The sequence below is a fragment of the Methylobacter sp. BlB1 genome (genome assembly GCF_015476545.1).
Classification (GTDB): Bacteria; Pseudomonadota; Gammaproteobacteria; order Methylococcales; family Methylomonadaceae; genus Methylobacter.
Genome location: NZ_JADMKV010000041.1, coordinates 1 through 41,266 on the forward strand (window position 1 = coordinate 1; position 41,266 = coordinate 41,266).

Consider the following 41,266-nt stretch of genomic DNA (forward strand, 5'->3'; position numbering starts at 1 on the left):
GCAGCGATTGGTGGGCGTCGCGCAGGACGACTTCGGTGATGCCTAACGGCTTAGGATTGTTGTTTTGTGCCATGCTTTAACCTTTTGGGGTTCAATTCGCGGACCTTTGGGGTCGGTTTTAGTTGATGGGAATGTGGAGCGCGCAGCCTGTCCCCCACGGCGCAGGCCTACGCACATATCATCCGGCAGCATGCCGGACACCGAAATCATTAATGCCGGGATCGGTACTGATGCACAGCCGCACTGATCGCGGCGATCACGCTAGCCTCAGTACCGGCGCCAGCCGCTGGCCGGACTGGACTGGCAGCCGGCGGCGCATCCGGAAAATAGCGCTGCACCAGTGCCGACATCAGATTCATGGCCAGCACAAGCATGGCCAGAAACAGGAAAACGAGGCCCATACCGACCATCATTAACTCTATCCCGCTCATCATCAGTTCTGTCATAGTGTTAAACCTTGCTGTTTAAAATTATCCGCCCATTATCCATAAAACTCATACTCTAAACAAACTCAGATAACTAAATTGATGATTTTTTTGGATTAGCATCAGCATTAACTTATAATAATCATCAATCATACTTTTCCTAAATAGTGAATTTTCGTGTAAAGTAGCGGTCTCTAAGCTGGCAGTTTTATTGCTATGAAAACTGCTGAAGGTCTGCATTTGTATTTTAAGAGTCGGTAATTAATGTTATCACTAGCTAGTATTGGGACTGCTGCCCTGTTTATGATCGCGCTTGGTGTGGTTCTGGCAGCAATTCTGGCTATCGCAAGTAAAAAATTATTTGTCTATGAAGATCCCCGAATTGACGCCGTAGATGAGATGCTCCCGCAAGCTCAGTGTGGTGCTTGCGGCGTTCCCGGCTGCCGCCCCTTCGCCGAAGCGGTTGTCGCCGGCGTTCGAAGCCCTTCCGGCTGCACCGTCAACACGCCTGAAGCCAATCAATTGATCGCCGATTACATGGGCGTTGACGTAGGCAGTCAGGAAAAAGTCGTCGCGCGCCTGGCTTGCGCCGGCGGAACCCATGTCGCTTACAAACGCGCCGAATATCAGGGATTGAAATCCTGCCAGGCCGCCTCGGTGATTGCCGGCGGCGGCAAAGGTTGCAACTGGGGCTGCCTGGGCCTGGGCGATTGCGCCGATGTCTGCGATTTTGACGCTATATATATGGACGAGCATGGGCTGCCTATCGTCATTGAAGATAAATGCACCGCCTGTAACGACTGCGTCGTCGTCTGCCCCAAGGATTTATTCTCCCTGCAACCGGTCAGCCATCAATTGTTCGTTGCCTGCAAAAGCCTCGATGAAGGCGATGAAGCGCAGCACGAATGCGAAGTCGCCTGCACGGCCTGCGGAAAATGCGCCGTCGATGCGCCTAAAGGTCTGATCGAAATCAAAAACAATCTGGCCGTTATCGATTATGCGAAATACGCAGATTTCACGGTAGACCGAACGCCTATAGAACGCTGCCCGACTGGGGCCATCGTTTGGATAGACAGCAAATTGGGCACGACCCGTTCCAGCCACGGCAAAGAATCGAAGAAAAAGGTTCTGCGCACGGAATCACTGCCTTTGGGCTAACCGAATTTTTTCACATTATTTAATTCTACAAAACGCTTGAACCGGACAAGCCGGCTTTTGTACGTTTTTACTAGAGGAACCTTGAATGGCTTTTTTCGGCAAAAAAGAAAACAAAACGTTTAAATATCCTGGCATACGCATGGCCATGGACGGCAGCCAGGCCGTCATCATGGTCGAGCGCGAATCCAGCGATGCTGCCGGCGCTTATCCTATTACGCCTTCGACCGATATGGGCGAAGGCTGGGCCGTGGAAATGGCCAATGGCTATTTGAATATTTCCGACAGACCGTTGATTTTTGTCGAACCTGAAGGCGAGCACGCCGCGGCCGGTGTCACGGCCGGCATGTCGATGACCGGGCTCAGAGCCACCAACTTCACCTCATCCCAAGGCGCCGCCTACATGCATGAATCCCTGTATGCTGCGGTAGGCAAAAGACTGCCTTATGTCCTGAACATGGCTTGCCGTGCGATCACCAAATCTACACTGAACGTGCACTGCGGCCATGACGATTACCATTGCATCGATGATACCGGCTTCATTCAGGTGTTCGCCAAGGACAATCAGGAAGCGGCTGACCTGAACATCATCGGTCGGAAAATCGCCGAGCTTTCGCTGAACCCCATCGTTGTGGCGCAGGACGGCTTTTTGACGACGCATCTGATCGAAGCGCTGAACGTACCGGAAAGAGAGCTGATCGAAGAATATCTGGGCCGCCCCGACGACATCATTAACACGCCGACGCCGGCACAGCGAATCATTTACGGCCCGACCCGCCGACGCATTCCCGAGCTCTGGACGGTCGACAAACCAATGATGTCGGGCGTGGTGCAAAACCAGGACAGCTACATGCAGGCTGTCGCCGGCCAGCGCCCCTACTTCTTCGATCACGTCAGCGTATTTGCCGATGAGTGCATGGACGAGTGGTACGAACTGACCGGCCGCCGCTATCGCCGTATTGGTGAATACCGCTGTGATGATGCCGATTACTTGATCATCGCGCAAGGCAGCGTGATCCATACCGCCGAAGTCACGGCCGATTACCTGCGCGAAAAACGCGGCATCAAGGTCGGTGTCGTCAACATGACCCTATTCCGCCCGTTCCCTGGCGATCTGATCTCGCACGTGGTCAGAGGCCGCAAAGGCATCACGGTCATGGAAAGAACCGACCAGCCCATGGCCGAGGATTTGCCGTTAATCCGCGAAATCCGCACGGCCATGGCCAAGGCCATAGAAAATGGCACGTCCAGCGAACTGCCTTTCCCTGGGTACGCCACTTATAAGAAAGACACCGATTCATCGCCGCTATATTCAGCTTCATTTGGCTTAGGTAGCCGCGATTTGCAGCCGGAAGGCATCATTGCGGCCGTTGAAAACATGTTGCCGGATGGCAAGCATCAGAAATTCTTTTACCTGGGCATCCAGTTCGTCCGCGATCAGGCTTACTCGCCCAAACAGGAAATTCAGCAACAAGCCGTCATCGATGCGTACCCACGTATCCGCGATCTGGCGCTGACCGGCTCTGAAAACCCGAATCTGATGCCGGAAGGCGCGATTACCGTGCGCATGCATTCAGTCGGTGGCTGGGGTGCGATCACGACCGGTAAAAACCTGGCCATGACCTTGTTCGACCTGCTCGACTATGAGATCAAGGCCAACCCCAAATACGGCTCCGAGAAAAAAGGCCAACCGACCACGTACTATCTGTCGGCCGCGCCGGAAAAAATCCGTCTGGCCTGTGAATATGCGTTCGTGGACGTGGTCATTTCGCCCGATCCGAACGTCTTCACGCATTCGAATCCATTGGCCGGCCTGAAGGAAAACGGTGTGTTTATCATCCAGAGCAGCCTGTCTTCACCCGAAGAGGTCTGGCGCTCGTTTCCGAAAGCCTCTCAGCGCTATATTGCCGACAAGAAAATCAAGGTTGCTTATATAGATGCCTTTAAGATCGCGCGTGAGGAAGCCAAAGATCCCGACCTGCAATTCCGCATGCAGGGCATTGCCTTCCAGGGAGCTTTCTTCGAAGCGGCACCGCTGGCTGCCAACCTGAGCAAAAGCAAGGACGAGATCCTGCAGGCAATTTACGACACCCTCAACACCAAATTCGGCAGCAAGGGTAAACAGGTCGTCGAGGACAACTTCAGAACCGTTAAACGCGGCTTCCTTGAAACTCATGAAATCGATGTCGGTGCCATGGTTGTGGGCGATGTCGCGCCCTGGGCCGAGAAAAAAGAAGCCACAGCGCCGTTAACGTTGTTGCGCAAACCTGCCAACGACGATGCGCTCTCCGATATCCATCGCTTCTTCGAGCAGACCGGCAGCAACTATATCAACGGCCGCGGCAGTGAAAACCTGACCGACCCGTTCATGGCGCTGAGTATCGTGCCGGCGGCGACGGGCATCTACCGCGACATGACGCAGATCCGTTTCGAGCATCCGACCTGGATTCCCGAGAACTGCACCGCTTGCGGCGACTGCTACACTGTTTGCCCTGACAGCGCCATTCCGGGCCTGGTCAATACGGTCAATGAGGTCTTCGAAACCAACATCAAGCGCATCGAAAAAACCGGCAAAACGGTCAAGCACCTGCGCCGCGCGATCCGCACCGTCGAGAAAAAATACCATGCGCTTGCCGCTACCCGCTCGGAAGGCACGACGTTGGGCCCGGTCTTCAACAAAGCCATAGGCGACACGATTGCCGAATATCCGGAAGCCGAGCGCGATGAAGTCTCGATGGAATTCCAGTGGTTCAAAGACGCCATGGGCTCGTTCAAATTCGCGCTGACCAAGCCTTACCACGACGCGATCAACAAACGCACGCCCAATAACGGCGGTCTGTTTTCGATCACCATCAACCCGATGGCCTGCAAGGGCTGCATGGAATGCGTCAAGGTCTGTAACGACAATGCGCTGGAAGTGACGCCGCAGACCGTCGACAGCATCAAGACCTTGCGCGAGGACTGGGATTACTGGATTGACCTGCCGACATCGAATCCGAAATACAATCGTATCGACGATATCGATGAGAAGGTCGGCGCCCTGACCAGCATGCTGCTGGACAAGAAAATCTACAGTTCGATGAACTGCGGCGACAGCGCGTGCTTAGGTTGCGGCGAGAAAACCATCATCCACCTGTTCACAGGCGCCGTAACGGCACTGATGCAGCCACGCGTCAAGAAACAGCTCGCCAGGATCGACGCGCTGATTGTGGGCATGGAGAAGCATATCCGCCTGAAGCTGGCGGAGTCGCTCGACATCAATGACATCGAAGCCATCGAGGCCGCGATTGAAGCCAATAAAAACGTTGACCTGACCCTGGCCAAGCTCAGCAGTGCGCTGGATGCCGGCAAGCCGTCCAGGCCTATCGATGCGGCTTGGCTGAAATGGGCGTCGCAGATTTCAGCCAAACTGAAACACCTGAAATGGCTGTATCTGGAAGGACCTACCGGCAACGGCCGCGTGGAAATGGGCATCACCAACAGCACGGGCTGTACGTCGGTCTGGGGCTCGACCTTTCCGTTCAACCCCTACCCGTTCCCATGGGCCAACCACCTATTCCAGGATGCGCCGTCCCTGGCGATGGGCGTCTTTGAAGGCCACATGCTCAAGATGACGGAAGGCTTCAAGGCCATCCGCATGGCGGAACTGGAACTGGCCGGCAAATACGACAAGGATGAACACGACAGATTCTTCAAGTATTTCGACTGGCGCCAGTTCTCCGAGCAGGAATACCTGATGTGCCCGCCCGTGGTCTGCGTCGGCGGCGACGGCGCCATGTACGACATCGGCTTCCAGAATCTGTCGCGCTGCCTGATTTCGGGCCTGCCGATCAAGGTGCTGATCCTGGATACACAGGTTTATTCCAATACCGGCGGCCAGGCCTGCACGTCCGGCTTTATCGGCCAGATATCGGACATGGCGCCTTACGGCCAGGAAACGAAAGGCAAGTTCGAGCTGCGCAAGGAAATGAGCCTGCTCGCGATGGCGCACCGGACTTCCTACGTCATGCAGGGCGCCATCTCGCATGTCAACCACCTACTGGAAGGTTACATCGATGGCTTGAATTTCCGCGGCCCCGCCGTATTCAACATCTATGCCGTCTGCCAGCCTGAACATGGCGTGGCCGATGATGCCTCGGAAATGCAAAGCCGCCTGGCCGTTGAATCGCGCGCTTATCCGCTGCTGACTTTCGACCCGCGCCTGGGCAATACCTGGGAGGAATGCACGTCCATCCAGGGCAATCCGGACATTGACAAGGACTGGACGACTTACACGCTGAAGTTCGTCGATGAGTACGGTCTTGAAGAAACCCTGGACGTACCCATGACGTTCGCCGACTGGGCATTGACGGAAGGCCGCTTCCGCAAGCACTTCAAGTTCGTGCCGCCGTCCCAGTGGAACGATGACATGATGCCGCTGGTCGAGTTTATTGATCTGCCCAGAGAGGATAAGGCCGACTATATCCCTTTCATTTATGCTGTGCATCCGGACACCAATACGCTGGTGCGCGTGGTCGTCGATCCTGAAATCGTCCTGTCGACGATTGAGCGGCGCGACTTCTGGCGTACTCTGAAGGGTATCGTCGGCGCTAACCGGCCGACCATAGACCTGAAAGCGATCGCCGATCAAGCCAAAGCGGAAATGGCTTCCAGCATTGCCGCCAACCTGGTGAACATGGTGGGCGGCGGCGACGCCAGTGCTTTAGCCAGCCTGTTGACTCCGTCAGCTATAATGGCCGCGCCAGCGCCAGTAGTGGCAACTCCTGCAGAGGCCGCTCCCGCACCTGCCCCAGCGGCGTCTGCTGCGGCAACAGCTGCGCCGGCTCCTAAAGCCGCTGCGGGCGGGCATGAATCGGTCTGGATTGAAACGCCCAACTGCACAACCTGTGATGAATGTGTCGACATTGCGCCGGCCATCTTCCAGTATAATACCGAGAAAAAAGCCATTGTCGTCAATCCGACAGCCGGCACTTACGAGCAGATCGTAAAAGCCGCTGAAAAATGCACGGCCGTGATCATTCATCCCGGCACGCCCTGGAATCCGGATGAGCCTAATCTTGAGAAGCTCATCAAACGTGCGGAGAAGTTTCAATAAGATGCTCTATCTTTAAGGCTTAAACCTAAGATGGATTAAACAGTAAATCTTACGAATGACTGCAGATGCAGTTGCCTGGAGCCCGAAGGAAAGCCTGCACAGCAGCCATATTGTGCAAGACTTATCCTTCGGGCTCTTCGTGGTTTATGAACGGGCAAATTCCTTAGCCCCGTTGTGATTTTTATACTAGTTAGGACTATGAGTTTACTAAAGCTGTTCGGCAGAAAAACCGTCTCTAGCAGAAAAACCTTTCCCAAAGGCATACACCCGGCCGAATATAAAGAACAGACCAGTGCCAAACCGACCCGCCGGCTGCCTTTCGCGCCGCAGGTCATCGTGCCTTTGTCGCAAAGCATCGGCAAACCCTCTATCGCCGTCGTGCACAAAGGCCAGCAGGTGGAGCGCGGCGAGGTGATTGCTGTTGCTGACGGCCCGCTGTCCGTGCCGCTGCATGCGCCGGTCACGGGCACCGTGAAAGGCATCGAGCTCATGCCGACGCCGTCCGGCGCCAAAAAAGACTGCATCATCATCGACACGCAGCCCAGCTCGTCGCAAATTCCGATTCGGAGCGAAGAGCGCGACATTGAGTCCATGAGCCGCGAAGAGCTGATCCAGGCCGTCAAGGATACCGGCATGGTGGGCCTGGGCGGGGCCAGCTTCCCGACGCATTTCAAGATGACCGTGCCGGAAGGCAAGAAAGTGCATACCGTGATCGTCAACGGCTGTGAGTGCGAGCCGTTTATGACGACCGATCACCGCGTCATGCTCGAAAACGTCAAGAATCTGATCCTAGGCATCCGGATCGCGATGAAATGTGTCGACGCCGGCAAAGCCATTATCGGCGTCGAAGACAACAAGCCCGATGTTCTGGCCGCCATCAAGCCGCATCTGCCGCAGGATAGCACTATCACGATCGAGGCCGTCGAGACGAAATATCCGCAGGGCGCCGAGAAAATGCTGATCTATTCGCTGCTCGGCGTCGAGGTGCCGTCCCGCGGCCTGCCGGCCGACATCGGCCTTGCCGTATTCAACGTCGCGACACTGGCCGAGCTCGGCCGCCTGCTGCCGCACAGCCAAGGACTTATCGAGCGCGTCATCACCATTACCGGCGATGACCTGGAAAAGCCCGGCAATTACATCGTACCGATCGGCACGCCGCTGCGTTATATTCTGCAATACGCGAACTTTACCGGCCATCAGGCGGAACTGATACTTGGCGGCCCGATGATGGGCACGGCCGCCGCATCACTCGATACGCCGGTTACCAAAGGCACCGGCACAGTCCTGGTACTCGACGAGCGCGCTACCAAAAATGACGACATTCTGCCGTGCATCAAATGCGGCAAATGCCTGCAGGCCTGCCCGATCAATCTGAATCCGTGCGAACTGGGCCAACTGGCGGCCAAACGGCGCTATGATGTCATGGAGGAGCAATACCATCTCAATGATTGCTTCGAGTGCGGCTGCTGCAGTTATGTCTGCCCGTCCAATATTCCCTTAGTGCAGTACTTTAGAATCGCCAAAGTACTGAATCGAGAAAGGCACCTGAACAATGGCTGAAAAATCACCCAAAATTGACATCCGCACGTCGCCTTACATCCGGCGCGCGCCTACCGTCCCTGAAATCATGCGTCATGTGGTTTATGCCTTGCTGCCGATCTGCGCCTATTCGGTTTACCAGTTCGGCATCAGCGCCTTGACCTCGATGATCGTGACAACCGCGGCCGCTGTCGGGGCCGAGCACTTTTTCTGCCGCATGGCCGAGAAGCGCTCGACCATCGGCGACTTCAGCGCCGTCATCACAGGCTTGCTGCTGGCTTTGACATTGCCTCCGGGCTTTCCGTTATGGATGGGCGCAGTCGGCGGTTTCATCTCAATCGCGCTCGGCAAAGCCCTGTTCGGTGGGCTGGGATTCAACGTCTTCAATCCGGCCCTGGTCGGGCGGGCATTCGTCCAGGCCGCGTTTCCGGTCGCGATTACGACCTGGACGCCGGCTTTTGCCCTGAACCGTTTCAGCGAATTCATTCCATCCACGCTGGCCTTCCCGTTCATGACCGCTGACCCTACGGCCGAATGGACGCTGAATACTGCCATTGACGGCTTCACCGGCGCGACACCCTTGGCGCTAATGAAATTTCAAGGCGTCATGACCGATGCGAAGGACTTGTTTCTGGGCACGGTCGCAGGCTCGGCCGGCGAGCCTTCGTCCTTGCTGATTCTGCTTTGCGGCGCTTATCTGGTGTACAAGAAAATGCTCGACTGGCGCATTACCGCTGCCGTCATTTTCGGCACATTCATAACGGCTGGATTTTTTCATCTGATGAATCCGTCTCAATATCCAAGCGCCAGCTTCATGATATTCTCGGGAGGCTTGATGTTTGCGGCCGTTTTTATGACCACCGACATGGTGTCATCGCCGGTCACGCCGCTGGGCATTTTCATTATCGGTTTTTTGGTCGGTTTCATGACGGTCATCATCCGCCTGTTCGGCGCCTTGACCGAAGCGGTCATGTATGCCATTTTGTTTGGCAACGCCGCAACACCTATTATTGAATCTTTCACTCAGCCGCGTATTTTCGGTGCCCGCAGAGATAAGGACTAAGCATGAGCAATCCCGATCCGCAAATTCCGCAACTGCCTTCCAGCCTGTCACTGATCCAGAAACTGGGTGCCGTCGCTTTGATATCCGGCCTGCTGGTGGCGATGGTTTATGAATATACAAAACCCATGATCGCCGACAATCAACGTGTGGCGCTGGAAGCAGCCTTGTACAATGTATTGCCGGCCAGCGCCAGCTCGCGCCTGACTTTTCGCCTGGAGGATGACCAGCTCACGCTGGTTCCGGACGATACGCCCAATGAGGGCGATCTGATTTACGCCGGCTACGACAACGAGCATAAACTGGTCGGCATCGCCTTGACGGCAGCGGCGCAAGGTTATCAGGATACGGTAAAGATCCTCTATGCCTATGATCCGTACAGCAGTTGCATCAAGGACTTCGTCGTCTTGAAAAGCACCGAAACGCCGGGCTTTGGCGACAAGATCGCCACCGACGAAAGTTTCCTGAAAAATTTCGAATGCCTGGACGCCAAAGTGAACGAGGATCAATCGGCCCTGGCCCATGCTATTAAGACGGTACGGCACGGCACCAAGAAGAATCCCTGGGAAATCGACGCGATTGCTGGCGCCACGATCACATCCAATGCCGTCGGGCGCATGCTCGATAAAAGCGGGCAGTTCTTCCATCCTGCTATTGCCCAGAATTTAAACCTGCTGGAAAACGCCCAGCGCTCAACCCAACCCTAGAGAGGTGATGTATGTCAACGCCCGCCCCTAAACAAGAAACGCCGGTGACACTGGAAATATTTACCGCAGGGCTGTGGAAGGAAAACCCGATTTTCGTCATGATGCTGGGGTTGTGCCCTACCCTGGCCGTCACCAACTCGCTGGCCAATGCGCTGGCCATGGGCGCGGCCACTATTTTCGTACTGGTCGGTTCCAATGCCCTGGTCTCGGGACTGCGCCATTTTATCCCTAAGCAAATCCGCATCACGACTTACATCATTATCATCGCCACATTCGTGACGCTGGTGGATTATCTGATTCAGGCCATCAGCCTGGAGATGTACAACGCCTTGGGCGCCTTTATCCAGCTGATCGTCGTGAACTGCCTGATTCTGGGCCGCGCCGAAGCCTATGCATCCAAAAACTCTTTCAACAAATCCGTCGTCAGCGCTGCCGGCATGGGCGTGGGCTTTACCTTTGCGCTGGCCTGCCTGGGCAGCGTCAGGGAACTGCTGGGCTCCGGCAAACTGCTTGGCTTTCAAGTGTTCAGCGACAACTTTGAACCCTGGGTTGTCATGATCTTGCCGCCCGGTGGATTCATTGTGTTAGGCAGCTGGCTGATACTGTTCAAATGGATTGAACAACGTCAAACGAAAAAAATCATCAGCAGCGATGCCGCCACGCACTGCACAGTCAAGCATAATTCTTGATCGGCTTGAAACTTTGGCCTTTTAATTACCCGAGATACCTGTCATGCAAACCGAAGAATCATTAGGCTACTTATTCCTGAATGCTTTTTTAATCAACAACTTCGTATTGGCGATGTTTTTAGGCCTGTGTCCTTTCGTAGGCACATCGGCAAGACGTGACACCGCGATCAACATGGGTATAGCGACCACGTTCGTGATGCTGATCAGTTCCATCTGTGCCTATGGCATCAATGTCATCCTGGTCAAGTACGGGCTTGAATTCTTACGCCTGATCAGCTATATCGCCATTATCGCGGCCGCGGTACAATTGGTGGAGATGACGCTAAAGAAATTCAGCCCGGTATTATCCAGGGCATTGGGCATTTATCTGCCGTTAATCACGACCAACTGCGCGATATTGGGCGTTGCTTTGATCCAGACCGCCAGAGGCTATGGCTTTCTGCAATCGGTGGCTTTCAGCGCCGGCGCTGGCGCAGGTTTCGCCTTGGCCTTGATTCTAATGGCCGGATTGAGAGAAAAACTGGAACTGGCCAACATGCCCAGCGTTACCCAGGCGGCCGGTTTGAGCATGATGCTGGCCGGCATTCTGTCCATGACATTCATGGGCTTTGCAGGCTTGGGCGGCAGTGCAACCTAGTCTATCAATAGGATATATCCATGATTAACTTTTTAATTGCGTTCGGCGTTATCTTTTCCTTGATGCTTGGCTGGATTCTGGTTCAACAAGCCGCCAGAAAAATAGCCGCCAAATACCCTGAATTCGGTCCTGCCAAAGAAGAAGGCTTAGGTTGCGGAAAAAGCTGCGGCTGCCAGGCTAACCATTGCGAAAACAAGGAATAGGCCCGGCTCTTTGTAGAACCCCGTCCGGTTTGGATCATGCTGACCACTTCTGCCAGGCTGACTGCAAGGCTGCTTCTTTCTGAACCAATCTTTCCAGTTTGTCCTTAAAATACTTGGAGCTCAAATGCCAGCTGATGCCTAATTTATCAATGACTTCCGTTGCTCGTAGCCGTGCTATATAAGGGTTTTTCAATATATTTTTGAAATCATTTTGCCAAGCAAATTTCAACTAGCTAATATGCTAGTCATTTACACAACTTATTGGAGTTAAAAATGGGTATCAGCGTTACTAAACTGTTAATCGTATTAGCCATCATCATCGTTATTTTTGGCACCAAACGTCTGCGTACGCTCGGCACCGATTTAGGAGACGCGATTAAAAACTTTCGTTCAGCTGTTAAAGAAGGCGAAGAAGGCACAGCGGGCGATGAAGAGAAAGACAGTGCCAATGAAAAACCTTCCCAAAAAAGCGAAGGAAACTAGCCGTGTCCTATTTGATTACATGTTCTTGACCTTCCCCATTCGATTACAGTAGTTGCCGACATCCAGAAAAATAATACTGACAGGCCGCCTGTACATTAAATCCCTACTTTTTTTAATGATAAGCGGTTTTGCAGCTCAGCCATAGTTGTTTATACTTGTCAGTTTATCAATCTACTCCGTCAGGCTGGCTTTTTCGTGCAGAATAAAAACAATTTGCGCACAACAGCAAACAGCCAGCCCAACCACAATCCTTGAAGCGTTCGATGAGTAAAACAACCGACAACCTCCTGGTCAAAACTATTCTCTGGTGGGAAGAAAACATCCTTAACAGGCCCTGGTGGCTACTCTTATTTTCCGTGGTCGTCAGTGGTTTCGTTCTCCAATACACGGTGAACAACCTCACAGTCAATACCAACACGGGCGAGATGCTTTCACCCGATCTGCAGTTCCAGCAGGATCGCAGGCGTCTGGAAAAGGCCTTCCCTCAGGATGCCAACACTATCTTGCTGATTATTGAGGGCAAAACGCCCGAGCAGACCACTGCCGCAGTCAAGCGCATCAGCGCCGGCCTGCGCCAGCAAAAAGACCAGATCAAATCCGTTTACCTTCCCGATGAAGGCGAGTTTTTCGACCGCAACGGCCTGCTTTATCTGAGCCTGAAAGAACTGCAGGACCTCTCCACGAAACTCGCCAATGCCCAGCCTTTTATGGGCAAGCTGTCGCAGGACAATAGCCTGAACGGATTATTCGAGCTCTTCGGGCAGGCGCTGGATGAGTCCAATGACACCGAACTCGATATGAATGCCGTCTTCAGCAAGACCAATGAAGCTTTGCAAGCGGCGCAAGATGGCCGTCCCTATCAGTTATCCTGGCAGCAACTGATGATGGATCGAACATCGGGAATAGGTGTTACCAAACGCTTCATCATCGCTACGCCAATTTTGAATTTTCAGGAGTACCTGCCCGCCGAGAAAAGCCTGACAGCCATCAATCAGGTCATTGCCTCGTCACTGACTGGCGATACCGCCGATGTCAGCGTCCGCATGACAGGAGAAGTCGTGCTGGAATATGAAGAAATGCAAACGGTTACCGAGGGCACTACCATAGCAGGCATCGCCTCCATGTTTTTGGTCTGCATCACGCTCTGGATCGCCTATCGTTCCTTCAAACTGATGTTCGCGACTTTTTTCACGCTGACCATGGGTCTGGTGCTATCCCTGGGCTTCGCTACACTCGCTGTCGGCCACTTGAACATGATTTCGATCGCCTTCGGCGTGCTGTTTATCGGCATGGGCGACGCTTATTCCTCGCATTTTTGCCTGCGCTACCGAGAACTGAGACAGCGCGGCGAAAATCCGCGTCAGGCCTTGCGCGACACGCTCACATCCACGGGCGGCTCGCTGGCCCTGTGCACGCTCACGGCGGCGATCGGCCTGTTCGCCTTTATTCCGACCAATTATCTCGGGGTATCGGAACTGGGCATCATTGCCGGCACCAGCCTGGTCATAGCGCTTTCAACGACTTTTACCGTCCTGCCGGCGCTGATAAAAATCATGCCACCCAAAGTGCGGAAAATAGAAGAAAGCGACCAGATCTACTCCAAGCTGACATCGAACTGGCCTTTGGTCTATGCACGCCCGATCCGCTGGGTTACCTATATTTTAGCCGCGATCTCCGTGGCATTGCTGACGCAAGTCAAAGTGGATTTCAATCCGATCAATTTGCGCGACCCGAACACCGAGTCGGTCAAAACCTTTAAATACCTGCTGCAATCCGAGGATACTTCACCGATGACGCTAACATCTCTGGCAAATTCTGAGGCTGAAGCAAAGAACAAGGAAGCGCGCCTGGAAAAACTGAGCACGGTAGACAAGGCTGTGACGCTGTTCGACTTTATCCCCGAAGATCAGGACGACAAGCTGACCTTGATAGAAGAACTCGCCTTGATAGTGGGCCCTGTACTCGATAATTTCCCCGAGCCATCCAAAGAAAATGCCCAAATCGAATCCCTGCAAAAATTCCAGGCAGTACTCAAAAAACGCCTGGCAACAGACAACAGCAGCGTCATGGCCGAGCTGGACGCTACGCTGGAGCGCTTCCTCGCCAAACTGCAATCGGTCGATGCCGAAACACGCCAAGCGATGCTGAACCAGCTTCAGGCCAGCATGCTGAACTCGCTGCCGTCGACAATACAAGTCCTGCAAACCAGCCTGCAGGCCAGCCCGATCAAGCTTGAAACGCTGCCTAAGGATTTGAGCGAACGCTGGCTCAGCAAAGACGGTATCTACCGAATTCAGGCTTTCCCGAAAAAAGATCTGAACGACCTGGAAAACATGCGCGAATTTATCCTGGAAGCGCAGCAAGTCGACCCGCATGTCACCGATCTGCCGGTCAGCTATCTTGAATCCATGAACGAAGTCATCCGTGCATTCCAGCAGGCTTTTGCCGTTGCCTTCGGAGTCATTGCCCTGCTGCTGCTCATTATCATGCGCAATGTCAAGGATACCTTGCTGGTGCTGCTGCCGCTGCTGCTCGCATCCCTGTTCACGGCGGCCATGACCGTGCTGATCGATATGCCGTTCAATTTCGCCAACATCATTGCCTTGCCGCTGTTGTTCGGTCTCGGCGTAGACAGCGGCATTCACATGGCGCACCGGCTACACTACCTGCGATCAAACGACGGCAATATGCTCAGCGGCAGCGAGGCTCAGGGCGTTTTCTTCGGTACCCTGACCACGATATTCAGCTTCGGCAGCTTGGCGTTCACGACCCATCAAGGCACGGCTTCGATGGGCATTCTGCTCGCCATGGGCCTGCTCCTGACCCTGGTTTGCGCGCTGGTTGTCCTGCCGGCATTCAGCATGCTCAGATTCAAGCCGCGTCTTTTAAAGAAACGATCCAGTCAATCAATTCTTTAACGGCATACTGACTTAACGCCGTTAGTCATGAATGATTGACGGCTTCTGTCTCCCTTCTTGAGATTCTATACACCGATATGGCGGGCTCGCGACTTTATGCTGAACATTCAGGTTTTATCTCGATTCTACGAACTATAAGTTCGGACAGCAGTGGGAATTTCAATCTCACGCAAGGGCTGAGCCAGATCCCCCTTTCATGAGCTGATGATTGGAACAATCCGATTTACCCGGGTTTATTCAGGAAATGCGCCAATGCGACGGGATTGATTGAATAGGCTGGACAAGCCGTTTCTGCCGGCAGCGTTATGCGCACTGCCGGCAGAAACGGCAGGATTAGAAATAGTCCGCGTTGATCAGGAAATGCACGGCGATGCTGCCGAAATAACCCAGCAAAATGACGGGCATCCATTTCAAGTGACTGCTGAACGTGTAGATACCTTTTGCCTGTCCCATCAAGCCGACACCGGCAGCCGATCCAATAGCCAGCAGACTGCCGCCCACGCCTGCGGTCAGCGTGACCAGCAGCCATTGACCTTGGGAAATATCCGGCAGCATGGTCAATACGGCATACATGATCGTACCGTTATCAATGAACGCCGAAAAGATGCCCACCAAAATGTTGGCAATAGTCGGGTCGATTTCGCCGTATAGGAAATGCGAGGCGAGTTCCAGATAACCCAGGAAGCTCAAGCCGGCAACGCTCATCATGACGCCGTAGAAAAACAGCAGCGTGTCCCATTCCAGATTGGCTACGTTCTTGAATACATCGAACTCATGCTGGCCATTGCCTCCTATCATCGGAATGTCCATTGCGTCGGTATCCGGCGCGCCATTGGTTTTGCCAGGCGTCTTTTGCATGTAGTAGCTAAAAAACTTCAAGTAAGTCAGCCCCATCAGCATACCGGCTGCCGGCGGCAGGTCAAGGAAATTCTCAAAACAAACCGCCGTTACGATAGTCATCAGGAACAGAAAAATGATGATGCCGGCACCACGTTTGATGACAGGCGCTTCACTGGCCGCCGCAGGTTGCGCCTTGGGAATCCAGAAATGCATGATTGCCGCAGGCAGCGCAAAGTTGACGATGGCCGGAACTAACAGCGAATAAAAACTGATGAACGGCACGACCCCTTTCTGCCAAACCAATAGCGTCGTAATATCGCCGAAAGGGCTGAACGAACCGCCGGCATTAGTGGCAATAACGACATTTACACAGGCTACGGTGATAAAACGCTTGTTGTCCTTGCCCATGGCCAGTAACACAGCCCCCATCAGCAGAGCCGTGGTCAGATTGTTACAGACTGAGGACAGCCCGAAAGACATCCAGCCCGTTATCCAGAATAACTGCCGATAGCTGAAATTCTTGCTCAACAGCCAGATGCGCAGATTTTCAAAAACGTTCCGGTCCTCCATGGCATTGAGGTAAGCCATGGAAACCATGATAAACAAAAACAGCTCGGCAAACCCTTCCAGGCTGGCACGGAAGGCCTTTCCTGCAGATTCGCCCATGCCTCCGTTAACATAAATGAAAGCGATGAACACCCAGATCAAGCTGGCTGCAAATACCATGGGCTTTGATTTGCGAAGCTCGGTGACTTCTTCGAACATAGCAAGCACATAAGCCACGACAAAAACCGCAATTGCCGAATACCCCACCCAATGCAAGGTCAGATTTAACGGTTGCAGGGGATCCGCGGCAGCATTTTCACCCGCCAGAGCTAGCGCCGGCAGGCCAAAAGAGATTAAAGCCATCAAGTATGGCGAAAGTTTTCTAAACATAAAGCTTATGGAGAAATATTATGGAGAATCTGGACTTAAAATGGCGGGCTTTAGAAGATATGGCAAGCCCGCCAGCAGCTTGTACGCATGTTACTAGTTTACGACTGCCGACCTTCTTATTCAAACACGGCTATCGCTCTTTTTGGTAAAAACACTGTTTATAATCCTTGATCAATTCAAGGCGCGGAGGAATTTCTTAAGTCATCTGAACACCTGAAGATTAAAGTGCCGCCAGTGCGCTCTCGTAATCTGGCTCGTTGGCTACTTCATCAACTTGTTGCGTATAAATCACCTTGTCATTTTCATCCAGAATGACAATGGCGCGAGCCGCCAAACCGGCAAGAATGGTGTCGGTAATACGGACGCCGTAGTCATCGGTAAAACTGGAACGGAAGGTTGACAGCGGAATCACATTTTTGAGACCTTCCGCTTCACAAAAGCGGGCTTGCGCAAAAGGCAGATCCGCCGAAACCACCAGAACGACGGTATTGTCCAGGCGTGAGGCCTTTTCATTGAACTTACGCGTTGACGCGGCGCATACGGGCGTATCAAGACTCGGCACGATATTCAGAATTTTTCTTTTACCTGCATAGGTCGCCAGCGTCACTTCCTGCAATTTGCCGTTGACCAATGTAAAGTCCGGCGCCTTGCTGCCGACTGCGGGCAATTCACCCGATGTATGTAACGGTTTGCCTTGAAATTTAATTGTAGCCATCGTTTGTATCCTCCAGGTGGGTAATCAATTTACACATGTCGACTTTAACGTTTCGATAACGCTGATGAGCAATCTGCTCATTGCTTGCCTGCCCATCACCCCTGGCATCACTTTTTACTTTTGTTATGCTTTACCAGCCGCTTGCGTTTTTGTATTTGGCGCTCGGTCAATTTGTTTTTCTTGCCGTGAAAGGGATTGGCCGGCGATTTGAATTCCAGACGGATAGGCGTTCCTTTCAGACCTAGCTTGTCGCGGAAATAGTTCATTAAATAACGCTTATAGGCATTCGGCAACACATCGGTCTGAACGCCGTGTATGACTACAATAGGCGGATTGCGGCCGCCCTGGTGGGCATATTTAAGCTTGATCCGGCGCCCGTTCACCAAAGGTGGCTGATGCGCAGCCGTCGCTTCGCTCAATATCCGTGTCAGTGCCGGCGTGCTCATGTCGAGCATGGCCGAATCGTACAGGGTATGCACGACATCGAACAGTTTGCCGACGCCGCTGCCGTGCAGCGCGGAAATCGGGTGTTTTTCAGCAAAATCCAGAAACGACAGTTTGACATCCATCTGCCGCTTGACGGTTTCTTTCTGCTCCGTGGTCAAGCCATCCCATTTGTTCAGGCCGATAATCAGGGCCCTGCCCGCTTCCAGCACGAGTCCCAGCAAATGCGCATCCTGATCGGTGATGCCTTCGCTGGCGTCTATCAGATAAATGACGACGTTGGCTTTTTCAATCGCCTGCAATGACTTGATGACGCTGAACTTTTCGATGCCTAGAGACACTTTTGAGCGCCGGCGCATACCGGCCGTATCGATCAGCGTGAACTGCCTGCCGTCACGCTCAAACGGAATATAAATACTGTCGCGCGTCGTGCCGGGCTCATCGAACACGACCACGCGCTCTTCGCCTAACAACCGGTTGACCAGTGTCGATTTGCCGACGTTCGGCCGGCCGACCACGGCAATGCCGATGCCGCTGATGCCGTCACGCAGGTCTTCTGCCTCTTTATCGGGAGGCGGCAGCAACCGGTCGGCGCGCGCCAATAATTCGGGTATGCCACGGCCATGTGTCGCGGCGATTTGTACCGGCTCGCCCAGCGCCAGTGAATGAAAGTCGGCAGCCGCCACATCGCCATGTATGCCGTCGACCTTATTCATGACCAGGATGACCGGCTTGTTCAGTTTTCTAAGCGTGTCAGCGATAACCTGATCGGACGCATTCAACCCTTCGCGCGCATCGACCATGAAAAAAACGACATCGGCTTCATCGAGCGCGATCTGCACCTGTTTTTTGGCACAGCTATCGATGCCTTCCGCATCGTCGGCTATGCCGCCGGTATCGACCACCAGACAGGCGCGGCTGCCGTGTTTGACGCGTCCGTACTGCCTGTCTCTGGTCAGACCGGGATAATCGGCCACCAGCGCCTCGCGGCTGCGTGTTAAATAATTGAACAATGTGGACTTGCCGACATTAGGGCGCCCAACCAGGGCTATTACAGGTAACATATTTTTTATAAGGATCGAGCTCTTAAGGCGGCAAGCGTGCCGTCTTTAGCATAAACGTAAACGGTATTGTCTACCACGAGGGGTTTGGCATCTATAGCGCTGTCGGTCACTTGGACGCGAGCCAGCTGTCTGCCGTCGCTAGTGGACAGCCAATGCACATAACCTTCCAAATCGCCGACCACGACATTACTTTCATAAGTGGCCGGAGCTGTCAGTTTTCTTTGATGCAGATCTTGTTGTTTCCATAATGAGGCGCCGGTGCGCTGTTCCAACTGCCAAACATCGCTCTTTGAATCTGTTAGATACAAATAGCGCCAGTCGCTGGCCATACCTGAGGAAGACGAAATCGACTCGTTGCGCCACATGACGTCACCGTCTCCTGCCGAAACCGCTGCGATGCCGCCCTGATAACTGGCGATATAGATAACGCCATCCGTTTCAATCGGGTCCACATCGAGATCGACTAGCCTTTCAACTTCGGAACGTCCTGTCGGAAGCACAATGCTGGTTTCCCAGATATGCTTGCCATCGTTCAGACGCAAGGCAATCAGCTTGCCGTTGTCATACCCGCCAATGACGTTATCACCGCTGATCAGCAGCGAACCGGTTCCTCTCACACTAAGCGCCGGCACGCTCTGCTCGTAGCTCCACAGTTTACCGCCGGATTTCTCATCCAGCGCAGTAACAGAACCGTCTGTAGTCCGGACGACAACAACCCCATTGGCGATGACAGGCACTGAAAGCACTTCACTGGACACGCCGGCTTTCCAGAGCAATTGCCCGTTTTCAAAGTTTAGAGCCACAACTTCAGCGTCGCTGGTACCCAAAATCACGGTACCGGCACCCAGCCCCGGACCGCCGGAAAAGTGAAATTCGGTTTCTGCTTCCCAGCTCAGATCACCCGTACTCAGCTCTCTGGCCTGCACCAGACCTTCTCTATCCGCGGCCAGTATTTTCCCGGCGCCTATGGCCGGAACAAGCTTTAACGTATGTTCATCCGCGCCGACACCGATGCTTTTTTTCCAAAGCACTTCGACCTGGATCTCAGGTGTAATTTCACCTAATACCGCAGGAGGATCGGTATTGTCTTCCCCCCCCGTAAAGTAATCGGTTATGCCTGAAAGCGACTCACCAGCAGTGTCCAATGCCGCACAACCAGTCAATACAAGGCAAGCTAATAAAAGCGTAATTAAGCGCATTATTTTTGACTTTGCACAATTTCTGGAGCAGTCAAATCATCGATTTTAAATTGCAACAACGGTGATTGAGATCCATTTCTTAACGCATTCTGATAAGAAGTGCGCGCTTCATCACGGCGATCCATAGCGACGTATAGGTCGCCCAGTAATTCATCATAGATAGCCGTAAAACCTGATGAGGCGGCCGGGTCAACCTTATTGATGACCTGTAGCCCCTGTTCGTATTCGCCTGTCGCGAGCATCAGACGCACCAGTCTGACCCGGGCGATGTGGCTCACTTCGTCATTGGATTTTGCCGCAAGTTTTTCCAGGGTCTGCTTGGCGGCAGCCAGATCGCCCTTCTGAACTTGCAGCTTTGCCTCCATCAGTCCGCTGTATGACGCATATTCGGTCTTGCCGAACTCTGCTTGCGCGCGCTCGGCCAATTTTTCAGCCGATTCCTTATTACCGGCATCAGCCGCTGACAGTAACTGATCGTATAAGGCTGAAGCTTGCGCCGCCTGATCTTTCTTATAATCTCGCCAGTAGTTCCAGCCCAGAATAAGGACGATGCCCACCGCCAGACCGGTAATGGTTGATACGCCGTTTTCTTTCCACCATTTTTTTAACGCTTCTACCTGTTCTTCTTCTGTATCGTAAATTGCCACGTGCTTTCTCTTTCTGTAATTATTTAAGGAAACGGTAAAGTTGCGCCCGACAGATACTGCCCTAATCCATCAGGATTGCAGATGCTCTTTAAAAAATGCAATGGCTTGCGTCAGGGACAAGGTCTGCTGCTCTTGCTCATGCCGTAAGGATTTGATGCCGACTTCGCCGCGACTGACTTCATCATCACCCAAAATGAGGGCGTATTCGGCGCCGATTTTATCGGCCTTTTTAAACTGGCTTTTAAAACTGCCGCCGCCGCAATTGACCTGAAGCTTCAAGCCGGGAATTTCATTCCTGATGGCTTCGGCAAAACGCAAGCCTTCCTTTTCGGCTTTCTCGCCTACGCGGATCATGTAAACGTCTACCGGTCTTGCCACGGGAACATTGTCCAGCGTTTCCATCAAGGCCAGCAACCGTTCCATGCCCATGGCGAAACCGACCGCATGATTGGCTTTGCCGCCCAGCTGCTCGATCAGGCTGTCATAGCGGCCGCCCGCACAAACCGTACCCTGCGCACCCAGCTCGTCCGTCACCCATTCAAAAACGGTCTTGCCGTAATAATCGAGTCCTCGCACCAATCTGGAGTTGAGTTCGTAGGCGATGCCCAGATCATCGAGTGTGGCAGTCAGGGTAGTAAAATGATTGCGGCTGTCATCGCCCAGATAATCCATTAATTCGGGCGCATTGGCGACTACCTCTTTCATGGCCGGATTCTTGGTATCGAGAATGCGCAACGGGTTGGTATTCAGGCGGCGCAAGCTGTCTTCATCCAGCAGATCCAGATGCCCCTGGAGATAGCTGACCAGTTTTTCACGGTAAGCCACCCGCTCTGCAATCGTGCCTAGCGAGTTGAGCTGCAATGTGACTTTATTGCGGATGCCAAGCTTTTTCCATAAACGGTCGATCATCAGAATCAGCTCGACATCGATATCCGGCCCTGCCATACCGTAGGCTTCCACGCCCAGTTGAAAAAACTGGCGATAGCGGCCTTTCTGTGGCCGCTCATGGCGATACATAGGCCCATAATACCATAACCGGTGAACCTGGTTATGCAGCAAGCCATGTTCCAGACAGGCCCTGAGGCAGCCGGCCGTACCTTCGGGCCTCAGTGTCAAGGAGTCACCGTTCCTGTCTTCGAACGTATACATTTCTTTCTCGACAATATCGGTGACTTCGCCGATAGAGCGTTTGAAAAGTTCTGTTTTTTCTACGATAGGCAGCCGGATTTCGCTGTAGCCATAAGCGCCGAGCACGTCTCTGATGATGTGCTCCGCATATTGCCAGAGCGGTGCCTGATCGGGAAGCACGTCGTGCATCCCGCGAATTGCTTGAATATTATTTGCCATGTGTATGATAGGGTCTGTTATCGCTTAACAGACTGAGTCTTTTTTGCTTCGTCTGAAAGGGGGAATTTTTCCAATAATTGCTGCCGGTATTCTTCGGCCGGCTCCTGATTGCCTAGCGCACGCTCAGCCTGCATCGCGTACCATAAGGTTTCAGCCGTATGAGGCGCTACAGCAAGATAGCGCTGCAAATAGCCTTTCGCCGCCCAATACTCGCCTTTTTTATAGCTGAGCTTTTGCATTTCCAGCAATGCCGGCGCATAGGCCGCATTTGCATCCAATGCCTGCCGGAAATACGTTTCGGCTTGTTGCGGCTGCCCCATGCCGACATGGCACCGGCCGAGGTTGGTCAATGCCATCCACGGCCTGTCATTCAGAGGAGTGGAGGATGCCTGGGTCAATAAGGCGGTACCCTCTTCATATTTGCCTCGCTCGCAAAGGAAACGGCCATAATTGTTTTGCGCGCCCAGATCATCGGGCGCCAGTTTCAATCCTGTCTCATAATGATCATTGGCTTCGTCATACAGGTTGATTTTTTCATACAGAAAAGCCAGCGCATTATGCACTTTGACATTATCCGGGTCTTTCTTCAGCGCCACCAGCAGGTTCTCTCTAGCCAACTCCAGCTTGTTCATGCCCATATAGCGCACGCCCAGCTGTAGGTGGACATCAGCAGACTCTTTATTTTTTGCGCTTGCCCCACCCATCCCGGCGCAGGCGGTCAATGCCGACGCTAACAAAACGCTGCTAAAAAACTTAATGGCTTTGCTTGATTCAGGCTGCACGTTCGGAACTCGCAAGTTTGATTTTCAGATGTCTACGACTTTTATCCGCGACTTTCCCAACCAGTTGGCCGCAGGCAGCATCAATATCTTCGCCGCGCGTGCGTCTGACTGTCGTGACAATCCCGGCCTCGTTCAAAAGCATTCTGAAACGGTTGATCGTCTCGTCGCTGGAACACCGATAAGGGGAGTTCGGAAAAGGATTGAACGGTATCAGATTCAGTTTTGATGGTATGTTTTTCAATAATTTAATCAATCCCCGCGCATCCTGCAGCGAGTCATTCACACCTTCCAGCATCACGTATTCAAACGTAATCTTGCGGCGCGGCGCAATCTTGACGTTTTCTCTACAGGCTGCCATCAGCTCTTTGAGCGGGTATTTTTTATTGATGGGAACCAGTTCATCCCTCAGTTCATCGGTCACGGCATGCAGCGATACCGCCAAGCTTACGTCGCAGACTTCGGTCAACCGATACATGGCCGGTACAACGCCGGAAGTGCTGATCGTGACGCGGCGCTTGGACAGCCCGTAGGCGAAATCATCCATCATCAGGTTCATAGCCGCAACGACATTATCAAAGTTCAGCAACGGCTCACCCATGCCCATCATGACGACATTAGTGATGCGGTTATCGAAGCCCAGACGCTTCTGTGCGACAAATAGCTGCCCGATAATTTCTACCGTCGTCAGGTTGCGGTTAAAACCCTGCTGGGCCGTGGAGCAAAACGAGCAGGCCAAAGCGCAGCCGATCTGCGAAGACACACACAGTGTTCCGCGCCCTTCCTCCGGAATGAAGACCGTCTCCACACGGTTGCCGCACTGGGTCTGCATCGCCCACTTGCAGGTACCGTCTGTAGCAACTTGCTCAACTACAATGTCGGGCGCTTCAATGCAGCAGTGTTCGTTTAAATAAGCGCGCAACGGCTTGCTTAAATTGGTCATCAGGTCGAAGTCTTGAACGTCTTCCTGATAAATCCATTTAAGCAGTTGCGTTGCGCGAAAAGGTTTCTCGCCGATCTCGACAAAAAAAGCCGAGAGGCCTTTTCTGTCGAAATCCAGGAGATTGATGCGTCTTTGATTAGCGGGTGCGTGCACAGAGTTCATTGTCTGAGAAAAAGAAAGCGATTTCTCTTTTGGCCGTTTCCAGCGCATCGGAGCCATGCACGGCGTTTTCGTCGATGCTGTTGGCGAAATCGGCACGGATAGTACCAGGTGCTGCTTCTTTAGGATTGGTAGCACCCATCAGTTCGCGATTTTTCAGAACCGCATTTTCACCTTCCAATACCTGCATAATGACCGGGCCTGAAATCATGAAAGCCACCAGGTCTTTGAAAAAGCCGCGCTCTTTGTGTTCAGCATAAAAGCCTTCGGCCTGTTCTTGCGTTAAATGCACCATTTTAGCGGCAACGATTTGTAAGCCATTTTTCTCAAAGCGGCTGTAGATTTCGCCGATAACATTTTTTGCTACAGCGTCAGGTTTGATGATTGAAAAAGTGCGTTCTATCGCCATGTGTTTTAAAACTCCGAATTTAAATAAATAATTAATTAATAAATGCTTATTATAACCGATTGACGGCCGTTCTTGTAGCCACTTAGCCGTTAACGCTAAGGCAAATCGTCGATTTCAGCGGTTTCTTTTTTGACCGACATCAGGTCTTTTCTCGATACGCCCAACCACAGTACGATAGGACTTGCGACCAGCACCGACGAGTAAATGCCGAACACGATACCGATAGTCAACGCCAGCGCAAAATTATGCAGCGCTTCACCGCCGAAGAAAAACATCGCCAATACCATCGTCTGCGTCATAAAGTGCGTAATAATGGTACGAGACATCGTCGTTGTGATGGCGTTATCGATCATGTCGGGAACGCTCGTATCGCGCATCTTGTGGAAATTTTCCCGTACCCGGTCGAATACCACGACCGATTCGTTGACCGAATAGCCTAATATCGCCAATATGCCGGCCAGCACCGGCAGCGTGAATTCCCATTGAAAAAACGCGAACATGCCGAGAATAATCACGATATCGTGCATGTTGGCGATAATAGCCGCCAAGGCGAAACGCCACTCGAAGCGGATAGCCAAATACAACATAATCCCCGCTATGACTAACAGCATAGCCAGTCCGCCGCTTTCAAACAATTCCTGGCCGACTTGCGGCCCAACAAACTCGACGCTACGTAATACGACACTGGAATCCTGCTCTTTCAGTTTTGCCAATATTACTTCGCTCAATTTGGTGTCGTTGGTTTCAGGCATCATCGGCACACGGATTAATACTTCCTTTACACTGCCGAAATTCTGCACCGAAAAATCGGGTATTTTTTGATCTTCCAATACTTTTCGAATCGCTTCGACGTTGGCCGGCTGATTGTAGCCGACTTCGATTTGAAGACCGCCGGTAAAGTCCAAGCCAAAATTAAGTCCCTTAAAGCTTAAGGCCAGTATCGCCAAAATAAAAGTAACTAACGAAATGGTCGTGGTAAGCCGACCATAACGCATAAACGGAATATCGTGTTTAATTTTAAAAAGTTCCATTGAATCCTCAAATACTATCTTCAGATAGCCAATTTATCCAACTTATGCTGCCGACCATAGACGAAATTGACTAACGATCTTGATACAACAACCGCACTGAACATGGAAGTTAAAATCCCAATACACAGCACTAGCGCAAAACCGCGAATGGGGCCAGACCCCAGCGTGAATAACGCGATGCCGGCAATCAAGGTCGTGATGTTGGAATCCAAAATAGTCGCAAAAGCCCGCTCATAACCGGCATAAATCGCGGCTCCGGGCGTCATGCCGAGCCTGAGCTCCTCGCGTATTCGCTCATTGATCAGCACGTTGGCGTCGATGGCCATGCCCACGGTCAGCGCAATGCCGGCCATGCCCGGCAGCGTCAATGTGGCTTGTAGCATGGATAGCACCGCAACCAACAGCAACACGTTCACGCCCAGCGCGACGATGGAAAAAAGACCGAACACGCGGTAATAGACGATCATGAAAAACGCCACCGCCATGAAGCCATAGACATTGGAATTGATACCTTTACCGATATTTTCTTGACCCAAGCTTGGGCCGACGGTACGTTCTTCCACGATGTCAACCGGCGCCGCCAATGCACCCGCTCTTAAAAGAAGCGCCAGATTGCGCGCTTCCTGAGGACTGTCGAGCCCGGTAGTCTGAAAACGTTTGCTGAAGGCATCGCGAATCGTCGCAACACTGATGACTTGTTCAACTTTCTCTTTATGATGAACTTTTTCACCGTTGACCGTTTTGGTATTGACTTTATATTCAATGAAAACCACAGCCATAGGTCTGCCGATATTGGCTTGAGTGACCTTGCCCATCTTCGTGGCGCCGACGCCGTTCAGCGTGATCGATACCATGGGCCGGCCATCCTGATCCATGCCCGATTGAGCATCGACAATCTGGTCCCCGGTGACAATAATGCGGCGATCCAACAGAATAGGCGCGCCGTTCTTGTCGTAATATAAACGGCTGCTTACAGGCACTTGGCCCTGCACAGCCTTTTGCACATCATGTTCGACATCAGCAAGCCGGTATTCCAGTGTCGCTGTAGTACCCAGAATTTCCTTGGCGCGCGCCGTGTCCTGCACACCAGGCAACTGCACGACGATACGGTTTTCGCCCTGCTGCTGTATGACAGGCTCCGCCACGCCAAGCTCGTTGACTCGATTGCGCAATGTAGTCATGTTTTGGCTTACGGCGAATTTTTTAATCTCGCGTATTTCGACTTCAGAGAGCTTCAGCCAAATTTCATCCTGAGCATCGGGCTCGGTCAAATCCAACGCACGAAAATCCTTCTTCAGAAGAGCCAATACGGCAGATTTTTCATCGGCCGATTTAAGCTTGACCTTAATGTAGCCGCTGTCCTTGGAAACTGACTGATAATGCATCTTTGCGCCCCTCAACGCCAAACGGACATCTTCAGTATAGCGCTCCTCGGCCTGCTTGACGGCTGCATCCATATCCACTTCGAGCAAAAAATGTACCCCGCCGCGCAAGTCCAGACCCAAATACATGGCCTTGCCGCCCAAGGATTGCAGCCATTCCGGCGTCCTAGGCGCCAAATTTAGCGCCACCGTATAATTGCTGCCCATTTGCTCTCTGAGCAGATCGGCAGCCTTAAGCTGATCATCGGTATTGTTAAAGCGAATCAGAAAACTGCCATCCTTGTACTCAATCGTTTTTGGAGCAAGTCCGGCGGCTTTGACGGCTGACTCGATCTGGCCAGCCTGTTGCTGATCCAGCTTGACGTCTCGTGTAGATGTCACCTGAACAGAAGGGTCTTCGCCGTATAGATTCGGCAATGTATAAATAAGCCCGATAATGAAGATAATCAGGATTAGTAGATTTTTCCAAAGAGGGAAACGGTTATTCATTATTTTATTCCAACGATTAAACCGCGTCTTAGCTGACTCAGCTTCTTGCCGACAAGCTCTGACACAGGGGCAATAATTAAGCTTTATTAACCTTTTTAGTTACCGCTTTATAAGTTCCTTTCGGCATCAGGCTGGCAATAGCATGGCGCTGGACTTGAATGAAAGTATTATCGCTGATTTCAAGCTTGACGAAATTCTCATCCAGATCAACGACTTTGCCCAGAATTCCGCCTGTAGTCACGACTTCGACGCCTTTATTGAGAGATGCCAGCATCTGCTTTTGTTCTTTGGCTTTTTTGGCTTGCGGGCGCAGAAACAGAAAATAGAAAAACAGCAGGATGGCCAGTGGAAAAATCATGCCTTCCATACCGGGTTGTTGGGCGGCGGGAGCCGCGGCTTCCGCTAAGGCGTCGGAAATAAAGAAACTCATTGTTATCCTCGGTTGTTATTATGTAATTAAAATTCAGCCATTATGCCACAGTCGGCACGGCTTTTCCTCGTTGTTGGTAAAACTGCTTGACAAAAACATCCAGCTCTTGCTTTTCAATCGCATCGCGCAACCCTTGCATCAGGCTCAGGTAATAGTACAGGTTATGAATAGTATTGAGCCTGGAGCCCAGCATTTCTCCGCATCGATCCAAATGTTTCAGATAGGCTCTGGAATAGTTGCGGCAGGTATAGCAGCCACAGGATTCATCCAGGGGATTGGTATCGAATTGATACTGGCTGTTCCTGATTTTTATCACGCCGGTCGATGTGAAAAGATGGCCGTTGCGGGCGTTGCGCGTCGGCATCACGCAGTCGAACATGTCTATGCCGCGCCTGACCGCCTCAACCAGATCCTCCGGCGTACCGACCCCCATCAGATAACGCGGCTTGTCCACCGGCATTTTAGGATGCACGACGTCGAGCGTATTCATCATTTCTTCTTTCGGCTCGCCTACCGACAAGCCGCCGATGGCATAACCGTCAAAGCCAATATCGACCAGACCGTCTATCGACTCCTGGCGCAGATGCTCATACATGCCGCCCTGCACGATGCCAAACAGAGCGGATTCATTATCGCCATGCGCTTGCTTGCTGCGTGCTGCCCAGCGCAAGGACAGGCGCATGGAATCGGCCGCCTCCTGAACGGTCGCCGGGTATGGCGTACATTCGTCAAAAATCATGACGATATCCGACCCGAGATCGCGCTGCACCTGCATCGATTCTTCAGGCCCCATGAAAATCGAACTGCCGTTGATAGGCGATTTAAAAGTGACGCCCTGCTCGGTAATTTTTCTTAATGCGCCGAGACTGAATACCTGGAAGCCGCCGGAATCGGTCAGGATGGGCTTGTCCCACTTCATGAAGTCATGCAGATCGCCATGTATCTTCATGACTTCAGTGCCCGGGCGCAGCATGAGATGAAACGTATTGCCCAGAATGATTTGGGCGCCGACACCGGTCAGGTCTTCCGGCGTCAATGATTTAACGGCGCCATAGGTGCCAACTGGCATGAAAATCGGGGTTTCTACAATGCCGCGGGCAAATTTGAGCTGGCCGCGCCGGGCGTGACCGTCAGTATTGATTAACTTAAATTCCATGGTACTACTTTAACGCATAAAAAGGCCGGAGATTATCCAGCCTTTTGGATCTTTAGTGCAACAGTTGCAACAGTTCCTGCAATAAACTGTTCAACTTACAGACAAAAACAACCGATAGACTGAGCGAACGGCGGACATGTCGATCATTGACAGCCTAAGACTGCTCTGATTCATGCTCGTTCAAATAATTGTTTGAGATTATTAAAAAAATTTACCTTTTACTAAGCGGCTGGGCTAAAATAGCGCGCCTTACAACACATCGATATGATGAATACGCCGGCCCAAAGCTTTTTTCAAACCCTATCCGCCCCGGCGCCAATCCGACCGTAAGCAACCTCAAGTTTTAGATATTTGCAAGACTATTCACAACAGAGTGACGCTCAACTGATCAGGATTTAATGAATTTCAGCGACGTTATGATACCGATAGTGCAAGAAAAACCAACCCTATTTGACAGATTGACTGCCGAGGCAAGCCTCCGCCCGATGGTTGGATTAGTAGCGATTCTAGTGCTACTGCTGCATTTATTGGTCATTGTCTGGCTATTACAGCCGAATGAACCCGACAGCCCGAAAAAACCGCCTAAGGTAATGGAAGTGGCTTTGCTTTCCGCGCCAAGCCCCAAACCCGCAGTCGCGCCCCTTTCTCCGCCAAAACCGGCGCCGCCCAAGCCAAAGCCGGTCGAGCCCAAAAAAATTCAGCCGAAAAAGCCGCCTGTCAAACAATCAGTCAAAAAGAAAACGCCGGAAGTTAGCAAGCCTGTGGCGCTTCCAAAACCACAGCCTATTGTCGAGCAACCGCTCCCGGCTCCGCCATCGTTTTCTGATTCGGCACAAAAAGCGGAAACGCCTGCACCGGCGACTCCCCAGCCGACCATTAATCAGTCGAGCAAGCCTGCTGAGAAGACCGGAGCGGCAAAAGCCGATACCAAAACAGTCGTTTCGGGCATCATGCCGCTCGTGCGCGTTCCGCCTAAGTACCCTACCCGTGCGGCGAATCGGCATATTGAAGGCTGGGTTAAAATCGAATTCACCATCACGACGGAAGGGACTGTATCGGATGCCGTCGTTGTCGAGGCCGAGCCCACCGATATTTTCGACGATGCGGCGATGGATGCCATCAAAAAATGGCAATTTAAAGAAAAACTGGTCAATGGCGTAGCGGTTGCGCAACGCGCGGTGCAAATACTTAAATTTAAATTATCGAAGTGATGGGCTTGAATGTCTTGTATTCATGCAATCCCGTTATTTTTACTTTGAATGACTCAAGAAGGAGAAGATCTTAATGCTTCATCACATATCCCCTACCGTTATTGTCGATGGGACTTTCTATGTTCTATTGACGTTTTCGGTAGCAACCTGGACGCTTATTATCTTTAAATCCTGGCAATTCTGGAAAAACAGCGCCTGGAATCGGCTTTTCAACAGCGCGTTTTGGGCCTCTGCCACACTGGCTGAGGCAGAGGCTTTACCTGCAAGCGCATTCAGGGGACCGCAAGCGCGAATTGCACGCCAAGGCTTGGCTTGGCTGGCCGAGAGTCGACAAGTTTCCGCCAAGAGCCTTAAGTTTCGCGGCACTCCCAGCGAACTGCTGGAACAATCTCTTTTCGTTCAAATGCAGGAAGAGCAACATTTGATGGAAAGCGGTTTGACCTTGCTGGCCAGTATCGGCAGCACGGCGCCGTTCGTTGGCCTGTTCGGAACGGTTTTGGGCATCATGCACGCCATGCACCAAATCACCGAAAGTGGTTCAACAAGCCTCGATGTCGTAGCCGGCCCTATTGGCGATGCCCTTGTCGCCACTGCTATCGGCATTGCCGTCGCCGTACCGGCCGTGCTGGCTTACAACTTTTTCCTGCGCCGCGTCAAACTGCAACGCGCCGGATTGGAAAATTTCGTGACCAGCTTCATGCATGCCGCATTAAGCGCAGATGCTCAAAACAAGGAATAGCAATGGCCTTTAAAACACAATCCGAAAACGAAGATGCCATGAGCGAAATCAACGTCACGCCGCTCGTTGACGTCATGCTGGTTTTGGTGATAATCCTTCTGGTGACAGCGCCCCTACTGACGCAATCGGTGCATGTGGCGCTGCCGAAAACGGCCGAAACCACAGCGAATGTGGAGGAGCAGCCCTTGCAGCTCGGCATTGATACGCAAGGCGGCATAACGCTCAACAAACAGCCTGTTGCGGATCTGGCCGCCCTGGAAACCATTTTGAAGCAAGAGCTGGAGAAAAATCCCCAAGTGGCACTGCATCTTTATGCCGACCAAGGCGTCATTTATGGAAAAGTCGCCGAAGTCATGGCCACCGTACAACATGCGGGGCTAGTCAAAATAGCGTTTGTGACGGTAGAAAAATAATAGCTGCCGCCGCCCCAAGTTAGGGTTAATGCGATATCGGTCTGATAAATGAAACTTCTGAAGCGGGTCTTAAGTCATTTTTTATACAATAACCAATTTTTATAGGTTAAAACTCGGCACTTATGGAATTACTTGCACAGCTATTAGATTTTTTCATCCATCTCAATGCGCATCTCGCCGATATTCTGGCACAGTACGGCACCCTGACCTATGCCATATTATTCCTGATTATTTTTTGTGAAACAGGCTTGGTCGTCATGCCCCTGCTGCCGGGCGATTCGCTGCTGTTTGCCGTTGGCGCTCTGGGAGCCAGCACCGGACAACTCGATATCTATCTTTTGATCGCGCTTTTAATCGTTGCAGCGCTGGCTGGCGATAACCTTAACTATGTCATCGGCAAGTTTTTCGGCACGAAAGTCAAAGCGCGCGAAAAAATTGGCTTTTTTAAACGGGAATATATCGAACAGACCGAAACCTATTATGAAAAACACGGCGGCAGAACCGTGATCATTGCCCGGTTTATACCGATTATTCGAACCGTCGCGCCTTTCGTGGCGGGCGCAGGCAATATGCGTTATCCGCGCTATATCATTTTTTGCATCACTGGCGCCTGTTTATGGGTGGGCGGACTCATTACGCTGGGCTATCAGTTCGGCAATCTTGAACTGGTCAAGAAGAATTTCGAGCTGGTCGTTTTAGGCATTATTGCCGTCTCATTTCTGCCTGTGGCGCATCATGCCTGGCAGGGCATGCGGGCAAAAAATCAATAAAGCGCAGCAACAGGTTCAACAGATATAAAAAAGGCTGGAGAGTATCCAGCCTTTTTTGATTTTAGTGCAGCAATCCCTGCAATAATCCGTTCAGCTTATGAACAAAAGCGGCCGGATCATCCAGCTGTCCACCTTCGCTCAAGATAGCCTGATCGAAGAGGATATGGGCCAGATCGGCAAACCTCGCATCATCCTGTTCTTCTTTTAGGCGCGCTACCAGAGGGTGTGTCGGATTGATCTCGAAGATGGGCTTTTTGCCGAAGCCCATGGATTGGCCGGCTTCTTTCATGATACGTTCCATATTCAGGCTCATGCCGTAAATATCGGAAACCAGACAAGCCGGGGACTCGGTCAGACGGTGGCTTAAGCGCACTTCGCTGACTTTATCAGCCAGTACGTCCTTGATCTGCTTCAATACCGATTCAAAGTCCTTATTGACTTCTTCCTGCTCTTGTTTATCGGCTTCGTCTTCAAGTGTGCCTAAATCCAGCTCGCCTTTGGCGACGGATTGCAAATGCTTGCCGTCGAATTCGCCCAGGTGCGAGACGAGCCATTCATCGATACGGTCGGATAACAGCAGCACTTCTATGCCTTTCTTGCGGAAAATCTCCAGATGCGGGCTGTTTTTGGCCGCCGAGTAGCTGTCCGCCGTGACATAGTAGATTTTTTCCTGACCTTCCTTCATGCGGCTCACATAGTCTTCCAATGTGACCGACTGTTTGCCGCCCTCGGTATACGTCGAGGCGAAACGCAGCAGTTTGGCAATGCGGTCTTTATTGGCATGATCTTCTATTGGACCTTCTTTCATGACAGCGCCGAACTCGGACCAGAACTTCTCATATTTTTCCGGCTCGTTTTTAGCTATGCCTTCCAGCATGCCCAGCACTTTTTTGACGGCGCCTGACTTGATATTGCTGATATTCTTGCTTTGCTGCAGGATTTCGCGTGACACGTTCAGCGGCAACGAGTTGGCGTCAATGATACCGCGGATAAAACGCAGATAACGCGGCATCAACTGTTCAGCGTCATCAGTGATGAAGACTTTGCGAATGTACAGTTTTACGCCGTGCTTGGCTTCTCTATCCCACATATCGAATGGCGCATGCGATGGCACATAGAGCAACAGCGTGTATTCGTTGGAGCCTTCCACCTTGCTGTGAACATAAGCCATCGGATCCTGATAATCGTGGGCGACATGCTTATAAAACTCATTGTAATCGTTTTCGGAAATCTCCTGGCGGGCTTTGGTCCATAAAGCCGAGGCGCTGTTGATAGTCTCTTCTTCAGGCGCAGCAGGCTTTTCTTCCTCGCCTTCCTCACCCATAGAAGGCATAGGCTCTTTGTCCATGACAATAGGCAAGGAAATGTGATCGGAAAACTTTCTGACGATGGATCGGATGCGATAGCCGTCCAGGAATTCGCTTTCCGATTCTTTCAGATGCAAGACGATTTCAGTGCCGCGTTTGGGCTTCTCTACCGACTCAATGGTGTAATCGCCTTCGCCGGCCGACTCCCAACGAACGCCTTCATTAACCGGCGCACCGGCTTTACGCGTAGTCAGCGTCACTTTGTCGGCGACAATAAAAGCTGAATAGAAACCAACGCCGAACTGGCCTATCAGCTCGCTGTCTTTGGCTTGATCGCCTGTTAAGGCTTCAAAAAACTGTTTGGTGCCGGATTTTGCGATTGTGCCGATATGCTCCTGCACTTCCGCACGGGTCATGCCGATGCCGTTATCGATAATCGTGATCGTGCGTTTGTCCTTGTCATATCCAAGGCGGATCTTCAGATCGCTGTCGCTTTCGTACAGGCTGTCATTGGACAATGCCAGGAAACGCAATTTATCCGCCGCATCGGACGCATTTGAAATTAACTCGCGCAAAAAGATTTCCTTGTTGCTGTACAAGGAATGAATCATCAAATGCAGGAGATGCTTAACTTCGGTTTCAAACCCTAGGGTTTCTTTCTTTGCTTCAACAGTCATCTTTATTATTCCTGATAATGAAAAATGGGATGACTGCGAATATTGGGGCGCATTTATTTTTTTCAAGCCCCTGCCGCATGATATTGATGACGATGTGATTTTTGTATTGTAGATAGCCAATGACAGCCGTCTGGACGATGCCAGGTTCAGACTGTATCAGCCATAACCGGGGTTGATGCAAATACCAGGCAGATAGTCCGCAGCGTTTCCCACGCGTCGCCTTTCTGCTGACCTTTAATTTGCCGGTCGGCCTTGGCGCTTAACAGCAATACGCTATTCAAATCCTGCTCGCTAAGTCTGTTCAACGCATGGCTGACCAGCTGTTTACGCTTATCCCAGATCTGATTGTTTTTAAATACCAGCTCTCTGTTTTGTCCCTGGGCTATCGCTCTTTTCATCTTGATCAATGTTCTGGCTTCGCGCGTGAGAGCCCATAAGATCACCGGCGCTGCAATGCCTTCCGCCTGCAAGCCTGATAGCACTTTGAAAATGCGCTTCATGCTGGCTCCCAGCACGCAATCGATCAACTTGAACACATCGTATCGGGAACTGTCGGCTACGACATCGAGAATCTGCTGATCGCTCAAATGCCCAGGACCATACAGTACATAGAGTTTTTCTATTTCCTGAGCAGCGGCAAGCAGGTTGCCTTCAACCCTGGACGCGAGTATTTTCAGCCCTTCCGGATCAGTACTGAGTCCGCGCCGCTGCATTCTTTGCTGCAACCACCGGATTAAATCCTGTCCGTCCAGGGGCCAGACCTGAATGACTGCCCCGGCCTTTTCCAGAGCCTGTAACCAGCGCGTCTTTAATGCGGCACTGGCCAGCTTGCCGGCCGTAATGAGCAAAACCGTATCGGCCGGCAAGCGTTCGCAATAAGCGGTCAGCGCTTTCGAGCCTTCTGTTCCCGGAGCGCCGGAAGGCAACCTTAAATCGATGATTTTCTTATCTGAAAAAATGGAGTATGAATCGGCAGCCGCCGTCAAATCATTCCATTCAAACCCTGTTTCGACTGAAAAGACCTCGCGCGTCAAAAAGCCAGCCTGTCTTGCGGCTTCTCTGACGGCATCGGCCAGTTCACCAAGTTGTAACGGCTCGTCGCCGCTAATAAAGTAAACAGGCGCCAAACCCTTTTGAAGCTCGGCCCCTAACTGCTCGGGTTTTAAACGCATGTTATTTGGCGTTCGCCTCCAATACAACCCGCGCACGGTCGACTATCGTACGCACGGCCTGTTGATACATTTCATTACGGATCACGGCTTCTTCATTATCCTTAGCCATAATATCCTGCTGATCATTGAAATAGTCACGCCTTATCTCGACTGGCTGCCTCTTCATCAGCACGGACTTGCCTGAACCTAGCACTTCATATTCCAACCGGTAAAGCAATTCAAATTCTTCAGCCTTACCTTTGGCATCCAACGACAATGCCCTCCGATTAAGATCCTCGCCGAATATCCTGATGGTCATGCCGGCTCCTTCCGGTGAGTTGGTAAGCTTGCCAGCAGAGGATTTCAATGTGCGCTTGAATTGTTCCCGTAACGGCTCTGAACCGCCATCCAGATAAACATTTCTCATGCCCGATGGCAAATCAAGCGCACCGCGCAAATGGTAACCGCACGCGCTCAATAACAAGGCCATAATGAAGATGGCCGATTTTTTCATCAATAAATACATCTCTTAAACTACAATATTAACCAGCTTTTTAGGCACGACAATGACCTTTTTGACCGGTTTGTCTTCTATAAAACGCTTAACATTTTCATCAGCCAGCGCCATGGCTTCCATTTCCTCTTTAGAAGCGCTGGTTGAAACGGAAATTTTACTGCGCAATTTACCGTTTACCTGGATCACCAGCTCTAACGAATCCAGTTCCAGAGCGGTTACATCGACTTCAGGCCATAATTCACTGACAACCGCCTGCTGATGCCCTAAATCCAGCCACAACTGATGACAGATATGCGGCACGATCGGCGATAACATTAATACGATCGCTTCCAATGCTTCCTGGCGAACCGCCTTGCCATTTTCGGACTCATCATTGAATCTGGACAGTGCATTAACCAGCTCCATATTGGCGGCAATGGCTGTGTTAAAGGTATAGCGTCTGCCAAGATCATCCGTCACTTTTTGAATGGTCTGATGTAACTGGCGACGGATAGCCTGCTGATCTTCGGTCAATACCTGCTTGTCCACTTTTTGGGTCGAGCCGCCGGCATTGATATGCAAATAAGCCTGTTTCCAGAGCCGTTTAAGGAACCGGAAAGCACCCTCGACACCGCTGTCGGACCATTCCAGCGATTGCTCGGGAGGTGCTGCGAACATAATGAACAAGCGCACCGTATCGGCGCCGTATTGATCAATCAAGGCTTGCGGATCGACTGTGTTGCCTTTGGATTTGGACATTTTACTGCCGTCCTTCAGCACCATGCCTTGCGTCAACAGTTTTTTGAAGGGTTCATCACAAACCAGCAGACCTTCATCGCGGAGCAGCTTGGTATAAAAACGCGCGTATAACAGATGCAAAATCGCATGTTCGATACCGCCGATATATTGGTCGACCGGCAGCCAGTATTTGGCATTTTCATCAAGCATGCTGTTGGCACTGCCGCTGCTGGCAAAGCGGGCAAAATACCATGAGGATTCCATAAACGTATCGAAAGTATCAGTTTCGCGGCGCGCTTCTTTTCCGCAAGTCGGGCAATTCACATGGGAGAATGTCGGATGCGCTACCAAAGGTGATTGCGAACCATCCAACACTACATCACGCGGTAATTCCACTGGCAGATCCTGCTCAGGAACTGGCACCGTACCGCAATCATCGCAATAGATGACGGGGATCGGCGCACCCCAGTAACGTTGACGAGAGACCCCCCAATCGCGCAGGCGGAAATTGGTTTTACGCTGTCCTTTGCCAGCTTTTTCCAGTGTTTCTGAAATCGCAATAAAGGCCTGCTCCGATGTCAAGCCGTCGAACTCGCCCGAGTTGCGCAAGACGCCTTTAGCGGTATAAGCCTGTTCTGAACAATCATCATTTTCACCGTCTTTGGCAAAAATCACCTGTTTAATCGCAATGCCGTATTTTCTGGCAAACTCAAAATCGCGCTGATCATGCGCAGGCACAGACATGACCGCTCCGGTGCCGTACCCCATCAGCACAAAGTTGGCAATCCAGACCGGAACCTGCTCGCCGGTTATCGGATGGATGGCTTTGATACCTGAATCCACACCGCGCTTCTCCATGGTCTCCATGGCGGCTTCGGACGTTTCCATAACTTTGCACTCGTTAATGAATGCCATGAGCTCAGACTTGTTTTCGGCAGCTTTCTGCGCCAACGGATGCTCGGCCGCGACAGCCAGATAGGTAACGCCCATCAGGGTATCAGGCCGGGTCGTATAAATTCTTAAAGGCTGCTCCATACCTGCCACCTGAAAATCCATTTCCACACCTTCGGAACGGCCGATCCAATTAGCCTGCATGGTTTTGACTTGTTCCGGCCAGCCATCCAATGTTTCCAAAGATTGCAGTAATTCATCGGCATAGTCCGTGATCTTCAAGAACCACTGTGCGATTTCTTTTCTTTCCACCGGAGTATCGCAACGCCAGCAACAACCGTCGATGACCTGTTCGTTGGCCAGCACGGTCATATCATGCGGACACCAGTTGACCGGTGCGGTTTTTTTATAAACCAGGCCCTTTTCCAGCAACTTAATGAAGAACCATTGTTCCCAACGATAATAAGACGGATCACAAGTCGCTATCTCCCGGTTCCAATCATAGCCGAAGCCCAATCGCTTAAGCTGATCGCGCATGTAATCGATATTGTCATACGTCCAGTCGGCGGGATGAACGCCATGCTTCATGGCCGCATTTTCCGCTGGTAGACCGAATGCGTCCCAGCCCATTGGCTGCATGACATTCTTGCCCAGCATGCGTTGATAACGGCTGATCACATCGCCAATCGTATAGTTACGAACATGCCCCATGTGGAGCTTGCCGCTGGGATAGGGGAACATGGATAAGCAATAATACTTTTCCTGAGCCGAAGACTCCGACACGTTGAACACACCCGACTCTTCCCAGGCCTTTTGTACCTCTTGCTCAATAACTAACGGCTTATAATTTTCTTGCATCCTTCTCGTCTTTTACCAGTCAAAAGCGTTAGAATACCGCACAGAAGCTTAAATCTAAAGCGCCTTTTTCAGGAGTTGAACCATGAATAAAAATAAATTTATCGCCGCCTATAACGAATTCATGAAGCATTTGCATGAAACCATGGATGAGACCATCCATTCTTTAGCAGATGCATTGGAAATTTCGAAAGAAAAAACCAGAAAATCCACCGATTTGACCAAAGATGAAATCGATCAAGTATCGGATTATGTGAAACGCGATATTGAACATGCCGCGCATGGCCTATCCGAAACAAAAGACACCGAATCACTCTCGGAGTGGTTTAAATTTGATATTGAGCTGATTGAAAACTTCGCGTTGGATGCTTTTTTAAGCCTTGCCGATAAAACCCGTCTTGAACTTGCAAAATTAGGACAATTGGCGGAGCTAAATACTTATCACACCGGCAATATCACTGGCCCTGGAACGTTTGTTTGCGATCAATGCGATAAGCAAATTGCCTTTAAATCGACCAGCGAAATTCCCGAATGCCCGGCCTGTCACGGTAAAACCTTTGTCCGCCTTTGATATTGCCAGTCTAGGCTTTATAATGTGAGTTTTATCTATTTGATTCCATGAGGAATAACAACATGCGCAGGGTCATTTTCAACCAGAAGGGCGGTGTCGGCAAATCTACGATTACCTGCAATTTAGCCGCCATCAGTGCCGTGGAAGGCAAACGCACTTTAGTGATCGATCTGGACGTTCAAGGCAACTCCACCCAATACTTGCTCGGCAAGAAAGTTAGTGACAGCGATAAAACTATTGCCCACTTTTTTAAAGACAGCTTAAGTCTTGGCCTGTTCGGAGGCAACAATTCCGGACTTGAAAATGTTATCCATGAAACACCCTTTCCTGATCTATTCGTTATTCCTTCACATCCTGATCTTGAGCCCTTGCAAGCTCGTTTGGAATCGCGCTATAAAATTTTTAAATTGAAAGAAGCACTAGAAAAATTGCAGGGCTTTGACGCTATCTATATGGATACGCCTCCCATCCTTAACTTTTACAGTCAATCAGCTTTAATCGCTGCAGATAAGTGCCTGATTCCTTTTGATTGTGATACATTTGCTCGAGAAGCTCTCTATTTACTGATGCAGGCTTTAAGAGAAGTTAAAGCCGACCATAACCAAGATCTTGAAATTGAAGGTATTGTCGTCAACCAATTCCAAAAACAGGCCAATTTGCCTCGTCAATTAGTTGATCAGCTTGTCGAAGAAGGATTACCTGTACTGGCGGCAATGATTTCGCCTTCGATTAAAGTCAGAGAATCGCATGCAGAAGCCCGACCATTGATTCATTATGCGCCTAATCATAAATTGACCGAAGAATTCAAAGCATTACACGCAGAAATTCACAGCAACTAAATCTTTTTGCTCAGGGGTTGCCCCCGTTTGTTACTCCTGAGTATTTTCAATAACGAGGACTATGTTTACGTGTCATAACAGGTCTTCCAGCGACCTTCTGGCAAGTATTGCCGTACACAATCAAGGCCAAAAGCAAAATCCCTATTACACTTATAATCACCTTATCTCCGAGTCTAGCATAGGGCGTCATTCCTCCCATAGGAATTATAGTTCCACTGATCGCCGTTGTTTCAAACAAAGGCGCTTGATTGATAATCTTTCCTTGAGGCGACACAATTGCAGTTATTCCCGTGTTTGTTGCCCGCAACAAAAAACGTCCCGTTTCCATTGCCCGCATTCTTGCAATCTGCATATGCTGATGAGGCTCCAATGAGTCTCCAAACCAGGCATCGTTAGTCACATTAACTAGATAAGCTGCTTCCGGCAAGCCTCGAATATTCACATCACTAAAGGCATCCTCATAACAAATTGAAGTTATAAACGTATAGCCTCCTGCTTTTAATAATGGCTGATCTGTTCTTCCTGGTAAAAAATGAGCTAATGGAATATCCAATATGCTTAACATAAACCCTGACAAGGGCTGTAATGGCAAATACTCTCCGAACGGCAATAAATGACTTTTTCGATAAATACCATCGTTTTTGCCCAAAGTTATAGCCGCATTATACTTTTCATGTCGTAAATTTTCTTTTATGGGGATACTGATAATCAAGTCAGTACCATTCTTTGCCGCTTCCATTCTTAGTGGCAATAAAAAAGACTCATTAACTTCGGATAGAAAAGCAGGTACTGCGGTTTCTGGCCAAACAATGACATCCGAATCCCAGTGTTCTTCCGTCATAGTTTTATATTTTTGCAGAATGCGATTTCTATTCTCTAATTTCCATTTTTGATCTTGAGAGATATTACCTTGAATTAAAGAAGCCTTGATAGGATTGCCTACATCTTGGGTCCATTTTACAGCCTGCAGCCAACTGCCCATGCTCCATAACACAGCAATAATAGCGGTTAATATCACAAGATGTTTTTTATAAAACATCAGAATTACAAAAGAGGATGCAGTAAATGCTAATAAAAAACTGGTGCCATATCCCCCTACAATAGGGATATAACCTGCTAAAGGAGCTTCCAATTGAGAATATGCAACTTGCAACCATGGAAATCCATTAAGCACCAGATATCCTCGTACATATTCTATGAGTACCCAAATAAAAGGAATTGCCAAAAGTTGCAAAAGATTAACATTTGGCGGCATTAACTTTACTGAGAGATATCCACATAATGCCGGGAATAATGCCCAAACAATAATAAATAAGCTCGTAAGTATAATCGAGCTCAGCAAGCCAGCCCCCCCAAAGTCATGAATACTAATATAGACCCATGATACGCCTAAACCAAATAAGCCTAAGCCAAATAAATAGCCTCTTAGCAGTGCCCGTCCGGGTGATACATTTTGCCAGGACGCAAACAGAAAAATCAGTGACAGGAGAGCTAAATAAATATAGTTAAACGGGGCAAATGATAAAGCCAGTAAAATACCGGCAACCGGCGCACCTAAGTCCCAATATTTACTGTTTGAAAAGTACATAAAACAAATACTGATTTGAATAATAGATCAATCAGAATAAGCCAATCTGACTTTTTTTTAAATAACCATTTAGAGCAAGCTATCAAATTGATCCAGGGCAAGGGGCCCGGCGGGCCGTGCAGCTGCTGGCAGCGGCTCT

35 protein-coding genes are annotated in these 41,266 nt (G+C 51.0%); 16 read left to right on the plus strand and 19 right to left on the minus strand.

What is annotated here, in order from left to right; all coding sequences use genetic code 11:
• Nucleotides 1-209: 209 nt before the first annotated feature.
• Nucleotides 210-446: an OadG family protein gene (locus IT781_RS14760; RefSeq protein ID WP_194970939.1), complete on the minus strand. Its 237-nt coding sequence runs from the start codon at nucleotides 444-446 to the stop codon at nucleotides 210-212.
• A 243-nt stretch (nucleotides 447-689) separates the two neighbouring features.
• On the opposite strand from IT781_RS14760, the gene IT781_RS14765 reads away from it, so the two are divergent.
• The 10 genes from IT781_RS14765 to IT781_RS14810 all read left to right on the plus strand — a co-directional run bounded on the left by IT781_RS14765 (nucleotide 690) and on the right by IT781_RS14810 (nucleotide 14,911).
• A complete protein-coding gene (locus tag IT781_RS14765; RefSeq protein ID WP_228779176.1) occupies nucleotides 690-1,583 on the plus strand; it encodes a (Fe-S)-binding protein in 894 nt (297 codons plus the stop codon).
• Nucleotides 1,584-1,668: 85 nt separating this feature from the next.
• On the plus strand, nucleotides 1,669-6,675 hold the full coding sequence (locus tag IT781_RS14770; protein ID WP_194970940.1) for a 2-oxoacid:acceptor oxidoreductase family protein: 5,007 nt from the start codon (nucleotides 1,669-1,671) through the stop codon (nucleotides 6,673-6,675).
• Between the two features lie 198 nt (nucleotides 6,676-6,873).
• Complete coding sequence (rsxC, locus tag IT781_RS14775) at nucleotides 6,874-8,235, plus strand: electron transport complex subunit RsxC (protein ID WP_194970941.1); 1,362 nt, start codon at nucleotides 6,874-6,876, stop codon at nucleotides 8,233-8,235.
• Entirely contained in the window at nucleotides 8,228-9,277 is a 1,050-nt protein-coding gene (locus IT781_RS14780; RefSeq protein WP_194970942.1) for an RnfABCDGE type electron transport complex subunit D, read from the plus strand. The genes rsxC and IT781_RS14780 overlap by 8 nt, the downstream gene beginning before the upstream one ends.
• Before the next feature lie 2 nt (nucleotides 9,278-9,279).
• Nucleotides 9,280-9,981, plus strand: coding sequence for an FMN-binding protein (locus IT781_RS14785; protein ID WP_194970943.1), 702 nt, complete (start codon nucleotides 9,280-9,282; stop codon nucleotides 9,979-9,981).
• An 11-nt stretch (nucleotides 9,982-9,992) separates the two neighbouring features.
• Nucleotides 9,993-10,670, plus strand: a complete 678-nt coding sequence (gene rsxE / locus IT781_RS14790) for an electron transport complex subunit RsxE (protein ID WP_194970944.1) — start codon at nucleotides 9,993-9,995, stop codon at nucleotides 10,668-10,670.
• Between the two features lie 43 nt (nucleotides 10,671-10,713).
• Complete coding sequence (locus IT781_RS14795; RefSeq protein ID WP_194970945.1) at nucleotides 10,714-11,307, plus strand: electron transport complex protein RnfA; 594 nt, start codon at nucleotides 10,714-10,716, stop codon at nucleotides 11,305-11,307.
• A gap of 20 nt (nucleotides 11,308-11,327) precedes the next feature.
• Nucleotides 11,328-11,510 carry a hypothetical protein gene (locus tag IT781_RS14800; protein WP_194970946.1) on the plus strand — a complete coding sequence of 61 codons (183 nt, stop codon included), beginning with the start codon at nucleotides 11,328-11,330 and terminating at the stop codon, nucleotides 11,508-11,510.
• A gap of 273 nt (nucleotides 11,511-11,783) precedes the next feature.
• A complete protein-coding gene (tatA, locus tag IT781_RS14805) occupies nucleotides 11,784-11,993 on the plus strand; it encodes a twin-arginine translocase TatA/TatE family subunit (protein WP_194970947.1) in 210 nt (69 codons plus the stop codon).
• A 263-nt stretch (nucleotides 11,994-12,256) separates the two neighbouring features.
• Entirely contained in the window at nucleotides 12,257-14,911 is a 2,655-nt protein-coding gene (locus IT781_RS14810; protein WP_194970948.1) for an MMPL family transporter, read from the plus strand.
• A gap of 333 nt (nucleotides 14,912-15,244) precedes the next feature.
• Here the strand turns inward: IT781_RS14810 and nhaD are convergent, their stop codons facing one another.
• From nhaD to tgt, 13 genes are all read right to left on the minus strand, one after another.
• On the minus strand, nucleotides 15,245-16,660 hold the full coding sequence (nhaD, locus tag IT781_RS14815) for a sodium:proton antiporter NhaD (protein ID WP_228779177.1): 1,416 nt from the start codon (nucleotides 16,658-16,660) through the stop codon (nucleotides 15,245-15,247).
• Between the two features lie 247 nt (nucleotides 16,661-16,907).
• Nucleotides 16,908-17,402, minus strand: coding sequence for a thiol peroxidase (gene tpx / locus IT781_RS14820; RefSeq protein WP_194970950.1), 495 nt, complete (start codon nucleotides 17,400-17,402; stop codon nucleotides 16,908-16,910).
• Nucleotides 17,403-17,509: 107 nt separating this feature from the next.
• Entirely contained in the window at nucleotides 17,510-18,910 is a 1,401-nt protein-coding gene (der, locus tag IT781_RS14825; protein ID WP_194970951.1) for a ribosome biogenesis GTPase Der, read from the minus strand.
• Nucleotides 18,911-18,915: 5 nt separating this feature from the next.
• A complete protein-coding gene (bamB, locus tag IT781_RS14830; RefSeq protein WP_194970952.1) occupies nucleotides 18,916-20,109 on the minus strand; it encodes an outer membrane protein assembly factor BamB in 1,194 nt (397 codons plus the stop codon).
• On the minus strand, nucleotides 20,109-20,756 hold the full coding sequence (locus tag IT781_RS14835; protein WP_194970953.1) for a tetratricopeptide repeat protein: 648 nt from the start codon (nucleotides 20,754-20,756) through the stop codon (nucleotides 20,109-20,111). The genes bamB and IT781_RS14835 overlap by 1 nt, the downstream gene beginning before the upstream one ends.
• Nucleotides 20,757-20,825: 69 nt before the next feature.
• Nucleotides 20,826-22,103 carry a histidine--tRNA ligase gene (gene hisS / locus IT781_RS14840; RefSeq protein WP_194970954.1) on the minus strand — a complete coding sequence of 426 codons (1,278 nt, stop codon included), beginning with the start codon at nucleotides 22,101-22,103 and terminating at the stop codon, nucleotides 20,826-20,828.
• 17 nt (nucleotides 22,104-22,120) lie between these two features.
• A complete protein-coding gene (gene pilW / locus IT781_RS14845; protein WP_194970955.1) occupies nucleotides 22,121-22,885 on the minus strand; it encodes a type IV pilus biogenesis/stability protein PilW in 765 nt (254 codons plus the stop codon).
• On the minus strand, nucleotides 22,875-23,987 hold the full coding sequence (gene rlmN, locus IT781_RS14850; RefSeq protein WP_194970956.1) for a 23S rRNA (adenine(2503)-C(2))-methyltransferase RlmN: 1,113 nt from the start codon (nucleotides 23,985-23,987) through the stop codon (nucleotides 22,875-22,877). The genes pilW and rlmN overlap by 11 nt, the downstream gene beginning before the upstream one ends.
• Nucleotides 23,962-24,393: a nucleoside-diphosphate kinase gene (gene ndk, locus IT781_RS14855; protein ID WP_194970957.1), complete on the minus strand. Its 432-nt coding sequence runs from the start codon at nucleotides 24,391-24,393 to the stop codon at nucleotides 23,962-23,964. Before ndk ends, rlmN begins: the two co-directional genes overlap by 26 nt.
• Nucleotides 24,394-24,488: 95 nt before the next feature.
• Nucleotides 24,489-25,424, minus strand: a complete 936-nt coding sequence (gene secF / locus IT781_RS14860) for a protein translocase subunit SecF (protein WP_194970958.1) — start codon at nucleotides 25,422-25,424, stop codon at nucleotides 24,489-24,491.
• A 20-nt stretch (nucleotides 25,425-25,444) separates the two neighbouring features.
• Nucleotides 25,445-27,295 (minus strand): protein translocase subunit SecD, encoded by a 1,851-nt coding sequence (secD, locus tag IT781_RS14865; protein WP_194970959.1) that lies wholly within the window; start codon nucleotides 27,293-27,295, stop codon nucleotides 25,445-25,447.
• A 76-nt stretch (nucleotides 27,296-27,371) separates the two neighbouring features.
• Nucleotides 27,372-27,725: a preprotein translocase subunit YajC gene (yajC, locus tag IT781_RS14870; protein WP_194970960.1), complete on the minus strand. Its 354-nt coding sequence runs from the start codon at nucleotides 27,723-27,725 to the stop codon at nucleotides 27,372-27,374.
• A gap of 40 nt (nucleotides 27,726-27,765) precedes the next feature.
• Nucleotides 27,766-28,881 carry a tRNA guanosine(34) transglycosylase Tgt gene (gene tgt, locus IT781_RS14875; protein WP_194970961.1) on the minus strand — a complete coding sequence of 372 codons (1,116 nt, stop codon included), beginning with the start codon at nucleotides 28,879-28,881 and terminating at the stop codon, nucleotides 27,766-27,768.
• A gap of 428 nt (nucleotides 28,882-29,309) precedes the next feature.
• Here tgt and IT781_RS14880 point away from each other — a divergent pair, with 428 nt between their 5' ends.
• From IT781_RS14880 to IT781_RS14895, 4 genes are all read left to right on the plus strand, one after another.
• The gene (locus IT781_RS14880; protein WP_370527018.1) at nucleotides 29,310-30,092 is read left to right on the plus strand and encodes a TonB family protein; all 783 of its coding nucleotides are present in this window, start codon (nucleotides 29,310-29,312) and stop codon (nucleotides 30,090-30,092) included.
• Between the two features lie 73 nt (nucleotides 30,093-30,165).
• Nucleotides 30,166-30,831 carry a MotA/TolQ/ExbB proton channel family protein gene (locus IT781_RS14885; protein ID WP_194970962.1) on the plus strand — a complete coding sequence of 222 codons (666 nt, stop codon included), beginning with the start codon at nucleotides 30,166-30,168 and terminating at the stop codon, nucleotides 30,829-30,831.
• 2 nt (nucleotides 30,832-30,833) lie between these two features.
• Complete coding sequence (locus IT781_RS14890) at nucleotides 30,834-31,244, plus strand: biopolymer transporter ExbD (RefSeq protein ID WP_194970963.1); 411 nt, start codon at nucleotides 30,834-30,836, stop codon at nucleotides 31,242-31,244.
• A 122-nt stretch (nucleotides 31,245-31,366) separates the two neighbouring features.
• Entirely contained in the window at nucleotides 31,367-32,014 is a 648-nt protein-coding gene (locus IT781_RS14895; RefSeq protein WP_194970964.1) for a DedA family protein, read from the plus strand.
• A 61-nt stretch (nucleotides 32,015-32,075) separates the two neighbouring features.
• Here IT781_RS14895 and htpG read toward each other — a convergent pair whose 3' ends face one another.
• The 4 genes from htpG to leuS form a co-directional block, all read right to left on the minus strand.
• Entirely contained in the window at nucleotides 32,076-33,998 is a 1,923-nt protein-coding gene (htpG, locus tag IT781_RS14900; RefSeq protein ID WP_194970965.1) for a molecular chaperone HtpG, read from the minus strand.
• 146 nt (nucleotides 33,999-34,144) lie between these two features.
• Nucleotides 34,145-35,170, minus strand: coding sequence for a DNA polymerase III subunit delta (gene holA / locus IT781_RS14905; protein ID WP_194970966.1), 1,026 nt, complete (start codon nucleotides 35,168-35,170; stop codon nucleotides 34,145-34,147).
• 1 nt (nucleotide 35,171) lies between these two features.
• Complete coding sequence (lptE, locus tag IT781_RS14910; RefSeq protein ID WP_228779178.1) at nucleotides 35,172-35,663, minus strand: LPS assembly lipoprotein LptE; 492 nt, start codon at nucleotides 35,661-35,663, stop codon at nucleotides 35,172-35,174.
• Nucleotides 35,664-35,678: 15 nt separating this feature from the next.
• Nucleotides 35,679-38,132: a leucine--tRNA ligase gene (leuS, locus tag IT781_RS14915; RefSeq protein ID WP_194970968.1), complete on the minus strand. Its 2,454-nt coding sequence runs from the start codon at nucleotides 38,130-38,132 to the stop codon at nucleotides 35,679-35,681.
• 82 nt (nucleotides 38,133-38,214) lie between these two features.
• Between leuS and IT781_RS14920 the strand changes: the two genes are divergently transcribed.
• On the plus strand, nucleotides 38,215-38,700 hold the full coding sequence (locus tag IT781_RS14920; protein WP_194970969.1) for a zinc ribbon-containing protein: 486 nt from the start codon (nucleotides 38,215-38,217) through the stop codon (nucleotides 38,698-38,700).
• 62 nt (nucleotides 38,701-38,762) lie between these two features.
• Nucleotides 38,763-39,539, plus strand: coding sequence for a ParA family protein (locus tag IT781_RS14925; RefSeq protein WP_194970970.1), 777 nt, complete (start codon nucleotides 38,763-38,765; stop codon nucleotides 39,537-39,539).
• 46 nt (nucleotides 39,540-39,585) lie between these two features.
• On the opposite strand, the gene lnt is transcribed toward IT781_RS14925, so the two are convergent.
• Nucleotides 39,586-41,127, minus strand: coding sequence for an apolipoprotein N-acyltransferase (lnt, locus tag IT781_RS14930; protein WP_194970971.1), 1,542 nt, complete (start codon nucleotides 41,125-41,127; stop codon nucleotides 39,586-39,588).
• Between the last annotated feature and the right edge of the window lie 139 nt (nucleotides 41,128-41,266).

Coding starts and splice junctions, on each gene's coding strand:
- IT781_RS14760 (WP_194970939.1), bottom strand. CDS start 446: ATGACAGAACTGATGATGAGCGGGATAGAGTTAATGATGGTCGGTATG.
- IT781_RS14765 (WP_228779176.1), top strand. CDS start 690: ATGTTATCACTAGCTAGTATTGGGACTGCTGCCCTGTTTATGATCGCG.
- IT781_RS14770 (WP_194970940.1), top strand. CDS start 1,669: ATGGCTTTTTTCGGCAAAAAAGAAAACAAAACGTTTAAATATCCTGGC.
- rsxC (WP_194970941.1), top strand. CDS start 6,874: ATGAGTTTACTAAAGCTGTTCGGCAGAAAAACCGTCTCTAGCAGAAAA.
- IT781_RS14780 (WP_194970942.1), top strand. CDS start 8,228: ATGGCTGAAAAATCACCCAAAATTGACATCCGCACGTCGCCTTACATC.
- IT781_RS14785 (WP_194970943.1), top strand. CDS start 9,280: ATGAGCAATCCCGATCCGCAAATTCCGCAACTGCCTTCCAGCCTGTCA.
- rsxE (WP_194970944.1), top strand. CDS start 9,993: ATGTCAACGCCCGCCCCTAAACAAGAAACGCCGGTGACACTGGAAATA.
- IT781_RS14795 (WP_194970945.1), top strand. CDS start 10,714: ATGCAAACCGAAGAATCATTAGGCTACTTATTCCTGAATGCTTTTTTA.
- IT781_RS14800 (WP_194970946.1), top strand. CDS start 11,328: ATGATTAACTTTTTAATTGCGTTCGGCGTTATCTTTTCCTTGATGCTT.
- tatA (WP_194970947.1), top strand. CDS start 11,784: ATGGGTATCAGCGTTACTAAACTGTTAATCGTATTAGCCATCATCATC.
- IT781_RS14810 (WP_194970948.1), top strand. CDS start 12,257: ATGAGTAAAACAACCGACAACCTCCTGGTCAAAACTATTCTCTGGTGG.
- nhaD (WP_228779177.1), bottom strand. CDS start 16,660: ATGGCTTTAATCTCTTTTGGCCTGCCGGCGCTAGCTCTGGCGGGTGAA.
- tpx (WP_194970950.1), bottom strand. CDS start 17,402: ATGGCTACAATTAAATTTCAAGGCAAACCGTTACATACATCGGGTGAA.
- der (WP_194970951.1), bottom strand. CDS start 18,910: ATGTTACCTGTAATAGCCCTGGTTGGGCGCCCTAATGTCGGCAAGTCC.
- bamB (WP_194970952.1), bottom strand. CDS start 20,109: ATGCGCTTAATTACGCTTTTATTAGCTTGCCTTGTATTGACTGGTTGT.
- hisS (WP_194970954.1), bottom strand. CDS start 22,103: ATGGCAAATAATATTCAAGCAATTCGCGGGATGCACGACGTGCTTCCC.
- rlmN (WP_194970956.1), bottom strand. CDS start 23,987: ATGAACTCTGTGCACGCACCCGCTAATCAAAGACGCATCAATCTCCTG.
- ndk (WP_194970957.1), bottom strand. CDS start 24,393: ATGGCGATAGAACGCACTTTTTCAATCATCAAACCTGACGCTGTAGCA.
- secF (WP_194970958.1), bottom strand. CDS start 25,424: ATGGAACTTTTTAAAATTAAACACGATATTCCGTTTATGCGTTATGGT.
- secD (WP_194970959.1), bottom strand. CDS start 27,295: ATGAATAACCGTTTCCCTCTTTGGAAAAATCTACTAATCCTGATTATC.
- yajC (WP_194970960.1), bottom strand. CDS start 27,725: ATGAGTTTCTTTATTTCCGACGCCTTAGCGGAAGCCGCGGCTCCCGCC.
- tgt (WP_194970961.1), bottom strand. CDS start 28,881: ATGGAATTTAAGTTAATCAATACTGACGGTCACGCCCGGCGCGGCCAG.
- IT781_RS14885 (WP_194970962.1), top strand. CDS start 30,166: ATGCTTCATCACATATCCCCTACCGTTATTGTCGATGGGACTTTCTAT.
- IT781_RS14890 (WP_194970963.1), top strand. CDS start 30,834: ATGGCCTTTAAAACACAATCCGAAAACGAAGATGCCATGAGCGAAATC.
- IT781_RS14895 (WP_194970964.1), top strand. CDS start 31,367: ATGGAATTACTTGCACAGCTATTAGATTTTTTCATCCATCTCAATGCG.
- htpG (WP_194970965.1), bottom strand. CDS start 33,998: ATGACTGTTGAAGCAAAGAAAGAAACCCTAGGGTTTGAAACCGAAGTT.
- holA (WP_194970966.1), bottom strand. CDS start 35,170: ATGCGTTTAAAACCCGAGCAGTTAGGGGCCGAGCTTCAAAAGGGTTTG.
- lptE (WP_228779178.1), bottom strand. CDS start 35,663: ATGAAAAAATCGGCCATCTTCATTATGGCCTTGTTATTGAGCGCGTGC.
- leuS (WP_194970968.1), bottom strand. CDS start 38,132: ATGCAAGAAAATTATAAGCCGTTAGTTATTGAGCAAGAGGTACAAAAG.
- IT781_RS14920 (WP_194970969.1), top strand. CDS start 38,215: ATGAATAAAAATAAATTTATCGCCGCCTATAACGAATTCATGAAGCAT.
- IT781_RS14925 (WP_194970970.1), top strand. CDS start 38,763: ATGCGCAGGGTCATTTTCAACCAGAAGGGCGGTGTCGGCAAATCTACG.
- lnt (WP_194970971.1), bottom strand. CDS start 41,127: ATGTACTTTTCAAACAGTAAATATTGGGACTTAGGTGCGCCGGTTGCC.